This is a genomic window from Streptomyces sp. WAC03905 (assembly GCF_057371075.1).
This window is the reverse complement of record NZ_JBXYDZ010000003.1, coordinates 5358956-5414454: the sequence shown is the minus strand read 5'-3', so window position 1 is coordinate 5414454 and position 55499 is coordinate 5358956. Positions and strand designations below refer to the sequence as shown.

At 72.3% G+C, this 55499-nt stretch carries 55 protein-coding genes, 1 tRNA gene and 2 pseudogenes (2 of these 58 running past the window's edge); 29 read left to right on the top strand and 29 right to left on the bottom strand.

All coding sequences use genetic code 11. From position 1 onward, the window contains the following. On the bottom strand, positions 1–1245 hold the 5' portion of the coding sequence (locus tag AC2RP6_RS26980) for a phosphatase PAP2 family protein (protein WP_486448528.1). It extends 879 nt beyond the left edge of the window; the window shows 1245 of its 2124 coding nt (coding positions 1–1245); the start codon lies at positions 1243–1245; its stop codon lies off the left edge, out of view. Between the two features lie 107 nt (positions 1246–1352). On the opposite strand from AC2RP6_RS26980, the gene AC2RP6_RS26975 reads away from it, so the two are divergent. Next, a complete protein-coding gene (locus AC2RP6_RS26975) occupies positions 1353–1694 on the top strand; it encodes an antibiotic biosynthesis monooxygenase family protein (RefSeq protein WP_486448527.1) in 342 nt (113 codons plus the stop codon). Positions 1695–1768: 74 nt separating this feature from the next. On the opposite strand, the gene AC2RP6_RS26970 is transcribed toward AC2RP6_RS26975, so the two are convergent. Next, complete coding sequence (locus AC2RP6_RS26970; protein ID WP_486448526.1) at positions 1769–2164, bottom strand: nuclear transport factor 2 family protein; 396 nt, start codon at positions 2162–2164, stop codon at positions 1769–1771. Positions 2165–2271: 107 nt separating this feature from the next. On the opposite strand from AC2RP6_RS26970, the gene AC2RP6_RS26965 reads away from it, so the two are divergent. Continuing rightward, positions 2272–2811: a GNAT family N-acetyltransferase gene (locus AC2RP6_RS26965; protein ID WP_486448525.1), complete on the top strand. Its 540-nt coding sequence runs from the start codon at positions 2272–2274 to the stop codon at positions 2809–2811. A 22-nt stretch (positions 2812–2833) separates the two neighbouring features. On the opposite strand, the gene AC2RP6_RS26960 is transcribed toward AC2RP6_RS26965, so the two are convergent. Next, positions 2834–4903, bottom strand: a complete 2070-nt coding sequence (locus AC2RP6_RS26960) for a DHA2 family efflux MFS transporter permease subunit (RefSeq protein WP_486448524.1) — start codon at positions 4901–4903, stop codon at positions 2834–2836. A gap of 224 nt (positions 4904–5127) precedes the next feature. Between AC2RP6_RS26960 and AC2RP6_RS26955 the strand changes: the two genes are divergently transcribed. Continuing rightward, positions 5128–6036, top strand: a complete 909-nt coding sequence (locus AC2RP6_RS26955; protein ID WP_486448523.1) for a peptidoglycan-binding domain-containing protein — start codon at positions 5128–5130, stop codon at positions 6034–6036. 184 nt (positions 6037–6220) lie between these two features. After that, positions 6221–6928, top strand: coding sequence for an HAD-IA family hydrolase (locus AC2RP6_RS26950; RefSeq protein ID WP_486448522.1), 708 nt, complete (start codon positions 6221–6223; stop codon positions 6926–6928). A gap of 45 nt (positions 6929–6973) precedes the next feature. On the opposite strand, the pseudogene AC2RP6_RS26945 reads toward AC2RP6_RS26950, so the two are convergent. Both AC2RP6_RS26945 and AC2RP6_RS26940 read right to left on the bottom strand, forming a co-directional pair. After that, positions 6974–7493 (bottom strand): annotated as a pseudogene (locus tag AC2RP6_RS26945) (DinB family protein). Positions 7494–7690: 197 nt separating this feature from the next. Continuing rightward, positions 7691–8272: a TMEM165/GDT1 family protein gene (locus tag AC2RP6_RS26940; RefSeq protein ID WP_403958786.1), complete on the bottom strand. Its 582-nt coding sequence runs from the start codon at positions 8270–8272 to the stop codon at positions 7691–7693. Between the two features lie 565 nt (positions 8273–8837). On the opposite strand from AC2RP6_RS26940, the gene AC2RP6_RS26935 reads away from it, so the two are divergent. The 4 genes from AC2RP6_RS26935 to AC2RP6_RS26920 all read left to right on the top strand — a co-directional run bounded on the left by AC2RP6_RS26935 (position 8838) and on the right by AC2RP6_RS26920 (position 12860). Further along, positions 8838–9482, top strand: a complete 645-nt coding sequence (locus AC2RP6_RS26935; protein WP_486450460.1) for an HNH endonuclease family protein — start codon at positions 8838–8840, stop codon at positions 9480–9482. Positions 9483–9587: 105 nt separating this feature from the next. After that, positions 9588–11246, top strand: coding sequence for an alkaline phosphatase D family protein (locus AC2RP6_RS26930; protein ID WP_486448521.1), 1659 nt, complete (start codon positions 9588–9590; stop codon positions 11244–11246). 162 nt (positions 11247–11408) lie between these two features. After that, positions 11409–12053, top strand: coding sequence for a DedA family protein (locus AC2RP6_RS26925; RefSeq protein ID WP_486448520.1), 645 nt, complete (start codon positions 11409–11411; stop codon positions 12051–12053). A gap of 279 nt (positions 12054–12332) precedes the next feature. After that, complete coding sequence (locus tag AC2RP6_RS26920) at positions 12333–12860, top strand: hypothetical protein (RefSeq protein WP_486448519.1); 528 nt, start codon at positions 12333–12335, stop codon at positions 12858–12860. 13 nt (positions 12861–12873) lie between these two features. Here AC2RP6_RS26920 and AC2RP6_RS26915 read toward each other — a convergent pair whose 3' ends face one another. After that, a complete protein-coding gene (locus AC2RP6_RS26915; RefSeq protein ID WP_030656990.1) occupies positions 12874–13098 on the bottom strand; it encodes a DUF2277 domain-containing protein in 225 nt (74 codons plus the stop codon). Positions 13099–13114: 16 nt separating this feature from the next. After that, entirely contained in the window at positions 13115–13771 is a 657-nt protein-coding gene (locus AC2RP6_RS26910; protein WP_486448518.1) for a TRADD-N-associated membrane domain-containing protein, read from the bottom strand. 116 nt (positions 13772–13887) lie between these two features. On the opposite strand from AC2RP6_RS26910, the gene AC2RP6_RS26905 reads away from it, so the two are divergent. Then, positions 13888–13962 (top strand): 50S ribosomal protein bL37, encoded by a 75-nt coding sequence (locus AC2RP6_RS26905; RefSeq protein ID WP_486450459.1) that lies wholly within the window; start codon positions 13888–13890, stop codon positions 13960–13962. Positions 13963–14108: 146 nt separating this feature from the next. Next, positions 14109–14786: a DUF4389 domain-containing protein gene (locus AC2RP6_RS26900; RefSeq protein ID WP_486448517.1), complete on the top strand. Its 678-nt coding sequence runs from the start codon at positions 14109–14111 to the stop codon at positions 14784–14786. Positions 14787–15179: 393 nt separating this feature from the next. Here the strand turns inward: AC2RP6_RS26900 and AC2RP6_RS26895 are convergent. Beyond that, a tRNA-Val gene (locus AC2RP6_RS26895) sits at positions 15180–15254 on the bottom strand. Positions 15255–15319: 65 nt separating this feature from the next. On the opposite strand from AC2RP6_RS26895, the gene AC2RP6_RS26890 reads away from it, so the two are divergent. From AC2RP6_RS26890 to AC2RP6_RS26880, 3 genes are all read left to right on the top strand, one after another. Beyond that, the gene (locus AC2RP6_RS26890; protein WP_486448516.1) at positions 15320–16603 is read left to right on the top strand and encodes a coiled-coil domain-containing protein; all 1284 of its coding nucleotides are present in this window, start codon (positions 15320–15322) and stop codon (positions 16601–16603) included. A gap of 186 nt (positions 16604–16789) precedes the next feature. Next, positions 16790–17539 (top strand): DUF4383 domain-containing protein, encoded by a 750-nt coding sequence (locus AC2RP6_RS26885; protein WP_486448515.1) that lies wholly within the window; start codon positions 16790–16792, stop codon positions 17537–17539. 59 nt (positions 17540–17598) lie between these two features. After that, complete coding sequence (locus tag AC2RP6_RS26880) at positions 17599–17823, top strand: FmdB family zinc ribbon protein (protein WP_030657003.1); 225 nt, start codon at positions 17599–17601, stop codon at positions 17821–17823. Positions 17824–17918: 95 nt separating this feature from the next. Here the strand turns inward: AC2RP6_RS26880 and AC2RP6_RS26875 are convergent, their stop codons facing one another. From AC2RP6_RS26875 to AC2RP6_RS26860, 4 genes are read right to left on the bottom strand one after another with little or no spacing between them, the layout of a single operon-like run. After that, complete coding sequence (locus tag AC2RP6_RS26875) at positions 17919–18578, bottom strand: O-methyltransferase (RefSeq protein WP_486448514.1); 660 nt, start codon at positions 18576–18578, stop codon at positions 17919–17921. Next, positions 18575–19405: an HAD family hydrolase gene (locus AC2RP6_RS26870; protein WP_486448513.1), complete on the bottom strand. Its 831-nt coding sequence runs from the start codon at positions 19403–19405 to the stop codon at positions 18575–18577. Before AC2RP6_RS26870 ends, AC2RP6_RS26875 begins: the two co-directional genes overlap by 4 nt. Continuing rightward, positions 19402–21990: a phosphoribosyltransferase gene (locus AC2RP6_RS26865; RefSeq protein ID WP_486448512.1), complete on the bottom strand. Its 2589-nt coding sequence runs from the start codon at positions 21988–21990 to the stop codon at positions 19402–19404. The genes AC2RP6_RS26870 and AC2RP6_RS26865 overlap by 4 nt, the downstream gene beginning before the upstream one ends. Positions 21991–21998: 8 nt before the next feature. After that, complete coding sequence (locus tag AC2RP6_RS26860; RefSeq protein ID WP_486448511.1) at positions 21999–23174, bottom strand: HpcH/HpaI aldolase/citrate lyase family protein; 1176 nt, start codon at positions 23172–23174, stop codon at positions 21999–22001. A 194-nt stretch (positions 23175–23368) separates the two neighbouring features. On the opposite strand from AC2RP6_RS26860, the gene AC2RP6_RS26855 reads away from it, so the two are divergent. Beyond that, the gene (locus tag AC2RP6_RS26855; protein WP_486448510.1) at positions 23369–24160 is read left to right on the top strand and encodes a TerD family protein; all 792 of its coding nucleotides are present in this window, start codon (positions 23369–23371) and stop codon (positions 24158–24160) included. 87 nt (positions 24161–24247) lie between these two features. Here AC2RP6_RS26855 and AC2RP6_RS26850 read toward each other — a convergent pair whose 3' ends face one another. The 6 genes from AC2RP6_RS26850 to AC2RP6_RS26825 all read right to left on the bottom strand — a co-directional run bounded on the left by AC2RP6_RS26850 (position 24248) and on the right by AC2RP6_RS26825 (position 28885). Beyond that, positions 24248–24988 carry a TerD family protein gene (locus AC2RP6_RS26850; RefSeq protein ID WP_486448509.1) on the bottom strand — a complete coding sequence of 247 codons (741 nt, stop codon included), beginning with the start codon at positions 24986–24988 and terminating at the stop codon, positions 24248–24250. Between the two features lie 130 nt (positions 24989–25118). After that, on the bottom strand, positions 25119–26231 hold the full coding sequence (locus AC2RP6_RS26845; protein ID WP_486448508.1) for a DUF475 domain-containing protein: 1113 nt from the start codon (positions 26229–26231) through the stop codon (positions 25119–25121). 34 nt (positions 26232–26265) lie between these two features. Further along, complete coding sequence (locus tag AC2RP6_RS26840; RefSeq protein WP_030657020.1) at positions 26266–26841, bottom strand: TerD family protein; 576 nt, start codon at positions 26839–26841, stop codon at positions 26266–26268. Positions 26842–27056: 215 nt separating this feature from the next. After that, positions 27057–27632, bottom strand: coding sequence for a TerD family protein (locus AC2RP6_RS26835; RefSeq protein ID WP_030026013.1), 576 nt, complete (start codon positions 27630–27632; stop codon positions 27057–27059). Positions 27633–27771: 139 nt separating this feature from the next. Next, the gene (locus AC2RP6_RS26830) at positions 27772–28230 is read right to left on the bottom strand and encodes a peroxiredoxin (RefSeq protein WP_486448507.1); all 459 of its coding nucleotides are present in this window, start codon (positions 28228–28230) and stop codon (positions 27772–27774) included. Between the two features lie 226 nt (positions 28231–28456). Continuing rightward, a complete protein-coding gene (locus tag AC2RP6_RS26825) occupies positions 28457–28885 on the bottom strand; it encodes a DUF3052 domain-containing protein (protein ID WP_030026015.1) in 429 nt (142 codons plus the stop codon). Between the two features lie 473 nt (positions 28886–29358). Here AC2RP6_RS26825 and aceE point away from each other — a divergent pair, with 473 nt between their 5' ends. Further along, positions 29359–32091, top strand: coding sequence for a pyruvate dehydrogenase (acetyl-transferring), homodimeric type (gene aceE, locus AC2RP6_RS26820; RefSeq protein ID WP_486448506.1), 2733 nt, complete (start codon positions 29359–29361; stop codon positions 32089–32091). Positions 32092–32195: 104 nt separating this feature from the next. Next, positions 32196–32999: a potassium channel family protein gene (locus tag AC2RP6_RS26815; RefSeq protein WP_486448505.1), complete on the top strand. Its 804-nt coding sequence runs from the start codon at positions 32196–32198 to the stop codon at positions 32997–32999. On the opposite strand, the gene AC2RP6_RS26810 is transcribed toward AC2RP6_RS26815, so the two are convergent. Then, positions 32980–33375, bottom strand: a complete 396-nt coding sequence (locus AC2RP6_RS26810; protein WP_486448504.1) for a peptidase inhibitor family I36 protein — start codon at positions 33373–33375, stop codon at positions 32980–32982. The two genes, AC2RP6_RS26815 and AC2RP6_RS26810, sit on opposite strands and share 20 nt — an antisense overlap. A 482-nt stretch (positions 33376–33857) precedes the next feature. Between AC2RP6_RS26810 and AC2RP6_RS26805 the strand changes: the two genes are divergently transcribed. From AC2RP6_RS26805 to AC2RP6_RS26795, 3 genes are all read left to right on the top strand, one after another. Continuing rightward, positions 33858–34514: a TetR family transcriptional regulator gene (locus AC2RP6_RS26805; RefSeq protein ID WP_486448503.1), complete on the top strand. Its 657-nt coding sequence runs from the start codon at positions 33858–33860 to the stop codon at positions 34512–34514. A gap of 238 nt (positions 34515–34752) precedes the next feature. Next, the gene (locus AC2RP6_RS26800) at positions 34753–35892 is read left to right on the top strand and encodes an alpha/beta hydrolase (protein ID WP_486450458.1); all 1140 of its coding nucleotides are present in this window, start codon (positions 34753–34755) and stop codon (positions 35890–35892) included. Between the two features lie 75 nt (positions 35893–35967). Continuing rightward, the gene (locus AC2RP6_RS26795) at positions 35968–36810 is read left to right on the top strand and encodes a DUF4429 domain-containing protein (RefSeq protein WP_486448502.1); all 843 of its coding nucleotides are present in this window, start codon (positions 35968–35970) and stop codon (positions 36808–36810) included. Between the two features lie 166 nt (positions 36811–36976). Here AC2RP6_RS26795 and AC2RP6_RS26790 read toward each other — a convergent pair whose 3' ends face one another. Continuing rightward, positions 36977–37999, bottom strand: coding sequence for an aldo/keto reductase (locus AC2RP6_RS26790; protein WP_486448501.1), 1023 nt, complete (start codon positions 37997–37999; stop codon positions 36977–36979). Positions 38000–38024: 25 nt separating this feature from the next. Continuing rightward, positions 38025–38408 (bottom strand): MerR family transcriptional regulator, encoded by a 384-nt coding sequence (locus AC2RP6_RS26785; protein WP_486448500.1) that lies wholly within the window; start codon positions 38406–38408, stop codon positions 38025–38027. Between the two features lie 51 nt (positions 38409–38459). Between AC2RP6_RS26785 and AC2RP6_RS26780 the strand changes: the two are divergent. Further along, positions 38460–38717, top strand: a pseudogene (locus tag AC2RP6_RS26780) (serine hydrolase); the annotation flags it as partial. Between the two features lie 35 nt (positions 38718–38752). Further along, on the top strand, positions 38753–39304 hold the full coding sequence (locus tag AC2RP6_RS26775) for a serine hydrolase domain-containing protein (protein WP_486448499.1): 552 nt from the start codon (positions 38753–38755) through the stop codon (positions 39302–39304). 10 nt (positions 39305–39314) lie between these two features. Here the strand turns inward: AC2RP6_RS26775 and AC2RP6_RS26770 are convergent, their stop codons facing one another. Continuing rightward, a complete protein-coding gene (locus tag AC2RP6_RS26770; RefSeq protein ID WP_486448498.1) occupies positions 39315–39971 on the bottom strand; it encodes a pirin family protein in 657 nt (218 codons plus the stop codon). A gap of 80 nt (positions 39972–40051) precedes the next feature. Here AC2RP6_RS26770 and AC2RP6_RS26765 point away from each other — a divergent pair, with 80 nt between their 5' ends. The 5 genes from AC2RP6_RS26765 to fabF all read left to right on the top strand — a co-directional run bounded on the left by AC2RP6_RS26765 (position 40052) and on the right by fabF (position 44948). After that, on the top strand, positions 40052–41269 hold the full coding sequence (locus AC2RP6_RS26765; RefSeq protein WP_046775016.1) for a PucR family transcriptional regulator: 1218 nt from the start codon (positions 40052–40054) through the stop codon (positions 41267–41269). Positions 41270–41358: 89 nt separating this feature from the next. Then, positions 41359–42276, top strand: a complete 918-nt coding sequence (locus AC2RP6_RS26760; RefSeq protein WP_486448497.1) for an ACP S-malonyltransferase — start codon at positions 41359–41361, stop codon at positions 42274–42276. 19 nt (positions 42277–42295) lie between these two features. Beyond that, positions 42296–43300 (top strand): beta-ketoacyl-ACP synthase 3, encoded by a 1005-nt coding sequence (locus AC2RP6_RS26755; RefSeq protein ID WP_486448496.1) that lies wholly within the window; start codon positions 42296–42298, stop codon positions 43298–43300. Positions 43301–43354: 54 nt separating this feature from the next. Beyond that, positions 43355–43603, top strand: coding sequence for an acyl carrier protein (locus AC2RP6_RS26750; protein WP_125816520.1), 249 nt, complete (start codon positions 43355–43357; stop codon positions 43601–43603). 79 nt (positions 43604–43682) lie between these two features. Beyond that, positions 43683–44948, top strand: a complete 1266-nt coding sequence (gene fabF / locus AC2RP6_RS26745; RefSeq protein ID WP_486448495.1) for a beta-ketoacyl-ACP synthase II — start codon at positions 43683–43685, stop codon at positions 44946–44948. A 67-nt stretch (positions 44949–45015) separates the two neighbouring features. Here the strand turns inward: fabF and AC2RP6_RS26740 are convergent, their stop codons facing one another. Continuing rightward, positions 45016–45510 carry a DUF3145 domain-containing protein gene (locus tag AC2RP6_RS26740; protein WP_486448494.1) on the bottom strand — a complete coding sequence of 165 codons (495 nt, stop codon included), beginning with the start codon at positions 45508–45510 and terminating at the stop codon, positions 45016–45018. Positions 45511–45759: 249 nt separating this feature from the next. Here AC2RP6_RS26740 and AC2RP6_RS26735 point away from each other — a divergent pair, with 249 nt between their 5' ends. Beyond that, positions 45760–46656 carry an SGNH/GDSL hydrolase family protein gene (locus AC2RP6_RS26735; RefSeq protein ID WP_486448493.1) on the top strand — a complete coding sequence of 299 codons (897 nt, stop codon included), beginning with the start codon at positions 45760–45762 and terminating at the stop codon, positions 46654–46656. Between the two features lie 86 nt (positions 46657–46742). Here AC2RP6_RS26735 and AC2RP6_RS26730 read toward each other — a convergent pair whose 3' ends face one another. Then, a complete protein-coding gene (locus tag AC2RP6_RS26730) occupies positions 46743–49220 on the bottom strand; it encodes a beta-glucosidase family protein (RefSeq protein ID WP_486448492.1) in 2478 nt (825 codons plus the stop codon). A gap of 179 nt (positions 49221–49399) precedes the next feature. On the opposite strand from AC2RP6_RS26730, the gene AC2RP6_RS26725 reads away from it, so the two are divergent. Next, on the top strand, positions 49400–49993 hold the full coding sequence (locus tag AC2RP6_RS26725) for a TetR/AcrR family transcriptional regulator (RefSeq protein WP_486450457.1): 594 nt from the start codon (positions 49400–49402) through the stop codon (positions 49991–49993). On the opposite strand, the gene AC2RP6_RS26720 is transcribed toward AC2RP6_RS26725, so the two are convergent. The 4 genes from AC2RP6_RS26720 to AC2RP6_RS26705 all read right to left on the bottom strand — a co-directional run bounded on the left by AC2RP6_RS26720 (position 49990) and on the right by AC2RP6_RS26705 (position 54157). Then, positions 49990–50313 carry a putative quinol monooxygenase gene (locus AC2RP6_RS26720; protein ID WP_486448491.1) on the bottom strand — a complete coding sequence of 108 codons (324 nt, stop codon included), beginning with the start codon at positions 50311–50313 and terminating at the stop codon, positions 49990–49992. The genes AC2RP6_RS26725 and AC2RP6_RS26720 overlap by 4 nt on opposite strands. Positions 50314–50370: 57 nt before the next feature. Next, complete coding sequence (locus AC2RP6_RS26715) at positions 50371–51957, bottom strand: DUF2142 domain-containing protein (RefSeq protein ID WP_486448490.1); 1587 nt, start codon at positions 51955–51957, stop codon at positions 50371–50373. A gap of 13 nt (positions 51958–51970) precedes the next feature. Then, positions 51971–53656, bottom strand: coding sequence for a hypothetical protein (locus tag AC2RP6_RS26710; protein WP_486448489.1), 1686 nt, complete (start codon positions 53654–53656; stop codon positions 51971–51973). 165 nt (positions 53657–53821) lie between these two features. After that, positions 53822–54157, bottom strand: a complete 336-nt coding sequence (locus tag AC2RP6_RS26705; RefSeq protein WP_486448488.1) for a winged helix-turn-helix transcriptional regulator — start codon at positions 54155–54157, stop codon at positions 53822–53824. 96 nt (positions 54158–54253) lie between these two features. On the opposite strand from AC2RP6_RS26705, the gene AC2RP6_RS26700 reads away from it, so the two are divergent. Further along, positions 54254–55141, top strand: a complete 888-nt coding sequence (locus AC2RP6_RS26700) for an NAD(P)-dependent oxidoreductase (protein WP_486448487.1) — start codon at positions 54254–54256, stop codon at positions 55139–55141. Positions 55142–55324: 183 nt separating this feature from the next. Here the strand turns inward: AC2RP6_RS26700 and AC2RP6_RS26695 are convergent, their stop codons facing one another. Next, positions 55325–55499, bottom strand: the final stretch of a protein-coding gene (locus AC2RP6_RS26695) for an EI24 domain-containing protein (protein ID WP_486448486.1). 623 nt of this gene lie beyond the right edge of the window; the window shows 175 of its 798 coding nt (coding positions 624–798); its start codon lies beyond the right edge, outside the window; it ends in the stop codon at positions 55325–55327.

Here is a 55499-nt window from a genome sequence, read left to right as displayed (position 1 = left end):
CGACCAGCGGGCCTGCACCGGCCGCCCGTAGTCGGTCGGCACGGGATCGCGCCAGTACGGGGACGAGCGCGGCAGGAACGGCACCGCGCAGGCGGCCGCGACGGCGGTGAGCAGCAGGACGTTGTCGCGTACGGGCGCCAGCGCGGCCATGTTCGGCAGCAGGACCGCGCTCGGCAGGGTCATGGCGAGGACGACGGCCACCGGCCACACCCGGCGGTCGGCGGCCCGCTTGCCGACCTTGCCGGCGACGGCCAGCAGGACCCACAGCAGCTGGTGGCGCCAGCCGGTCGGGGACACGGCCACGGCCGCGCAGCCGGTGACGGCGACGGCGAGCAGCAGCTGGCCGTCCCGGGCGTAGCGGACCGCGCGGCGCAGGCCGAACCACACGACGGCGCCCACGAGTACGACGTACAGCAGGACCTCGGCCGGGCCGGTGAGGCCGAGGCGCAGCAGCGCGCCGTGCACGGACTGGTTGGCGAGGCCGTCGGGGGCGCCGCCGAGGCCGGTGCCGGCCAGGTGGTGCACCCAGTACGTCCAGGAGTCGCGCGGCAGGGCCGCCCACGACAGCGCGGTGGCGGCGGCGAAGGCCACGGCGGCGGTCCGCGCGGCGGGGCGGCGGCCGGTCAGCCACAGCAGGGGGGCGAAGAGCAGCAGCGCGGGCTGCAGCGCGGCGGCGAGGCCGGCGAGGAGGCCCGCGGGCCGGTCGCCGGGGACGCGGAAGACCGCCAGGAGCACGAGCAGCACGGGCACGACGGCGGTCCGGCCGGGTGAGGCGGCCTCGCGGACGGGCAGCGAGACCATCATCAGGGCCGTGAGGACGGGCGCGGCGAGCAGCGCGGTGCGGCGCGGCACCGGGTCGGGCAGGCCCCGGGCGGCGACGAGCCCGATGGCGGCGACGAACAGCAGCGTCACGCAGGTCCAGGCGACCTCCAGGGAGGGGGCGGCGAGACCGACGAGGGGCTTGAGGACCAGTCCGGCGAAGGGGGTTCCGGCGAACTGTCCGACGTCGTGGACGGAGGCGACCGCGCCCCCGCCGGACCCGGGGACCGGGAGGCTGCCGTTTCCCGGCAGGTGGAAGCCGCCCAGCCACTCGGCGGGTGGCACGCGCAGCACCGCGGCCGCCTGTCTGACGGCGAGGGCACCGGCCAGGGCCCACAGGAGGAGACGCGCCGCGCCGAGTCTGCTGGTGCCGCCTATGACCCCGGCATGTCCGTCCGCCGTGCTGTGCTCTGCCGCGTTCGCCACGCCTCGCCGGCCTCCCGCCGTGTTGACCGCAACCCCGACTTCGCCTGGCTGCCGCGCTCCATTACCCGCACGACGATATCCCCCGCAGGATCCCTAGGATGGCTCCCATGAGCATCGTGAAGATCAACGCACTGACGGTTCCCGCCGAGCAGCGGGAGGTCCTGGAGCGGCGCTTCGCCTCGCGCGCCGGGGCGGTGGAGAGCTCGGACGGCTTCGAGTGGTTCGAGCTGCTGCGCCCCGTGGAGGGCACCGACCAGTACCTCGTCTACACGCGGTGGCGTTCGGAGGAGGACTTCCAGGCGTGGATGGAGGGGCCGATGAAGGCCGCTCACCAGGGTGGCGGCGGCGAGGGCGGGGCGGCGGGCGCGGAGCGGCCGAAGCCGGCGGCCTCGGCTTCGTCGGTGTGGTCGTTCGAGGTCGTGCAGCAGGCGGCGCCGAAGAAGGCCTGACGCGCGCCCGGGGGGCGCGGGGGGGCGCGGTACCCCGGGCGGGTGTGCCGGGATCCTGGGTCAGCCGGGTCCGGTCAACTCCAGAAGGCGTCTTCCTCGTCGATGTCCGCGGTGCACTGGTCGATGTCGGTGATCTTGTGGCCGACGATCGTGAAGAAGAGCCCCTCGCGGATCTCGATGCCGCGGTCGCCGCGGTCGCCGCGCGCGGTGTGGAAGCTCATCACGTGTCCGCGGCCGTCCGCGAGCACCGATTCCAGGTGCAGTTGGAAGGTCCCCTTCGTCTCCTCGCCGAGGCGGCGGTAGAAGTCGAGGACCTGCTCCCGGCCCTTGTGGTGTCCGGACATGGGGTTGTTGCCCGGCACGTGGTGGATGACGTCGGCGGTCATGAGCGCGGCCAGCGCGTCCATGTCGCCGTTGCCGAAGGCCTCGTAGCCGCGGCGGATCAGGGCACAGTCCGGATGCTCTGCCATGGCGTTTCACACCCTCCGGGTACGCGGAATTGCCGTTTTTCCTATCATCGGCCCGCCCCTGTGGATATTCCACGCGGGAGATCGCGTGGGAATTCCACAATGACGCCATGACCACTCAGAGCGAACACCGCACGACGTCCCGCACGACATCCCGCACGACATCCCGCACGTCGTGGACCGTGACCCCCGAACCTTTCGGCACGAGCGATGCCACCCGGCTGCGCCGCGCCTACTACGCCGAGGTCGCCGGCCGGTACTGGAAACGCGATGTCACCGAGGCCGAGATCGACCAGGGGCTGCTGGACTTCCCCGACGACGGCCTGGTGCCGCCGACGGGCCAGTTCGTCGTCGGACGCCTGGCGGGCGAGGCACTGGCGTGCGGCGGCGTCCGCCTGCTCGACGCGGTGACAGCCGAGCTCACCAGGGTGTACGTCGTTCCGCGCGGCCGCGGCACCGGCGGCGGGGCGGCCCTGCTCGGCGCCCTGGAGGCGGAGAGCCGTGCGCTGGGCGCCGAGCGGGTCCGGCTGGACACGCGGTCGGACCTGGTGGAGGCCCGCGCGTTGTATGCGCGTCACGGCTACGAGGAGATACCCGCGTACAACTCCGGGCCGTATGCGGAGCACTGGTTCGAGAAGCGCCTGGTCTGACCGCGGCCGGCGGGGCCACGCGCTACGGCGCGGCGTGGTCGCGCCGGGGCTCGGCCTCGTGGGGCTCCTCGGCGTCGGATCCGCACAGCTCCGCGTTGATCTCCTCGACCAGCGTGATCAGGTCGGTCGGCCGGTCGGGTCCCCACCAGTCGCCGAGCAGTTCGGCGAGGGACTCCTGGCGGGCGTCGCTGAGTTTCTCGGCGGCCTCGCGGCCCCGCTCGGTGAGGACCAGCGGAAGGCCGTCGCGGACGGCGAGCCCGCGCCCCTCGATCTGGCGGCCGGCATCCGTGATGACCTTCAGGGGGACGTTGACGCGCTCGGCGAGCAGCGCCGGTTCCGCCGAGCCGTATTTGTTGATCCGCAGCAGCAGCCAGCTGGAGGCGGGCAGCAGGTCGTATCCCGCCTTCTCGGTGATCTTCTCGTAGACGTGGCGGCGGCCCTCGCGGGTGCCGAGGACGGTCAGTGCGCGGGCGACCTCTTCGCGGGAGGAGCGGTGCACGGGATTGGAGGCGAGCGTCTCGGTCACGTCGGGTGCGGTGACGGAGGCGCGGAGCTTGTCCTCCTTCAGGAAGCAGGCGAGCAGGAAGGCGATCAGGACGACGGGGACGGCGTAGAGGAAGACGTCGGTGATGGCGGTGGCATAGGCGTCGAGGACGCGGGGCCGGAGGTCCGCGGGGAGGGCGCCGATGGCCCGCGGGTCGGCCTCCAGCTGGGGGATGCCGGCGTCGGCGGGCAGGGTGACGCCGGCCAGGGAGCTCGCCAGCTTGTCGTCGAGCTGGTGGGTGAAGACCGTACCGAAGATCGCGACGCCGAAGGAGGCTCCGATGGAGCGGAAGAAGGTGGCACCGGAGGTGGCGACGCCGAGGTCGGCGTAGCTGACGGCGTTCTGCACGACGAGGACGAGCACCTGCATGACCAGGCCGAGTCCGGCACCGAAGACGAAGAAGTAGAGGCTCATCTCCCAGGTGGAGCTGGTGCGGTGCAGCTGGTGGAGGAGGAGCAGACCGATGGCGGTGACGGCTGTTCCGGCGAGCGGGAAGACCTTCCAGCGGCCGGTCCGGCTGACGATCTGGCCGGAGACGGTGGAGGAGATCAGCATGCCGATGACCATCGGCAGCATGTGGACGCCGGACATGGTCGGTGAGACGCCCTGGACGATCTGGAGGAAGGTCGGCAGGTAGACCATCGCCCCGAACATCGCGAAGCCGACGACGAAGCTGATCGCCGAGCAGAGGGCGAAGGTGCGGATGCGGAAGAGTCCCAGCGGCAGGACGGGTTCGGCGGCCTTGCGCTCGACGAGGAGGAAGGCGGCGAGGAGCAGGACGCCGAGGACGGCGACGCCGACGATCCGGGCCGAACCCCAGCCCCAGGTGGCGCCGAGGGAGGCGACGAGCACGAGGCAGGTGGCGACGCAGGCGATGAGGAAGGTGCCGAGGTAGTCGATGGTGTGCTTCGAGGGGCGCGCCGGTATGTGGAGGGCGGCGGCGATGACGACGAGGGCGACGAGCCCGATGGGGAGGTTGATGTAGAAGACCCAGCGCCAGGAGAGGTTGTCGACGAACAGGCCGCCCAGCAGTGGGCCGAGCACGCTGGTGGCGCCGAAGACACCGCCGAAGAGGCCCTGGTACCTGCCGCGTTCGCGGGGCGGGACGATGTCGCCGACGATCGCCATCGACAACACGATCAGTCCGCCGCCGCCCAGGCCCTGCAGCGCGCGGAAGCCGATGAGCTGGGGCATGTCCTGGGCCAGTCCGCACAGGGCCGAACCGATCAGGAAGAGGACGATGGCGTACTGGAAGAGCTTCTTGCGTCCGTACTGGTCGCCGAGTTTGCCCCACAGGGGTGTGGCGGCGGTGGCGGCGAGCATGTAGGCGGTGACGACCCAGGACAGGTGGGCCATGCCGCCGAGGTCGCTGACGATGGTCGGCAGTGCGGTGGAGACGATGGTCTGGTCGAGCGCCGCGATCAGCAGGCCCAGGAGCAGCGCGCCGATGGGGACGAGCACCTCACGGGCGCTGTGCTCACCGGCGGGGCCGGACTTCTGCTGGCCGGGGACGGGATCCACGGCACCTCTGGTCGCATCCTGAGCCATCGATTCCTCCTCCGGCCGGATCAACATCTCCATCCTGAGTGGTGTGTCCGGTTATGGCCTCTCGGACGGTTGGGAGGGCTGCGGCGGGTCTGCATAATCGCAGGCAATGGCCAGGGGAGGGAGTCCCAGTGAACGGTGAGCGCTGTCCAGATTGCGACGCTGCCGGCGCCGCCTGCGGGTGTGCGCCGGGCGCGGGGTTCAACCCTCTGCGCATCCGTCCGTACGTGACGTTGTCGGACCCCGGCGAGGTTCCGGCCGACGCCGGGCGGCCGTCCCCGCGGCCCGTGCCCCCGTCCGCGTCCGTGCCCGTGCCCGCGCCCGTGCCCGGTGAGGCGACTTCCCCGTCGGCGGCGGAGGCGGAGGACGACACCCCGGTGTACGGGATACCCGTGGCGCCCCCGGCCGGGGCCCGGCAGGACGGTCCGTGGAAGGCCGGGCCGGGGCACGCGCCGACGCCCGCGGAAACGATCCAGCTCCGCGCGGTCCCTGCCGCGGTCCCTGCCGCCGCCCCTTCTGCCGTCCCTTCTGCCGTCCCGGCGTCCGGCGGCGGCCCGGAAGAGCGGTCCGGTTCCGGTTCCGCCTCCCGCCGCCGGCCGCTGGCCCTGCTGCTCGGTGCCGCGGCAACGGTGGCCCTCAGCGGCACGGCCGTGGCGGTGTGGGTGCTGCCCGCTTCCTCCGACGGTGACGCGACGCTGCTGGACGCGAAGGCGTCGGCGCCCGCCGTGAGCGCGGCTCCGGTCGCGCCGTCCGGCAGCTCGAGCCCGGCCGCCGCGTCCCCGTCGGTGTCGAAGTCGCCGACCGCCTCGAAGTCCGCGTCGCCCTCGGCCTCGCCCAGCCCGTCCCGTTCCGCGTCGTCCGCTCCCCCGTCGCCGAGCGCCTCGCCCAGCGCGAGCCGTTCCGCCGGCCCGACCCCGCCCGCGCAGGCACCGGTCCTGCGCTACGGCGATTCCGGCCCGGAGGTGGAGAAGCTCCAGCGGCTGCTGGCGGCGCAGGGGCTGTACCGGGGCAGGTTCCACGGCAAGTTCGACTGGAGGGTCGAGGACGCGCTGTCGGACTTCCAGTACGAGCACAGGATCGACCCGCAGGAGTGGGGCGTCTACGGACCCCTCACCCGCAAGGCGCTGGAGGGGTAGGCCGCGGGTCGGGCCCCGGCGCGCCGAAGAACGGCCGCACAGGGCGACAGGGGTCACACCCCCGCGAGTGGCGCAGACGGTCCCGGGTTTTGTATCGTGATGGAACAAAGTGGTTCCGTCCTCACTCCCTGACCGGTGGACGGAACCACTTGTTCTCTTTTCCCGCCCGTCTGGAGCCCCGTCGATGCCGGCCAGCACCACCACGACCACCGCACCCGCAGTCCTCACCGCCAAGGCCCTGCTCCTCGACATGGACGGCACGATCGTCAACTCCGACGCGGTGGTCGAGCGCTGCTGGCGCGACTGGGCGGTCTCCCACGGGCTGGACCCGCAGGAGGCCCTGAAGGTGGTCCACGGCCGCCAGGGCTACGCCACCATGGCCGTCCTGCTGCCGGACCGCCCCATGGAGGTCAACTTCGCCGAGAACGCGGTGATGCTGGCGCGCGAGACGGCCGACACCGACGGCGTGGTCCCGGTCGCGGGCGCCCCGGCGTTCATGGCCGCGATCGACGGTCTGCCGCACGCCCTGGTGACGTCGGCCGACGCCGCTCTGGCCGCCGCCCGGATGATGGCCGCCGCGCTCCCGATGCCCGAGGTGCGGATCACGGCCGAGTCCGTCGGAGCCAGCAAGCCGGACCCCGAGGGCTTCCTCAAGGGCGCCGCGGCCCTGGGCGTGGACCCTGCCGACTGCATCGTCTTCGAGGACTCGGCCGCGGGCATCGCCGCCGGCCGGGCGGCGGGCATGCGCGTGATCGGCGTGGGGCCCCGCGCAGCCGCGCACGGCCCGACCGTGCACGTCCCCGACCTGACCTCCGTCGCCGTCACGACCGGCCCCGACGGCTCGATCCGCCTCACGGTGCGGCCGCCGGCCCAGGACGCGCCCGCGCGGTAGCGCGGCCTCCCGGAAGGCAGGGCCGCGCGGCCACTGCCCGCGCGGCTACTGCCCCACACGCCCGTCGATGCGCTCCCTCAGCAGGTCCGCGTGGCCGTTGTGGCGGGCGTACTCCTCGATCATGTGGACCAGCACCTCGCGCAGTTCCATCGGCTCGCCGCCGCAGTCGCCCGTGACGTCCATGCCGGGCGCGCGCGACGAGCCGTTCCGCGAAGGCGACCTCGTCCCGCCAGGTCGCCCAGGCCTCCGCCACCAGCGCCGGGTCGCCCGCCGCGCCGGTGAACTCCCCGGCGGGCTCCGCCTCCGAGCGGTAGTGCCGACGTACCCCCTGGCCTGCCATGACCTGCCGGAACCAGTACTGCTCGACGCCCGCGAGGTGGCGTACGAGGCCCAGCAGGGACAGGTCTGAGGGTTCCACCGAGCGGCGCGCCAGGGCCTCCGCGTCAAGGCCCGCGCACTTGAGCTCCAGGGTGATCCGCTGGTCGCGCAGGTAGCCGGCGAGTACGTCCCGCTCGCCGCGGAAGCCTCCGTCGGTGCGGGTGTCCTCGTCGGGGTGGACGAACATGTTGGACCAGCCGAAACGGCGCCCGGGAGCCGGATCGGGGCCGGTGGGGGAGGTTGCGTCGATCACGCGCAGAGCGTGCCCTCCGGCCCCGCCCCCCGCAACGGGTTCTACCGCCGCCGTCACCACCGGCGCCCGGGAGGAGGCCCGGCCCCGGCCCGTGACCGGTGCCGGGGCCCGTCACGGAGCCGGGTACGCCGTCAGCCCGCGATCGCCTCGTACAGCGAGAAGACGGCCAGCGCCGCCATCACGGCGGCCGCGACCTTGGTGATCAGCCGCAGCGGTACGTACTTCATCAGCGTGCGGCCACCCAGGATGCCGATGCCCGCGACCGCCCACAGGGCCAGCACGGCGCCGATGCCGACGGAGACCGGGTCGTCGTACCGGGCGGCCAGGTTGGCGGTCATGATCTGGGTCAGGTCACCGAACTCCGCGACCAGGATCAGCATGAAGCCGGCCCCCGAGACCTTCCAGAAGGACTGGTCGGCGGGCGGTTTGATCTCCTCGTCCCCGTCGTCCTTCTTCAGGAGCAGCATGGCCGCGCCCAGGAGGAAGAGGACGCCGACGACCGCCTGGACGAGGCGGTGCGGCAGCAGGGTGAGCACGCTGCCCGCGGCGATGGCGAGGGCGACGTGCACGGCGAAGGCGGCGGCGACGCCCGCGAAGACGTAGGAGGCGCGGTAGCGCGTGCCGAGCATCAGGCCGGCGAGGGCCGTCTTGTCGGGGAGTTCGGCAAGGAAGACGACGCCGAAGGCGATCGCCGTGATGCTGAAGCTGAACACGGAGGTGGAACCTCAATCGGTCGGGCAGGACGCCATCGGGACCGAGAGACCTGGGGTGTTTCAGGGGTCGCTTCGGCTCGGCGGCGCCCTGGCTCGCGCGTGCGCGTACGGAACGCGCCCACGCAGGGACAGGACACTGCGGCCGAAGGTCTCGCTGGCCGACCGTTGTGCGCGGTCTGCCTCCGGGCGCCGGCTGGGTGACCCAGCAGTATGTCGACGTTCCGGCGAAGAGCTACTCCCCTTCTGCTCCGAACAGAGTACGCGACGCCGGTGGGGGCCCGGAATGGGCCTTTGGCCCCGCCGCGCCGGATACGGCCCGGCCCCGGCCGGCCCCACCTGCCCCGGCCCCGCCTCCCGCACCCTTCCACACAACCCACCCGAACCCTGGCGGAATCTCAACTTCCATTTAAATCAGGGGGCTTGCGTGGCTTGATGTGACGTGCCCATGTCGCCACGCTGTCACCTGGCGCCCATCCCCTCGCAACCCGGCGGCGCCAACATGGCCACGCCCCGCCGGGGCGACACGGCCGAACCCCCCGCACCCAGGGAGCCCCTCATGGCACTCATACCCAACGTCTACGCGCGTCGAATTGGCGTGCTCGCGTCAGCTGCCGCGCTGGCCGCGCTCACCTCCCTCGTCAACGCCCCGACCGCCGCGGCCGCCCCGCCCACCCCCATGAGCGCCTCGGCCGCCCGCGCCTACCTGGCGACGGTCACGCCGAAGACGGAAGGGTCCACCAGCGGGTACAGCCGCGACCTCTTCCCGCACTGGAGCACCGTCTCCGGCACCTGCAACACCCGCGAGACCGTCCTGAAGCGGGACGGCGTGAACGTCGGCCAGGACTCCGCCTGCGCCGCGGTGAGCGGAAGCTGGTACTCGGAGTACGACGGCGCCACCTGGACGGTCGCCGGCGACCTCGACATCGACCACGTCGTGCCGCTCGCCGAGGCCTGGCGTTCCGGCGCCTCCTCCTGGACCACGTCCAAGCGCCAGCAGTTCGCCAACGACCTCACCCGCCCCCAGCTGATCGCGGTCACCGACAACGTCAACCAGGCCAAGGGCGACCTCGACCCCGGCAAGTGGCTGCCGCCGCGGACCGCCTACCGCTGTACGTACGCGCGGATGTGGGTCAACGTGAAGCAGTACTGGAACCTCAGCATGGACTCCGGCGAGAAGACGGCCCTGGTGAACGTCCTGAACGGCTGCTGACGGTCCACTTCCCGTTTCGGCCGGTCTCTCCCCCGCCAGGGGGAGGCGTCGCTCCCCCTCCCCGTCGTACCGTGATCGAAGGGGACACGGAGGAGGGGGAGTTGCATGGCCGGATTGCGTCTGGGACCGCTGCTGCGCCACGTCGATTGGGAGACGGGCGGAGCGGCCACCATCTGGGTCGAGGCGGACCGCCCGTGCACGGCCGAAGTGCGCTGCGCGGACGGGGCCGCCGGCAGCGCGCGGACCTTCCAGATAGCCGGACACCACTACGCCCTGGTGCCGGTGACCGGCCTGACCCCGGGCACCACCACGCCCTATGAGGTGCTCCTCGACGGCCGGCGGGTGTGGCCGCTGCCCGACAGCGGCTTCCCGCCGAGCACGATCACCACTCCGGCCGTGGCGGGCCCGGCCCTGCCCGCACCCGGGCTGCGCGTCACCTTCGGCTCATGCCGTCAGGCCGCGCCGCCCGCCGGCCGGCGCGGTCCCCACGGCGCGGACGCGCTCGACACCCTCGCGGCGCGGCTGGCCGCGGAACCGGACGCGGAGCGCCCGGACCTCCTGCTCCTGCTCGGCGACCAGGTGTACGCCGATGCCCTGTCGCGGGAGACCCGGAAGTGGCTGGCGGCCCGGCGGGACCTGCGGGAGGCGCCGGGCGCCCAGGTCGCGGACTACGAGGAGTACACCCGGCTCTACTACGAGTCGTGGCTCGACCCGGAGATCCGCTGGTTGCTGTCGACGGTGCCGAGCCTGCACATATTCGACGACCACGACGTTATCGACGACTGGAACACGAGCGCCGCGTGGCTCGCCGAGATGCGGGCGACACCGTGGTGGCGGGAACGCGTGCTCAGCGGCCTGATGTCGTACTGGGTGTACCAGCACCTGGGCAATCTCTCGCCCGCCGAGCTGGCGGCCGACGGGCTGTATGCGGCGGTCCGCGAGGATCCCGACGGCACCGACGCGCTACGGGCCTTCGCCTCCGCGGCGGACGCCGATCCGGCCACGGTGCGCTGGAGCTATCGCCGCGACTTCGGGCGGACGCGGCTGCTGATGGTGGACACGCGGGCCGCCCGCGTGCTGGCCGAGGACGGGCGCGCGATGCTCGATCCGGCGGAGCAGCAGTGGCTGCGGGAGAACGCCCTCGCGGGGCACGGGGGTTACGACCACCTGCTGATCGGGTCCTCGCTGCCCTGGCTGATGCCGCCGCTGATCCATGACGCGGAGACGTGGAATGCGGCGCTGTGCCGCGGGGACCGCGGCCCGCGGTGGGCCCGGATCGGTGAGGACCTGCGGCGGCGCAGCGATCTGGAGCACTGGGCGGCGTTCCCCGCGTCGTTCGCGGCGCTGACGGATCTGATCGAGGAGGTGGGCACGGGTCCGCGGGCGCCGGCGACGGTGTGCGTGCTGTCGGGGGACGTGCACCACGCATACGTGGCGGAGCCTCGCATACCGAGCACGTCCCGCATATTCCAGCTGACGTGCTCACCGGTCCACAATTCCATCCACACCGTGGTGAAGTGGGGCTTCCGGTTGGGCTGGTCACGGACGGGCAGGTGGCTGGGCCGCGGCTTCTCGCTGCACGGGCGGACGGGTCGCCCGCCGGTCAACTGGCGGCGCACGGGCGGCCCGTGGTTCGGGAACCAGCTGATGACGCTGGCGCTGTCCGGGCGGACCGCGCGGCTGCGCCTGGACCAGGCGCGCAAGAAGCGGGAGGGTGCCCGGCTGGTCCCGGTGCTGGACCGGGAGCTCACGGCCGCAGAATAGGGCCGGCCGCTCGGGACGCGCCTGGGGCGGACGGTCCGCCCCGGGCTCCCGGGGCGGGAGTGGCGGGCGTACGCTGTATGGCTGTCAGCCGCCCCTGCCGCTCCCCCGCGACGTCGCGGCGCTTCATGCCGCAGCACGTCAACCGGACTGGGGAGTCCCGCTTTGTTGGAGACTTTGGGGTCGCTGACCGCGAGCCCATGGATCTACGCCCTGGTGGCGGGGTCCATCGTGCTCGACGTCTTCCTTCCGGTGCTGCCGAGCGGGGTACTGGTGATCACCGCTGCCGCGGCTGCCGCGGCCGCGGCCGGGACGACCGGCGCGGTGCCGGTCCGGGTGCCCGAGCAGGTGCCGGACATCCTGCTGCTCCTCGTGATCGCGACGACGGCATCGGTGCTGGGTGACATGGCCGCGTTCCGGCTGGCCCGGCACGGCGGGGCCCGGCTGGACCGGGCCATCGCCCGCTCGCGCCGGCTGACGCGCGCCCAGGAGCGCCTGGGCACGGCCCTCGCCCGCGGGGGCGGCGCCCTGGTGGTGATCGCCCGCTTCGCCCCGGCGGGACGGAGCGTGGTGTCGCTGGGAGCGGGCAAGACGCAGCGCAAGGTGGCGGAGTTCCTGCCCTGGTCGGTCCTGGCGGGCATGGCGTGGGCCGGGTACAGCGTGGCGCTGGGCTACTTCGGCACCCGATGGCTGGGGACCCAGTGGCTCGGCACGGCCGTGTCGATCGTCGCCCTCTTCGCCGCCGGCGCCCTCGCGGCATTCCTGGTGCGCCGCCCGCCCTCGGCCGCAGCCGCGACTCCGGCGGCCTGAGTCGTGTCCGCGTAGTCCCACCCCCAGCTGGAGGTACCCCGGCCCGCTGGGGGTGTGCGCCCGGCCGGCGCCACGTCGCGGACACTCCTTCGAGGGTTCCTGCCGGGTTCGCCCGGACCGGCGGGGCTCCCCCGGGCGGAGCAGTGGCTCACCCGTTCGCCCGGCCCCGATCGCCGCCTGCGGGCCGGGCTCCTAGCGTCCTGGGGACGGTGCGCAACCGCATCCGCGTCACATCCGTGGCCCGGCCGCGCCGTTTCGAGGAGCCGAGGAGTTCCCTCCATGCCCGCCACGCCGCTCGCCCAGCCGCCGGCCACCGCGCCCCCCACGCGGTCCGCCACCCCGCGCCGTCTGATGACCGCCGCGGCCGCCGCCCTCGTCGTCGCCGCCACGCCCGTCACCCTCGCCCACGCCGCGCCGTCCGCCGGCGTCTCCCCCACCGCGGTCGCCCCGGGCGGCCGGGTCGCCCTGAACATCGAGGGATGCGGCACCAAGGTCGCCCGGGTCACGTCCACCGCGTTCAGCGAAGTACGGCTGACCCCCGGAAACCTCGAAGCCACCAACCTCATCGGCAACGCCACCGTCTTCAACAACGCCAACCCCGGCACCCACCGGGTCCTCTTCGAGTGCGGCGGTCCCGGCGGCGAGCGCGTCACCGTCTCCCTCCAGGTCACCCCCGGCGCGGCCCGCGGCGGTACGGGCGGCAGCATCGGCGCGATGAGCCCGGCCGAGATCGCCGTCGGCGGCACCCTCGCCGCGGCCGCCCTGATCGGCGGCGTGTGGGTGCTGCGCCGCCGCGCGGCCGCGTAAGGGCGTACGCGGATCAGGCCGGGGCGGCCTGCCCCCGTACGTGCACGCCGTCGAGCAGGGCCGCGGTGGCTTCGGCGATGGCGTCCACCGCCTCGTCGAACACCTCGCGGTTGTGCGCGGCGGGCACCCGGAACCCGGACACCTTCCGCACGTACTGCAGCGCGGCGGCCCGGATCTCCTCCTCGGTCGCCTTCTCGGGGATGGCGGGCGGACGCAGGGTCTTAATCGATCGGCACATGTCTCCACTATCCCGCTTACCGGGGCAGCTCGGCCCCGGAAAGCTTCATGATCAGTCCGGCCTGGAGCCGGGCCCTCAGCTCCGGGTCGTCGACGGTTTCCAGCAGTCCGATGGCCTGCTGGGTGGTCTCGGCGGCCCGGCGGTCGTCGCGCAGCGAGGCGGTCTGGTCGGCCATGTGCCGCAGGGCGATGTCGGCCCGCCGGTGGAAGAGCTGCCCGATCAGGGTCGTGACCAGGCCCGTCGCGCTGGTGACGATGCCGAGGTAGAGCTCCCCGCCGGTTTCGGCCTTCCGTACCGCGAGCCCGATGCCGACGAGCAGGATCGCCGCGCCGGCCCCGGCGAAGCGCTGGCTCGTCCCGAAGCTGCTGCGGGCCTGCGTCAACCCGTAGGCGTAGTACTCGACGAGGATCGGGGTGAAGTCGTCCCGCCGGTCACCGAGCCGCGCGTGCGAGCGCCGGCCACCGCCGACGTCCTGGTACTTTCCGGCCCCGGGCACGGCGCTCGGCGGCCCGTCGTCCCCGTCCGGGTCCTGGAGCCGGGCGAGCAGCCTGGCCCGCTCCTCTTCCCGTCTGCGCTCGAAGCCCGCCCCCAGGGAGCGCTCCGTCAACGCCAGTACCAGCACCGCGACGACCACGGCCGCGCCCACCGCACCCCATGCGAGCCACTCGCCCATCCCCCGACGATCCCACGCGCCACCGCACCGGCCAAGAGGCCCTGATGCGGACGCCCCGGCCCACGCCTAGACTGACGGCGTCATGAAAGGTCACCGAGAGTAGGGAGACTGTCACCATGGCCAAGCGAGGCAACAAGAAGCGGGCCCGCAAGAAGAGGAAGGCCAACCACGGCAAGCGCCCCAACGCCTGAGCCGTCCGAAAGACCCCCGACCTCCCCGGGCCGGGGGTCTTCGCACGTCAAGTCACGAATTCTCCTGGCATGACGCACATCGGCACGGCGGGGCGTAATGGCGGACAAGCAGTCCCTGTCCCCGCCCGAGAAATGATGTGACGGCCATGCTCCCCACCCCCGCTCCCGCCTACCCGCTGCGCGTCGAGGCGACCCCGGACCCCCGGCTCAGCCGATGGATGTGGCTGGTCAAATGGCTCCTCGCCCTCCCCCACCACATCGTGCTGTTCTGCCTGCACATCGGCTTCGTGCTGGTGAGCGTGGCCGCGTTCTTCTGCATCGTCATCACCGGCCGGTATCCGCGGCCCCTCTTCGACTTCAACGTCGGCGTCATCCGCTGGAGCACGCGCGTCCAGTACTACTGCTCCATGGTGCTCGCCACCGACCGGTATCCGCCGTTCACCCTCAAGGACGTTCCGGCGTACCCGGTCCGCGTGCACGTCGCGTACCCGGCCCGCCTCTCCCGCCGGCTCGTCCTGGTCAAGTGGCTCCTGGTCGTCCCGCAGTTGCTGGTGGTCGGCATGCTGGTCACCAGCGGCTGGAGCGCGTACCGCTACATGCAGGACTACAGCCCCTTCTCCGGCCTCATCGGCCTGCTGTCCCTGGTCGCCGTCCTGACCCTGGCCTTCACCGGCCGCTACCCCCGGGGCCTGTTCGACCTCCTGATGGGCCTGGTCCGCTGGACCCTGCGCGTCCTCGCCTACGCGTCCCTCATGACCGACAGGTACCCCCCGTTCCGCCTGGACCCCGGCGGCCCCGACCTCCCAGCCACCGCCCACCCCTGACCCACGACAACGGGCCCCCGCCACCCCAGCGCGCGGCCGGCCCGACCGACCAACAGCCGCGCCACCCACGCATCCGTGAGCTGGTACCGCCCGAGCCCGCCCGGGTGCCGGCGACCAGCTGCTCGGCCTCGCCGGCGAGGTCGGCACGCCAGCTCGTCGTCGGTCTCGCCACCATGTGCGGACCGCGCCCTCACCAGCGACAACGGGTTTCCGGGTCCTACCGGTCGCGCCGGCGTTGGGTGCGGGAGGAAGCGGACTCGCGAGGACACCCCTCGGCTCCGGTACCCAGCCCCCGGGGCGCATGCACAGGCGGCGGAGGCCGAGCGCCCAGGAGACTGCCGTCGCTTCAGCCGTCAAAGGCCCCCAACCAAGATCGGTTGGAGGCCTTTTGACTGGTGGGCGCGGACGGTTTCGAACCGCCGACATCTGCTTTGTAAGAGCAGCGCTCTACCCCTGAGCTACGCACCCGTGGATGAGTGGACAGCCTACATGCCGGGCGCACCCCCCACGCAAACCGGTTCCCGTGGGAGAGAATGGACCGGGGCATGGCGGACACGTACGGGAGAGGGACTGTGACGACGGCATCCCGGCGGTGGTTCGGTGGGCGGGACGAGAGTCGGCGGGCGGATGCGCAGGCGGCCAAGGACGCTGCCGCCGCGGCGTTCTACGAGCTGGACACGGCGCAGCGGGATCTGCGGATCTCCATCGAGACGATCGCCGCGGCGGACGGGTCGCCCGCCGCGCGGCAGGCGACCGAGGGGTTCGCCGCGCTCGGGCAGCGCATCGACCAGGTCAGCCACGTCTACATCGAGGCGGTCGACGCGCACGACCTGGACCGGGCGGAGTTGGAGGCCTCGGCCGCCACGCGAGCGCGGGAGCAGCTGACCCGGGCCCGGGACGAACTCCTGCGGGTCAAGGGGGAGCTGGAGCGGTTCGCGCAGGGGCTGCAGCCGCTGCTGGACAGGGCCGAGACGCAGTTGGCGCGGGTCGCGCCGGCCCGGGAGCGGGCCAGGGCCGCGCTGATCGGAGCCAGTGACGCGCTGGACGCCGTACGGGCCAAGGGGATGCGGGCCGACGACCTGGCGGCGCGGCTGGCGGCGCTGGGGCCGGAGCTGACCAAGCTGAACCAGGGCGCGGCGCAGCACGGGGTGCAGGAGACGGTGCAGCGCGCCGACCGGATCCTGCGCGACGCGGAGGCCATACGGGTCGAGGCGGCGCGGCTGCCCGAGCGGGCGGCGGAGATCGACCGGCGGCTGGTGAGCCTGCGGACGCGGGCGCAGGCGCTGCGCAATCGGGCGGACCGGGTGGATCCGGTACTGAGCGAGCTGCGGCGGCGGTTCAGCGCGGCGTGCTGGCAGGACCTGCAGCACGTGCCGGACGAGGCGGTGCGGGACGTGTCGCGGGCCGAGGAGCAGCTGCGGGAGGCGGGCGTGGCCCGTGACGAGCAGCGCTGGGCGGACGTGGGGACGCTGATCGAGGCGGTCCGCGGTGCGCTGGACGCGACGGACGAGGCGATGTCGGCGGCGCAGGACCGGCTGACGCGGCTGGAGGCGGTGGCGCGGGACCCGCAGGCGGAGGTCGACCGGACCCGCTTCGCGATCCGGGACGCGCAGCGGCTGGCGATGGCGGGCCGCAGCGTGCCGGATCCGCGGCACGCGGGGCCGCTGGACGACGCGGTGGCCCGGGTGGGCCGGGCGTTGGCGGGGCTGGAGGCGCGGCACCCCGATTACTGGGCGTTCCTGCTGGAGATGGAGGCCGTTCGGGCTTCCGTGAACCGTGTGGTGACCGGCATCCGCGAGGAGCGCGGCCAGGGCTGAGGAGCGCGGCTCCCTGTCCTGGCCCCACCGCCCGAGCGCCTCGGCGCCCGCCCCGGCCCCGCCCGCCCCTGCCCGCCCCGGCCCCGCGCCCGCCCGCGGCCGCCGTGCTCCTCGGGGCCGTCCTGGTTGTCGCCGGGCGGTCCGCGGCGGATGCTGGGGGTACGGGACGGAGCAGAGGAGGCCTCCATGGCTGCCCACACCTTCCACAAGCCGCGCGCGTCCCAGGTACCACCCGTGTCCCGGGCGCCGTACGCACCGCATGCGGCGTACGGGTGCACCGAGCCCCACGAGCACTACGCGCCCTACGTGGCCCACGAGCCGTCCGAGACGGACGTGCCGCCGGACCCGCACCCGTTCGGGCGGCGGGTGCAGCGCGCGCTGCATCCCGTCAACGCTCAGCTCGACGAGCACCTGCCCATCGACCACAAGCTCAGCCAGGTGTACCGGGTCGGGGCGGGGCTGACCGGCCTGCTGCTGGTGGTGTTCGGGGTCCTGGGCCTGATCAACCGGATCGGGTTCTTCGACACGGGCGGCGACACGGTGCTGGCGCTGAACACCAACGGTGCGCTGAGCGTCCTGTCGATCTGCTTCGGCGGTCTGCTCATCCTCGGGATGGTGGTGGGCGGGACCTTCGCCTCGACGCTGAACATCGTGCTGGGCGTGCTGTTCATCGCGAGCGGCTTCGTGAATCTGGCACTCCTCGACACAGGACTGAACTTCCTGGCCTTCAGGATCCAGAACGTGCTGTTCAGCTTCGTCGTCGGCGTGATGCTGATGTGGTTCGGAATGTACGGGCGGGTCGGCAGCGCGCTGCCGCACGACAATCCGTACTGGCGGGCGCGCCACCCCGAGCAGGCGGCCCGGGAGGACCGGGCACGGGCGGCCCGCGCACGCCTCGGCCGGCCGGACACCGCCGGGGGACTGTCCGGCACCTGATCCGCGGACACCACCGGGATGCGTAGCGCACGGGCGGCGGGCGCGCTTAGCCTGTGCGCATGCCTCGTTACGAATTCCGCTGCCGGACCTGCGACGACACCTTTGAGGTCAGCCGGCCGATGGCCGAGTCCTCCGCGCCCGCCGACTGCCCGGCCGGGCACGCCGACACCGTCAAGCTGCTGTCCGCCGTCGCCGTGGGCGGGTCGGGCAGCGCCCCCGCGCCCGCGCGCCCCATGGGCGGCGGAGGCGGCGGGGGCTGCTGCGGTGGCGGCGGCTGCGGCTGACCGGCCCGGCCGCAGCCGCGGCCGCAGCGCCGGGCGGACCGCCACGGCCACGCCCGTCGCCACCGCCACGCCCGTCGCCACCGCCATCGCTGCCGCTACCGCTTGCGCGAGAGCGTGAGGCCGTCCGAGATCGCCAGCAGGACGGAGTCCATGCGCGGGTCCGCCGCGACGTGGTCGTTGAAGGCGCGCACGCCCGCCGCCGAGCCGGTGGCCGACTCGTCCAGGACCGTGCCGTGGTACAGGGTGTTGTCGGTGACGATCAGGCCGCCGGGGCGGAGCCTGGGCACCAGCTCCTCCCAGTAGGAGATCTGGCTCTCCTTGTCCGCGTCCACGTACGCCATGTCGATGTGGGGCTCGGCGGGCATCGCCCGCAGGGTCTCCAGGGCCGGTGCGATGCGCAGATCGATGCGGCCCGCGACGCCGGCCTCCTCCCAGGCCTCCCTGCCGTACGCCGTCCACTCCTCGGAGACGTCGCAGGCGATGAGGCGGCCGTCGGCGGGCAGGGCCTGGGCCATCGACAGGGCCGAGAAGCCGGTGAAGGTGCCGACCTCGACGATGAGACGGGCGCCGGTCAGGCGGACGAGGAAGGCGAGCAGCGGGCCCTGCTCCTCCGCGGACTGCATTCCGGCGACGTCGGGGAACTTCGCGTAGGTCCTGGCCACCAGGCCCCGCTGGACGGCGTCCAGCGGGGGGTTGTGGTCGAGCATGTACCGGTACAACTCGTCCGTGATCTTCGTGCTGTTGCCTTTGGTCATGCGTCCAGTCTGCCGAGCCGCGCGGCCTCCCGGGCGAATGCGCGCACCATTTCCTCGCCGGCCAGGACGCCCGTCTCGGGCAGGGCCGTCACCGTGGGCGCGGTCCAGGACGCGTCGGCCAGTTCGCCGTGGCCCGGGCGCCAGGCGGCGTCCGCGGCCAGCAGCAGATCGGCGTCGAGGAGCGAGTCTCCGGCGGCCAGGGTCGTGGTCGCTCCGGTACGGCGGGCGACCTCGTGCATGGCCGCGCTCTTGGTGAGCGGGCGGGGCACGGCGTAGATCTTCCGGCCCTGGAGGGAGACCGTCCAGCCGCGGGCCCCGGCCCACTCGCTCAGGGACTTGAGCCATGCGTCGGGGACCAGGGCCCGTTCGACGACGAGGTAGGCGAAGAGGTCCTCCGCGAGCCGTGCCTTGCGCAGCCACGCCGGGTCGGCGGTGGTCAGCAGGTGCTCGTGGACCTCCTCCAGCGGGGCGCACTCCTCGGCGAGGCGCGCCGCGACCTGCCGCCGCCAGTCGCGGTCCGGTACGCCGTCGACCAGGAGCTGCCCGCCGTTGGCGCAGATCGCGTACCGGGCGGGGCGGCCGGGGAAGCGGATGCGCTGGTACTGCTTGCGCGTGCGGGTGGTGGTGGGGACGAAGACGACGGACGGGTCCTCGGTGAGCTCCGCCAGCAGTGCCGCGGCCGTCTCCGTCATGTAGGACAGCGGCTTGCTCTCGTGGACCTCGACGCACAGCAGCCGCGGGGCCACCGGGTCGGGCATGGTCAGACCGAGGGCGGCCGCCGAGTAGATGAGCGTACGGTCGAGGTCACTGGCTACGAGGACAGTCACTTGGAGGCCACAGCCTTTCCGTCGGCGCCCGTGGCGCCGCGCGTGAATCGGGGGTGGATGAGGCCGACGCAGGTGTAGGGCAGTCCGTCGACCTCCTCCACCGGGACCCCGCGCTGCTCGGCGAGCAGGCGTACGTGGTCCAGGTCGGCCCCGGCGCCGCGCTGCGCCAGGATCTTCCACGGCACCCGGCGCAGGAGCACGCGGGTGGTCTCGCCGACGCCGGGCTTGACGAGGTTCACGTCGTGGATGCCGTACTCCTCGCTGATCCGCTCGACCGCCGCCCAGCCCTCCCAGGTCGGCGTGCGGTCGGCCGCGAGGAGTTCCTTGACCTCCTCGTCGACGGCGTCCGCCACGTCGTCGAAGTGGGCGGCGACCGCGTCGACGAAGGCGACGGAGACGTCGGCCCCGGCGAGCTCGCGGTAGAACTTCGCGCCGTGGAAGTCGGCGGGTCCGACCAGGTCGGACCTGAGAACCGTACGCGAGATGAGACCGGAGACGGTGGAATTGAGACAGGCGGAGGGGATCAGGAAGTCCTCCCGGGTGCCGTACGTGGGCACGCAGGAGCCGGGGTCGGCGAGGACGACGATCTCCGGGTCGAAGCCCGGGAACGGGGCGAGGGCGGCCTTCAGCTCACGGGTGATGGCGCCCTTGCCGGTCCAGCCGTCGACGAAGACGATGTCGGCGGGGTCGTGGTGGGCGGCCAGCCAGCGCAGGGCATTGGCGTCGATACCGCGGCCGCGCACGATGGAGACGGCGTAGTGCGGCAGGTCCAGGCCGTGCCGGGCGCGGGCCCAGCGGCGCATCAGGACGCCGACCGGGGTTCCGGCGCGGGCCAGGGAGACCAGGACCGGGGAGGGGGAGCGCTCGGCGAGGACGGTCTCGGTGACGGTGCCGACGGCGCGGGCGACCCGGGCGGCCGAGGCGGCCAGCGCGCTGCCGTACAGCTCCTGGTACTCGGGTGAGGGCTGGTACTCGACGGGCAAGGACTCGGCGTAGTGCGCGCCGCCGGCCTGGATGGCCTCCTCGCGCTCCTCGGTCGGGGCTTCGAGCTGCACACCGGAGAGGTCCTGGAGCAGCCAGCCGACGTCCTCGGGGGCGTAGGAGGAGAAGGCGGGGCCGCGCAGGGGCTCGGGCATGGTCGGCTCCTGCCGGTGGTCGGACGTGCGGGAGGGTATGGACGCCAGGGAGGCGAGGGACGCCACGGGCGGTATGTAGGACGGTACGACGGCCAGGACGAGGCGGCCGGTGTGCGGGGCGAGGGCCGCGAGGAGCCCCGTGTGCAGCTCGGCGGTGTCGCCGGCCGAGTCGACGACGGCGACGACGGTGTCGAACCGGGCGCCGTCCGAGGGGCGGGCGACGTTGTAGGCGTAGCGGTCGCCGGGCCCGTCGGCGGGGGCGTCGTGCGCGGGGAAGACCAGCCGGGTACGGATGGCGTAGCCGGGGTCGTCCACGGCGAGCACCGGGGAGCGGGTGGTGGTGGAGAAGCGGACCTCCCGGGCCGCCCCCGCCTCCTCCAGCGCCTTCGCGAGGCGCAGCGGCGCGTACATCAGCTCTTCGTTGCCGAGTACGAGGACCCGTCCGGGCTCGGTGCCGAGCGCGGCCGTGAGCTGCGCGGTGAAGGCCGGCAGGGCGGCGTCCAGGCGCCGGCGGTGTGCGGGGGTGAAGCCGTGGCGGCCGCCGTCGGGCAGGCGGGCCGGCCAGTTCAGGTCCACCCGGACGACGGACGCCTGCTCCGGCTGCGGCTCCGACGCCGTCTGCGTCAGCGATGCCGAAACGGAAGCCGAAGCCGAAGTCGACGCAGTGCCCGCGGCGGCCGCTTCGTACTCCTCCACCAGCGCCTGGCCCTTCGCCAGGACTCCGTCGGGGAGGGACACCGTGCCTGAGGCGAGGGCGATCAGGTCCACCCGGGCGCCCAGCTCGGCGGCGAACGCCGTCAGCCGGTCCCGGTCGGCCGGGGAGCGCATGTCGACGAGGGCGACGACCACGTAGTGCGAGCGGGGGTGGCGGGCGTGCAGGTCGCGGATGGTGTTCAGGACCGTGTTGCCGGTGGAGAACTCGTCGTCGACGAGGACCAGCGGCCCGTCGCCCGCGAGCAGCTCGGGGTCCTCGGGCAGCAGCAGGTGGGAGGTGGCGTGCGAGTGCGCCTCCTCGAAGCCGCCGGCCGTCGCCACACCCGGCACGGGCCGGCGGGTGGAGTGCAGGTAGGGGGCGGCGCCCACGCCGTCGGCGACGCAGTGGCCGAGGCCGGTGGCGGTCTCGGCGTAGCCGAGGACCACGGCCGCGGCCGCGCCGTCCTCGCCGAGCAGCGCCCGCACGCGCGTCCCGAGCCCGTACCCGGCGGCGTACACCGTGCGCGGGGACTGCGGGACGTGTTTGCCCAGCACCTGCGAGACCAGCAGGTGTGCGCGCTTGGGGTTGCGCCGCAGGGCCAGTCCGAGCAGCTCCGTCAGCTGCGGGCTCAGCCTCGGGCCGGGCCGCGGACCCCCTTCGGAGTCGTGCAGGCCGACGCCCAGCCGGTCCGCCACCCAGGTTCCCGACCACACCTCGTCGATCGTCTTGCCCTTCCTCGTCGTCTGCTTCGGCACCGGCCCGCTCACACCTGGAGCCCGGCCGTGAGCAGGTCGACGAAGCCGACCTGCTCGTTCGCCACACCGAAGACCTCGGCGCGCAGCATGGTGCGCTCGGCCCAGGCCCGGTGGGGCTTCACCTCGTTCATTTTGTTCGTATAAGCCGAGCGCATCACTCCGCCGCCGCCGCGCTCGGGCCGAAGGATGTCCTGGGCGTCGCAGAACTCCTCGTGCGAGACGACCGACAGGGCGTGCACGGGCGTGACGTGGGCCGGGTGGATGCAGGTCTTGCCGAGCAGCCCGTTGGCCCGGTCGAGCTCGATCTCGCGCAGCAGGCCGTCCAGGTCGTGCTCGATCAGCGCGGTGCGCAGCTCCTCGACGCCCTCCTCCAGGAAGGGGCTGCGGCGCAGCTGGGGCTTGAAGAGGCGCTGCTGGCTGCGGAAGTACTCCCAGACGGGGCCGGTCACGGTGAAACCGGTGCCGTCGGCCCTGCTGAGGACGTTGACGACGTCCGCGATGACGCCGGCGACGATCTGCACGTCGTAGGCGGTCATGTCGGGGGTGCGGCGCAGCCCGTAGGCGGAGCAGAAGTCGGTCACGCCCAGGCGCAGCGCGAGGACCCGCTCGCGGTGGCTGTTGACCGTGCGGGAGATGCCGGCGAGGGCTTCGACGCGGGTTTCGAGGTGGAGCAGCTCGGGGGTCTCCAGGACGGGCATGGCATACAGCCGGGCCCGTCCGCTCGCGGCCTCCGCCGCCGCGACGGCCTCCAGGAAGGGGATACCGCGCCGCTCGTCGAACTTGGGGAGTACGAATCCGGCCAGGTGCCGCACCGAGCGGCCGAGGCGGCGCGTGAGGTCGGGTATCTGCTCGGGCGTGCGGACGCGGACGAAGAGCAGCGGGAGCTCCGCGTCGTCCGCGGTCCCCTCGTCGAGGTCGGCGAACTGCCGGACGAGGTTCTCCTCGGCCCCGACGACGTCGGCGTCGCTGATGGAATCCTCCAGGCAGAGGACCATGGAGACCACTCCGCGGCCGGCCTGCTTGCGGATGTCCGCGGCCAGCGCGGGGCGGGTGGCCGGGCTGTAGAGGGTGGCCCCGAGGGCCGCCGCGAGGACGCGGGCGGGCGAGGCCCCGGTGAATTCCGCCGGTTCCTGGTGGAAGAGGTCCTTACGGACCGTGGGCGATACGTGCCCAAAGTGACGCATGTGCTTCCCCCGTACAACCTCGGCGGCCCAACTGGCATGGCCGGTAATAGTACGTACGAACGTGAGTCAAGAGTTCCTCAAGCACATGAAGTTCAGGTAACCCTCTTGCACCATGCCCAGCTCTCGCGTTCGGTACAAGGCCCAACGGGGGGCCGCATTGTCCCGCTCACCCCCGGGAGGGCAGGATGACGTGCATGACGCACGCGATGCAGAAGGGCTCGAACATCCCGGTGGCCCCCGTGGCGGTCCGGGCGGTGCTGCGCTGGACCGGCGGCCCCGAGGTGCCGGACGTGGACGCCTCGGCACTGCTGGTGGGCCCGGACGGCCGGGTGCGTTCGGACGAGGACTTCGTCTTCTACAACCAGCCCCGGCACCCCTCGGGGGCCGTCTGGCGCCTCGGCAAGAAGCAGGTCGGCGACGCCATCACCGACGCCGTCCAGGCGGACCTGCGGACGGTGACCCCATCCGTGGACCGGATCCTGGTGGTCGCCTCCGCCGAGGACGTCCCCTTCCAGCGGGTCCGCGACCTGCGGATCCTCCTGTACGACGCCACCGCGGCCGGGGCCGCCGAGCCTCTGGCCTACTTCGACGTGCGGCCCGAGACCGGCGCCGAGACGGCGCTGATCTGCGGCGAGCTGTACCGCCGGGGCGACGGGTGGAAGTTCCGGGCGCTCGGCGAGGGCTACTCCGACGGCCTGGTGGGCCTGGCGACCGACCACGGTATCTCGGTCGACGAGAACGCCGCGGAGCCCGGCGCGGACACGGACTCGGGCGCGGTCGCCGGGTCGGCCTCCGGCGCCGCGGCCTCCTCCGCGGGGCCCACCTCGGATCAGACGGCCGCGATGGCCCCGCCGACGCAGGCTCCGCCGGCCGCCCAGCCCGCCTACGGGTACCCGCAGCCGGTGTCGCCGGCCCCCGTGCCCGGACCGGGCGGCGACCCGTCCTTCCGGCTGCCGGCGCAGGGCCCGCAGTTCATCCGGCGCTGAGGCCGCAGGCCCGGCCGGAGCATCTCCGATGCAGTGGCGGCACCCCCGGTGCCGCGGCGGCATCCCCGGTGCCGCGGCCGGGCCGGGTCACCTCTTCGCACTCTTGTAGCCCCGCCCCCACTGGAGACCCCAGCCGTACAGCCGGTCCAGCTCGGACTGGAACCCGTACACGAACTTCACCTCGCGCTTCACGACCAGCTCGCCCTTGACCTTCTCCAGGGAGACGACGGCGCAGGAGCGGGCCTGCGGGTGCCGCTCGTCGAGCGGGATCTCGATCCGCGGTCCCGTCACCGGGTAGAGGGTCACCATGGCGTGCGTCCGGTCGAAGGCCGGGGTCTGGTCGTAGATGTAGACGAAGACGAGCAGGCGCTTGATCTCGTCGGCGTGGTCGAGGTTGATGTAGAGGGTCTCCCCCGATCCCGATCCGAACCGGTCGTCCCCGCTGAGCTTGACGAACGGCGGGTCGTTGAGGTCGCCCAGCAGGTTGCCCAGCGGCTGGACGGCGCCGCGCGTGCCGTCGGTCAGCTCGTACAGGCAGCCCATGTCGAGGTCGACGTTGACCATGCCCTGGGTGTGCGCCTGCACCATGTCCGGCTTGAACAGCTTGAACGGATGACGGAAGAGCTGGCCGCTCTGGCCGGAGCGGCCGCCGATGTCCGAGGTGCGCATGCGCCAGGACAGATTGACGCGCAGGTTGCCGTGGACGGCGCCCTGCCTGCTGAGCGACACCGTCGAATGTCGTTTGGTCAGCTCGATCGCGTTCGACGAGGCGCTGCCCGACTGGAACTGCACGGCCCGGCTGCCCAAGATGCCGTCGAAGAAGCCCATCCCCTACCCCCTGATCCCCTGGTCCCCTGATCCCCTGGGTCCTGCGAAGCCTACGGAAACGGGGCGGCCCGCCGGGTCCGTGGACCCGGTGGACCGCCCCGCATTGGAGCGTTCCGCATTAACGCCGCGGTCATGCCTCGGCGGTGGAACCCTCCAGTTCCAGGCGCTTGTTGCGGCGCACCGAGGACCAGAAGGAGGCGGCGATCAGCACCACGCCGATGAGACCGGTGATGATCTCGCTGATCTCGTGCTGGATGGTGACCAGCAGGATGACGGCGAGCGCGCCGATCGCGTAGTGCGCGCCGTGCTCCAGGTAGACGTAGTCGTCCAGGGTGCCCTGGCGGACCAGGTAGACCGTGAGCGAACGGACGTACATGGCTCCGATACCGAGGCCGAGCGCCATCCAGAAGATGTGGTTGGTGATGGCGAAGGCGCCGATGACCCCGTCGAAGGAGAACGAGGCGTCGAGGACTTCCAGGTAGAGGAAGAGGAAGAACGCGGCCTTGCCGGCGAGGCCGACGGCGGAGACGGGCTTGCCCGCGGCCTTGGCCTTCTCCTCCTCCTCGTGCTCGCGCTCCTCTTCCTCCTCCAGCTTGTCCTCGAAGTACGAGGACAGACCGCCGACGATGAGGTAGGTGATCAGACCGGCGACGCCGGCGAGGAGCACGGTGGCGGACTTGTCCTGGTGGCCGGTGCTGGTGTGGGCGTTGACGGCGAAGGTCATCGCCGAGACCAGCAGCGCGATCAGGGCGATGCAGACCGACAGCATGTCGACCTTGCCGAGCTTGGCGAGCGGACGCTCCAGCCACGCGAGCCACTTGTGGTCGCGCTCCTCGAAGATGAAGTCGAGGAAGATCATCAGCAGGAACATTCCGCCGAAGGCGGCGATGGCCGGGTGGGCGTCGGTGACCAGGGCCTCGTACTGCTCGGGCTGGTCCAGGGCCAGTTCGATGGCCTCGATGGGGCCGACCTTCGCACTGATGGCGACGATCGCCACCGGGAAGACGAGCCTCATGCCGAAGACGGCGATCAGGATGCCGACGGTAAGGAAGATCTTCTGCCAGAAGGCATTCATCTTCTTCAGGATTCCGGCATTGACGACCGCGTTGTCGAACGACAGCGAGATTTCGAGGATCGACAGGATCAGCACGACCCCGAACGCCTCCCACCCCCACTGCCACGCGGCAAAGGCAAGGCCGAGCGCCGTGATGGCGAACGACCAGCCGAAGGTTTTCAGAACCACTGGCACCTGGCACCCCATGCGTCTGTGTACGGCTTTACGAAACGTTGACCCCGAAGTCTAGAGCGATGCCCCGGAGCCCCGACGCGTACCCCTGCCCCACCGCCCGGAACTTCCATTCACCCCCGTACCGGTAGACCTCGCCGAAGATCATCGCGGTCTCGCTGGAGGCGTCCTCGGAGAGGTCGTAGCGGGCCAGTTCCTGGCCGTCGGCCTGGTTGACGACGCGGATGAAGGCGTTGCTGACCTGGCCGAAGCTCTGCCGGCGGGTGTCCGCCTCGTGGATGGAGACCGGGAAGACGATCTTGTCCACGTTCGCCGGGACCCGGGTGAGGTCGATGATGATCGACTCGTCGTCGCCGTCGCCCTCGCCGGTGAGGTTGTCCCCCGTGTGTTCGACGGAGCCGTCGGGGCTCGTCAGGTTGTTGTAGAAGACGAAGTAGTCGTCCCCCAGCACCCGGCCGCCGTTGCAGAGCAGCGCGCTGGCGTCGAGGTCGAAGTCGGCTCCCGTGGTCGAGCGCGCGTCCCATCCGAGACCGATCAGAACCCTGGTGAGGTTCGGTGCGGCCTTGGACAGGGAGACATTGCCCCCCTTGGCGAGTGTGACGCCCATGTTGTGGTCCTCCCCGGACGACGGTGTGGCGATGTGACGGTGGAACGGTGACGCGGTGGAACGGTGACGCGGTGACGCGGTGACGCGGCGGAACGGTCGAGCGGCGCAGCGGTGGAGAGTTCAGGCTGCGGAGCGGTGGAGTCCGGTGCGGGCGGCCAAGCAGGTCCGGCGCCGTACACACAGTGCACGGCGCCGGACGGATGCTGCTCTCAGGCTCAGACGTTGACGCCGAAGTCCTGCGCGATGCCGCGCAGACCCGAGGCGTAGCCCTGGCCGATCGCGCGGAACTTCCACTCCGCGCCGTTGCGGTAGAGCTCGCCGAAGACCATGGCGGTCTCGGTCGACGCGTCCTCGGAGAGGTCGTAGCGGGCGAGCTCGGTGTTGTCGGCCTGGTTCACGACGCGGATGTAGGCGTTGCGGACCTGGCCGAAGCTCTGCTGGCGGGTCTCGGCCTCGTAGATCGAGACCGGGAAGACGATCTTGGCGACATCGGCCGGGACGCCGGCGAGGTTGACCTTGATGGCCTCATCGTCGCCCTCGCCCTCACCGGTGGTGTTGTCACCGGTGTGCTCGACCGAGCCGTCGGGGCTCTTCAGGTTGTTGAAGAAGACGAAGTTCGCGTCGCTGGCGACCTTGCCCTGGTCGTTGGTCAGGATCGCGCTGGCGTCGAGGTCGAAGTCGACACCGGTGGTGGTGCGAGCGTCCCAGCCCAGACCGACGATGACCGCCGTCAGGTTAGGCGCGGCCTTGGTCAGCGAGACGTTGCCGCCCTTGCTGAGGCTGACTCCCACGGGTCCTCCATTGGGTTCTGTGTGGGGCGGTGCCCCGTCGTGCGGTTGCTACCGGATCAACGTTTCGATCCTAGTGACGGGTTCCCGCCCGTAAGCGGTTTTCGCAGGGAACTGCGCGTGACGGCCTGCGCAGACGCGCTCAGAGGCTGTCGAGCGCCTTGATGTACTCGTTCAGGTCACGCGCGTCGGGCAGTCCGTTGACGACAGTCCAGCGCACGACGCCGTCCTTGTCGATGATGAAGGTGCCGCGGACCGCGCAGCCCTTGCCCTCGTCGAAGACGCCGTAGGCGCGGGAGGTCTCGCCGTGCGGCCAGAAGTCCGACAGCAGCGGGTACTCCAGGCCTTCCTGCTCCCCGAAGACCCGCAGGGTCGGCACGGAGTCGTTGGAGACGGCGAGGAGCTGGACGTCGTCGTTCTGGAAGCGCGGGAGCTGGTCGCGCAGCTCGCACAGCTCGCCGGTGCAGACACCGGTGAAGGCGAACGGGTAGAAGAGCAGCACCACGGCCTTCTCCCCCCGGAAGTCGGAGAGCCGCACGGTGGCGCCGTGGTTGTCCTTGAGCTCGAAGTCCGGGGCCTTGTCGCCGACCTCGATCGCCATCTCTCGCATCCCTTCGTTCCCGCATCCCCGCGTTGGGCTGTTCGGGTGAGTCAAAGCCTATGGGGTGTCCCGCCTCGGGTCCCGCCCGGCGTGCCGGCGGCACCGCGAGGTCCCGCCCGGGCCGTGGATCGCGCACCCCCCGCCGGAGGAACGCGCACACCCCGCCGACCGGGATCTACCTGGTCAGCGGGGTGTGGAAGCGTGTCCGCCCGGCAGCGGGCGCGGCTCAGCGCTTGGACTTGGCGGCGGTCTTGGGCGTCACCAGCTTGGTGGCGGCCCATTCCTTGCCGACGCTGACGCTCCTGGTCTGCGAGAGACCGGCCGTCTCGGCCGCCTCGCTGATGTCGCTGGCCTCGACGTAGCCGTCACGGCCCGTCTTGGGGGTCAGCAGCAGGATCAGTGCGCCGTCCTCGACCAGCTCGGTGGCATCGACCAGCGCGTCCGTCAGATCGCCGTCGTCCTCGCGGAACCACAGCAGCACCGCGTCGGCGACGTCGTCGTAGTCCTCGTCGACGAGTTCGCCGACGAGCTCCTCGACGAGGTCACGGAATTCCTGATCGACGTCGTCGTCGTAGCCGATCTCCTGGACCACCTGTTCGGACTGGAAACCCAGCCGGGCGGCCAGGCTCTCCGCGTGGTCCGCGGTCGCGCTCACGGGGTGCCTCCTGCTCATGTTCGGTGAATGTTCTTCGGCGGCGCGCGTACGCGCAGCATTGGGCGTAGTCCACACGGGCGCGGCGGATCGCGCAAGTACCCGGCCGCCGAGACCGTCGAAACGGTGACGATTGCGGCCGTCTCGCCGCAACTTTCAGGGTGCCCGTGTGCACCTCTGGTGATTCATCCCACACCATTCCAGCTCATTCGCCATCGCATGAGGACTTTCCTACCTGTTTGAGGGACGAACGGCCTCCCGGGGCCACCGGCCGGCTTGGGCGTAAGGTTGCGATTTGGTCGCACCCGCCACCCCGCACCGCGGAACGGACCCCGTCGCACCTGCCGGGCCTCCCCGCCGATCGCAGGGATTACCCAGTGGTACGGATGACGATTACGGCCGAGCGTAAGACCATGGGAGGCGGCGCCCCCCAGTTACGGACCCAGTGACGGCTCCACCGACAGCGAAGGAACAGCGTGGCTTCCGCATCCGATCGCAATCCGATCATCATTGGCGGCCTGCCGAGTCAGGTCCCGGACTTCGATCCGGAGGAGACGCAGGAGTGGCTCGACTCCCTGGACGCCGCGGTCGACGAGCGGGGCCGTGAACGGGCCCGCTACCTCATGTTGCGCCTGATCGAGCGGGCGCGCGAGAAGCGCGTGGCCGTGCCCGAGATGCGCAGCACGGACTACGTCAACACGATTGCGACCAAGGACGAGCCGTTCTTCCCCGGCAACGAGGAGATCGAGCGCAAGGTCCTCAACGCCACCCGGTGGAACGCGGCCGTCATGGTCTCGCGCGCCCAGCGTCCCGGGATCGGCGTCGGCGGCCACATCGCCACGTTCGCCTCCTCCGCCTCCCTCTACGACGTGGGCTTCAACCACTTCTTCCGGGGCAAGGACGAGGGCGACGGCGGCGATCAGATCTTCTTCCAGGGCCACGCCTCCCCCGGTATCTACGCCCGCGCCTACCTCCTGGACCGGCTCACCGAGCAGCAGCTCGACGCGTTCCGCCAGGAGAAGTCGAAGGCCCCGTACGGCCTCTCCAGCTACCCGCACCCGCGGCTGATGCCGGACTTCTGGGAGTTCCCGACCGTCTCCATGGGCCTCGGCCCGCTGGGGGCGATCTACCAGGCGCGGATGAACCGGTACATGGAGGCGCGCGGGATCGCGGACACCTCCAAGTCCCACGTTTGGGCGTACCTCGGCGACGGCGAGATGGACGAGCCGGAGTCGCTCGGGCAGCTGTCGATCGCCGCCCGCGAGGGCCTGGACAACCTGACCTTCGTCGTGAACTGCAACCTGCAGCGCCTCGACGGCCCGGTCCGCGGCAACGGAAAGATCATCCAGGAGCTGGAGTCGCAGTTCCGGGGCGCCGGCTGGAACGTCATCAAGCTGATCTGGGACCGCTCCTGGGACCCGCTGCTGGCGCAGGACCGCGACGGCATCCTGGTCAACAAGATGAACTCCACCCCCGACGGGCAGTTCCAGACCTACGCCACCGAGTCGGGCGCCTACATCCGCGAGCACTTCTTCGGCGGTGACCAGCGGCTGCGCGCGATGGTCGAGAACATGACCGACTACCAGATCCAGCACCTGGGCCGGGGCGGTCACGACCACAAGAAGGTCTACGCGGCGTACGCGGCGGCCAAGGCCCACAAGGGCCAGCCCACGGTGATCCTCGCCCAGACGGTGAAGGGCTGGACGCTCGGCCCGAACTTCGAGGGCCGCAACGCCACGCACCAGATGAAGAAGCTGACGGTCGACGACCTGAAGGGCTTCCGCGACCGCCTGCACATCCCGATCACGGACGCGCAGCTGGAGAGCGGCGCTCCGCCGTACTACCACCCGGGCCGCAATTCGCCCGAGATCCAGTACATGCACGACCAGCGCAACGCGCACGGCGGCTACGTGCCGACCCGCGTGGTGCGCGCCAAGCCGCTGCAGCTGCCGGACGAGAAGACCTACGCGGCGGCGAAGAAGGGCTCGGGCCAGCAGTCGATCGCCACGACGATGGCCTTCGTCCGCATCCTGAAGGACCTGATGCGGGACAAGGAGATCGGCAAGCGCTTCGTGCTGATCGCGCCCGACGAGTACCGGACCTTCGGTATGGACGCCTTCTTCCCGAGCGCCAAGATCTACAACCCGCTGGGCCAGCAGTACGAGGCGGTCGACCGCGACCTGCTGCTCGCGTACAAGGAGTCCCCGACCGGCCAGATGCTGCACGACGGCATCTCGGAGGCCGGCTGCACGGCCTCGCTGATCGCCGCCGGCTCGGCGTACGCGACGCACGGCGAGCCGCTGATCCCGGTCTACGTCTTCTACTCGATGTTCGGTTTCCAGCGCACCGGTGACCAGTTCTGGCAGATGGCCGACCAGCTGGCGCGCGGTTTCGTGCTGGGCGCGACCGCCGGGCGGACCACCCTCACGGGTGAGGGCCTGCAGCACGCGGACGGTCACTCCCAGCTGCTGGCCTCGACGAACCCGGGCTGCGTGGCCTACGACCCGGCGTACGGGTACGAGATCGCGCACATCGTCCAGGACGGCCTGCGGAGGATGTACGGCCCGGACGCGGAGGACGTCTTCTACTACCTGACCGTCTACAACGAGCCGATCCAGCACCCGGCTGAACCGGCGGACGTCGACGTCGACGGCATCCTCAAGGGCATCCACCGGGTCTCCCGGGGCACCGCGGGCACCATTCCGGCCCAGCTGATGGCGTCCGGCGTGGCCGTGCCGTGGGCGCTGGAGGCGCAGCGGATCCTCGCCGAGGAGTGGAACGTCCGGGCGGACGTCTGGTCGGCGACCTCCTGGAACGAGCTGCGCCGCGAGGCCGTCGAGGTGGAGGAGCACAACCTGCTCCACCCGGAGGAGGACCAGCAGGTCCCGTACGTGACCCGGAAGCTGTCGGGTGCGGAGGGGCCGTTCGTGGCGGTCTCGGACTGGATGCGTTCCGTTCCGGACCAGATCTCGCGGTGGGTGCCCGGCGCGTACACCTCGCTGGGCGCGGACGGCTTCGGCTTCGCGGACACACGCGGTGCGGCCCGGCGGTTCTTCCACATCGACGCCGAGTCGGTGGTGCTGGCCACGCTGACCGAGCTGGCGAAGGCGGGGAAGGTGGACCGTTCCGCGCTGAAGCAGGCCGTCGACAAGTACCGCCTGCTGGACGTGGCGGCGGCGGACCCCGGCGCGGCCGGCGGCGACGCCTGATCCCTGCCGGGGACGGATGGGGGCGCCGCGCACGCGGTCCCGGGCGCGGGCCCCGGCTTCGGCCGGGGCCCGCGCCCCTTTATGCGTTGCTTACGATGCTGCGCATGAAGGAACCATCCCGCCAGCTGCTGTGGGAGCGGCGGAGCCAGACCCCGCTGCTCGTCCTCGCCGTGGCCTTCGCCGTGGCGTACGCCGTGCCCATCGTCGCTCCGGACGCGAGCGCGCGGGTGCACGGCGCCTGCACCTACGTGGAGTGGGTGGTGTGGGGAGCCTTCGCCGTCGACTACCTGGTGCGGCTGGTCCTCTCGGCGGACCGGCGGCGGTTCGTCCGCACCCACTGGCTGGACCTGGCGGCCGTGGTGCTGCCGCTGGTGCAGCCGCTGCGGCTGCTGCGGCTCGTGGCCACCTTGATGCTGGTGGGCCGGCGGGCCCGGATGGCCCCGCAGATCCAGCTGACGACGTACGTGGCCGGGGCGGTCGTCGGGCTGCTGATGTTCGGCTCGCTGGCCGTGCTGAGCGTGGAGCGCGACGCCCCCGAGGGGAACATCAAGAACCTGGGCGACGCCGTGTGGTGGTCCTTCACCACCATGACGACGGTCGGCTACGGCGACCACTCGCCCACCACCGGCCTCGGCCGTGTCCTGGCGGTCGGGCTGATGCTGTCCGGGATCGCGCTGCTCGGTGTGGTGACCGCCAACATCGCCGCGTGGTTCATCTCCCGCTTCGAACGCGACGACCAGGCGGAGCGGCTCCAGCTCGCCGCGATCCAGGAGCTCCAGGCGGAGGTACGGGCGCTGCGCGGCGAGGTCGCCCGGCTGGGCGGCGCGGCGGGGCCGGCCGAGGCGCCGGCGGCCGCCGCCCCGGTCGATCTCGCCGCGCAGCGCGGGGCTACCTCTCCCACACCTTGAAGGCCCGGACCTGGTAGGGCGACTGGGGCAGCCAGACCCCGTCGCCCGGATAGGTCTGGAACTCGCCGGTCTCCGCGCACTCCGCCGACTGGTACGTGGTGACCGGCCGCCCGGTGCGGTTGACCAGGGACTGGGCGCTGGTGCCCGCGGGCAGGGCGGTGCAGCTGTTGATGTCCAGGGTGCTCAGCTCGTGGGTCTGGCGGGTCCCCTTGAAGTCCGGTTTCGCCCACAGGCACAGCTGTCCGCTCGCACAGGCCCCGAGGCCCGGCGGGCCGGCGGCGTGCGCCGTGCCGGCGGTGGTCGGGATGAGGGCCGTGAGGGCCAGGGCGGTCGCGGCGAGGACGGTGGAGACACGTGTGGTCCGACACGTACGCATGACGGGTCAACTCCTTGTGGACGGCGGGCCCCCGGACCGCTTCCGGTGCTCCGCTGACACCACGCTGACCTGCGGTGACGGTCGGGCGGAAGGGGCCCGGGGCGGGTCCACCCTGATAGGCGACAGCCCCGGTGGAACCGTCCGGAGGGCCTTTGGCCCGCGCGGAGTTGACCCCTCCGGACCGGTCCGGGAGCGGTCCGGGAGCGGCCCTGTTCCCGCCCGCGGCTCGTCCGAAGCACGCCGGGGCCCGCCCGGGCCGTCCGGGAGCTGTGCGGCGGCCCGTCCGGCGGGCCCGTGTCCGCGCCCTCCGGGTGGCTGCGCCCGCCCCCGTCGAGGCGACCCGAACGTGTCATCGGTGACCCGTCGTCCGCACGGACGGCCACGGTCCGGCGGCCCTTCGCGAACGGCTCAACGGAACGGCCGCGGGACCGCCGCGCACGGGTAAGGTGACCGCCCACTCGGCGTCAGAAAGGAGCCCCGCGGTGGCGATCGAGGAGCGGACGGCGCCGGCCGCGCCGGTGGCCGGACTGCGCGAACGCAAGAAGCGGCGCACGCGCAGCGCGCTGCTGCGCGCCTCGCTCGTCCTCTTCGTGTCCCAGGGCTACGAGCGCACCACGGTCGACGAGATCACCGCGGCCGTGGCCGTGTCCCAGCGCACCTTCTTCCGCTACTTCGCCAACAAGGAGGAGGTCGTCTTCGCCGTCCAGGACCTGGTGGAGTCCCACTTCGTCGCCGAGCTGCACGCCCGGCCGCCGGCCGAGGGCCCGCTGGAGGCGATGCGGGGCGCCGTGCTCGCCGCGTGGGACACGGTCGACGAGGCCCTTCGCGAGGTGGTCCCGGTCGACCTCTACATGCGCAGCTACCGGCTGATCGAGTCCACGCCGGCCCTGCTCGCGGTCCACCTGCGGCGCTCGACGTGCATGGAGGAGCGGATCGCCCGGCTGATCGCCGCCCGGGAGGGCCTGGACGTGGACGCCGACCCGCGGCCCCGGGTGGCGGTCGCCGCGTTCTTCGGCGTGATGAGGGTCACGGGGCGGCTCTGGGGCCGCGGCGAGGACACCAGCGTCGAGGCGATCCGCCGGCTGACGGACACTTACCTCGACGGCATCGGCCCAGCTCTGGCGGGCCGCTGGCACTGAACCACCCCGCAAAGGGCGCATTCAGGATCTTTCACCCCAGCCCCGGCCGCCGCCCGTTCGCCCCGTCGGGCGTCCCACGGTCGGGCGTGAACCCCGTCACCCGGCGCGCCACGCCCGGAATCGGTCTCCTACGCTGGTCCCAGTGAATCTGCCCGGCCTCGCCCACACCACCGTTCCAGGCGCCGACCCGCGCCCGGCCGCCCTGCGCGCCCTGCTCGCGCTGGCGGTCGTCTTCATCATGCTGGCGACGACCGGCTGGACGGCCGTGCACCGGCCCGAGGGTGGCACGCCGCTGCGGGCCACCGCCCTCGACGCCTGGTCCAAGGCCCGGTTGGACGGCCGCCCGGTGCCGTCGGCGGACGCCCCCGTACGGACGGTGGCCCGCTTCTTCGCCGGCCTCGACGGCGCGCAGCGGGCCCGGCTCGCGGACGGCTACCCGCTCGTCGTCGGCAACCTCGACGGCGCGCCGATCGCCACGCGCTACCGGGCCAACCAACAGGGCCTGGAGAAGGCCCGGCTGGTCGAGGAGGCGCGCAGCCGTGACGTCGCGCTGACCCCCGCCGACCGCGCCGAGGCCGTCCGGCGTTCCCACCGCTTCGCCTCGCTGGCCGAACCGGGGCGGCAGATCCTCGCGTTCGACCCCACCGGCGGCGGCCGGGTGGCCGAGGTCTTCGGCGACCTGGTCGGCGCGGAGCGGGTATCGGTGATCGTGCCCGGGGTCGACACCGACCTCCTCACCTTCGAGCGCACCCAGCGCCGGCTGACCTCCCCGGTCGGCATGGCCGAGGCCCTGTACGAGGCCGAGCGGACGGCCGCGCCGAAGAGCCGGACGGCGGTCATCGCCTGGGCCGGCTACACCGCCCCCACCGGGGTCGGCATGGACGCGGCCACGGGCCGGATGGCCTTCGACGGCGCCGTCCGCCTGAAGGCACTGGCGGTGTCCCTGCCCGGGGATTCGAGCGTGGCGCTGTTCTGCCACAGCTACGGATCGGTGGTGTGCGGGGTGGCCGCGCACGAGCTGCCGAAGCGGGTGACGGACGTGGTGGTGGCGGGCAGCCCCGGCATGCGGGCGGAGAACGTCGCGGGGCTGCACACCTCGGCGCGGGTCTGGGCGATGCGCGACGAGGGCGACTGGATCGCCGACGTACCGCACCTGGAGGTCGGCGGGCTGGGCCACGGCGCCGATCCGGTGTCCCCGGACTTCGGGGCGCGCCTGCTGTCCTCGGCCCGGGCCAAGAACCACACCGGCTATTTCGCGCCAGGCACGGACTCGGTGGCCAACTTCGCCAAGATCGGAACCGGCGCCTTCGGTTCCGTTGTCTGCGCGACCGGCGACGACGCGTGCCGGCGCGGAATTTCCGGGACAGAGCGGGACTGACGCGCGTAGAGGCGCGGAAAACGGCTCCCGCTCCGAGGCAGACGCGCGGGGGCGGCGCCCTTTACCATGTGGCGCATGGGTGACGTACTGGCCGGAAACCATGCCGTCTGGGAGTTCGACTCGGACTCGGTGCTCATCCGCTTCGCACGGGGGATGCGAACGCCAAGACTGTGGCAAGCGCTGGGTTCGCGCCGGATCCCCCTGGAAGCGGTGTCCGCTGTGACCGTGACCGCCGGAAGGCGGGACACGGTGGTCCTGCGTGCCGTCCCGCGCCCCGGCGCCGATCCGCTGATGGAGGCCGCCGCCGGACAGCTGAAGGACGCCTGCGACCCGTACCGGATGGTGCTGCCGGGCGAGCGGGCGACCTCGGCCGCCGCGTTCGCCGCCGCCCTGCGGTCCCGGCTCGGGCCGGACGCCGCCGAACCGGCCCCGCACTTCCTGGTCGACGTACCGGAGCCGCCCCTGCAGCTGAAGGCCTACGACGCGCGGGTGGCCTTCGACGGCTCGTCGGTCGGCTTCCACTGGTCGCGCACCGGTGCCACCGGTACGAAGTGGAAGGCGGGCGACCAGCGGTACCCGCTGGCCGAGCTGACGGGCGTCGAGTGGCGTTCCCCCGCCGGCACCGGCGGTCACCTGCGTCTGCTGCTGCGGGAGCCCCAGCAGACCCCGGCCGACCCCCGCCCGGACCACGACCTCGCGACGGCCGTCTTCAGCGTCGGCTACGGGGCGGTCCACGAGTCGCTGCCGTTCGCCGCGGCCCTCCTCGCCGCCACGCGCAGCCGCACCCCGGTCGCCGCCGCACGGGGCCGCTCGGGCGACGAGCGGCTGCGGCACCTGAGTGAGCTCTACTCGGCCGGCCTGCTGACCGACGGCGAGTACGCCACCCTGAGGGATCGTTTCACCGCCGAGTCCCTCTGACACCGCCCGCGCCCCGACCCGCCCGATTCGGACGGTCGTTGACAGGTGACGTCAGCTGGCAGGGCTCATGCCCTCAGGACAGCCGCCGACAGCCGACAGCGGCACCTGCCGGCCCGATCCACCGGACACCCCCGGCTGGTGTCCTGCCGATCGGGCCGGAGACGACCTACGCCTCCCGCGCGGCCGAGGTGAAGGTCATGTCCGGGTAGCGGTCGCCTGCGACCTGCGCGGCGATCGGCTCCAGCAGCGCCAGCTGCGCCGGCGTCAGCGTGATCCGGGTCGCCGCGATGTTCTCGCGCAGCCGCTCCGCCCGGCGGGTGCCCGGGATCGGCACGACCGTCAGCCCGTGCACCGCCGCACGCTGCTGGACCCAGGCGAGGGCGATCTGCGCGGGCGTCGCGCCGGTCTCCCGTGCGATCTCCCGGACCGGGTCCAGCAGCGCCGCGTTCGTCCTGGCGTTGTCGCCGGTGAAACGCGGCTGGTGGCGCCGGAAGTCGCTCTCCGACAGCTCGGCCGACGCGTCCGCGAAGGAACCGGTCAGGAAGCCCCGGCCCAGCGGGGAGTACGGCACGAAGGCCACGCCCAGCTCCGCCGCCGCGGCCACCGCGCTGCGCTCCACGTCCCGGCTGAACAGCGACCACTCCGACTGGAGCGCCGCGATCGGGTGCACCGCGTGCGCCTCGCGCAGCTCCGCGCCGGTGACCTCGCTCAGCCCGAGGTGGCGCACCTTGCCCTCCTGCACCAGCTCCGCCATGGCGCCCACCGACTCGGCGAGCGGCACGGCCGGGTCGCGCCGGTGCATGTAGTACAGGTCGATGACGTCCACGCCGAGCCGGCGCAGGCTGCCCTCGACGGCCTCGCGGACGTACGCGCGGTCGTTGCGGACGCCCCGGTGGGCGGGGTCGTCGGTGCGCTCTATGGCGAACTTCGTCGCCAGGGTGATCCCGTCCCGGTGCGCGGCCACGAACGGGGCGAGGAACTCCTCGTTGCGGCCGCGGCCGTAGACGTCGGCCGTGTCGAAGAGGGTGACCCCGGCGGCGAGCGCCGCCTCCAGGGTCTCCCGGGCGGCCGTCTCGTCGGTGTCGCCGTAGAACTCGCTCATGCCCATGCAGCCCAGGCCCTGGATGCCGACCCTCGGGCCGCCCTTGCCGAGCTCGGCCTGGTCCAGGGTGTTGCCGTACTCCGTCATCGCTGTCCCTTCCGCGGGACCGTCCTCATCGCGTCCCCGCGTACATGTCGATCTTGTAGTCCAGTACGGCCAGTGCGTCGTTGAGCTCCGTGATCCGCGCCCGCACCTCGCGCCGCGTGCGTTCCAGCAGCTCGCGGCGTTCCCCGCGGGTGTGCTCGCCCTCGCGGACCAGCTCGGCGTAGCGGACCATGTCCGCCACCGACATCCCCGTGGCGCGCAGCTTGCCCACGAAGCCGAGCCAGTCGAGGTCCTGGTCGGTGAAGCGGCGCTGGCCCGAGTGGGAGCGGTCCACGTGCGGCATCAGCCCGATCCGCTCGTACCAGCGCAGGGTGTGCTGGCTCAGACCGGTCCGGGCCGCCACCTCGCTGATCGTGTACCGCGTCGGCGTCAGGCTCAGGCTCTGGCTCATGGCCCCACGCTAAAACCCTTGAGTGCACTCCAAGCAAGTAGGCTCGGCCGCATGGACAGCAAGGAGGCCGTGAGCGGCATGGAAAGCCTGCGGATCATCGAGACCTGGCCGGTGGACACCGCCGCGGCGGCCGTCGTACGCGCCGACGGCACCCTCGCCGGCGCCCACGGGCCCGTCGACCACCGTTTCGCGCTGGCGTCGGTCACCAAGCCGCTCGCCGCGTACGCCGCTCTGGTCGCCCACGAGGAGGGCGCGATCGAGCTGGACGAGCCGGCCCCGAGGGGTCGACGGTCCGTCACCTGCTGGCGCACACCAGCGGCCTGGCCTTCGACGAGCACCGCGCGATGGCCGCCCCCGGCACGCGCCGGCTGTACTCGAACGCCGGTTTCGAGGTGCTCGGCGACCACATCGCCAAGGCCACCGGCATCCCCTTCGCCGAGTACGTGCACCAGGCCGTCTTCGAGCCGCTGGGCATGGCGTCGACCACGCTGGACGGCTCGCCCGCCAAGGACGGCGTCTCCACCGTCTCCGACCTGCTGCGCTTCGCCGCGGAACTGCAGGCTCCGCGCCTGCTCGACGTCCGTACGGTCGCCGAGGCCACCTCCGTCGTGCACCCGGGGCTCAAGGGCGTCCTGCCGGGGTACGGCAGCCAGTCCCCCAACGACTGGGGGCTCGGCCTGGAGATCCGCGCCGGCAAGTCCCCGCACTGGACGGGCCTGACCTCCTCGCCGCGCACCTTCGGCCACTTCGGGCAGGCCGGCACCTTCCTGTGGGTCGACCCGGACGCGCGCGCCGCCTGCGTGGCGCTGACCGACCGGCCCTTCGGCCCGTGGGCGGTCGAGGCCTGGACCCCGTTCACCGACGCGGTCCTGGCCGAACTCCGCCGGGGGCACTAGGTCGTGTCCGCTAGCCGGGCAGTTCCCAGATCAGCAGTTCGCCCGGGGACCCGGCGACGACCTCCAGTCCCTTCTCGGCGGTGATCCGCGCCGAGTCCCCGGGGCCCAGCTCGGCCCCGTCCAGGCGCAGGTCCCCCCGCACGACGTGCAGGTACACGCGCTCGGCGGCCGGTACGGCGACCCGCTCGCCCGCGCCGGGGCGGCGTACGTGCAAGGCGGCGCCGGCCGCGGGGACCGCGTAGGGCGAGCCGTCGGGGACGCCGCGCCGCACCTCGTACGAGGGATCACCGCCCGCGGCGAGGGGCGAGAGCCACATCTGCACGAAGCGCAGCGGCCGGTCGCCGTCGTTGCGCTCGACGTGACGGGCCCCGGATCCGGCGCTGAGCCGCTGGACGTCGCCGGGCAGGACGATGCTCTTCTCGCCGGTGCTGTCCTGGTGGGTGAGCTCGCCGTCGATCACCCAGGTCACGATCTCGGTGTGGCTGTGCGGGTGCTCGTCGAAGCCGGCGCCGGCCGCGAGCGTCTCCTCGTTGCAGGCCAGGACGGGGCCGAAGCGCAGGTTGTCCGGGTCGTAGAAGGACCCGAAGGAGAAGGCGTGCCGGGTGGTGATCCCGGCCGCCGGGTCCCCTCCCTCGTACCGGTCGGCGCCGCGGCGTACATCAATCATGAGGGCCACCGTAGCCGCGGGCGGGGGCCCGGCGCGGGACCGGACTCGGCGCAGCCCTCCCGATAAGGCAGTCTTGTCCCGTGCCCCAACCCGAACGTGAGCATTCGCCCGCCACACACTCCGCGCATCCCGCTCCCGCCCATCCGCACGCCGCGACGCTGCGCCGCCTGGAGAAGTCCTCCGGCCGGCTCGCCGCCAACGCGATCGCGCGCATGGACGAGACCCTGCCGTGGTACCGGGCGATGCCACCCGAGAACCGCTCGTGGATCGGCCTGGTCGCACAGGCCGGTATCGCCGCGTTCACCGAGTGGTTCCGGCATCCGGAGACCCCCCAGGCGATCTCCACCGACGTCTTCGGCACCGCTCCGCGCGAGCTGACCCGGGCGATCACGCTGCGCCAGACCGTCGAGATGGTGCGCACCACGATCGAGGTCATGGAGACCGCGATCGAGGAGGTGGCTGCCCCGGGCGACGAGTCGATCCTGCGCGAGGCGTTGCTGGTGTACGCGCGGGAGATCGCCTTCGCGACCGCCCAGGTGTACGCGCAGGCCGCCGAGGCGCGCGGGGCGTGGGACGCGCGGCTGGAGTCGCTCGTCGTCAACGCGGTGCTCTCCGGCGAGGCCGACGAGGGCGCGCTGTCGCGGGCGGCGGCGCTGGGCTGGAACTCCCCGGAGCACGTGTGCGTAGTGCTCGGCACCGCCCCCGAGGGTGACAGCGAGCTGACGGTCGAGGCGATCCGGCGCGCGGCCCGCCACCACAAGCTCCAGGTCCTCACGGGTGTGCTCGGCGACCGTCTGGTCGTCATCGCGGGCGGCAGCGACAACCCGATGCAGGTGGCGAAGTCCCTGATCGGGCCGTTCGCGGCGGGCCCGGTCGTGGCCGGCCCGGTGGTGGCCGACCTGCTGAACGCGACGAAGTCGGCGCAGGCCGCTGCGGCCGGACTGAAGGCCTGTACGGCGTGGCAGGACGCGCCGCGGCCGGTCCTGGCGGATGATCTCCTGCCGGAACGCGCGATCGCCTCCGATCCGGCTGCCAGGGAGCAGCTGGTGGAGGAGATCTACAGACCGCTTGAGGAGGCGGGGTCGGCGCTGCTGGAGACGTTGAGCGTCTATCTGGAGCAGGCGAGCAGCCTGGAAGGGGCTGCTCGGATGCTGTTCGTGCACCCCAATACGGTGCGCTACCGGCTACGACGTGTGACGGACGTCACCGGTTGGTCGCCGTCGGATGTCCGATCGGCGTTCACGCTGCGGATCGCCCTGATTCTGGGGCGTCTGGCTGACGGTGACACCCAGTCCTAGCATTTTGTGGGACATCAACAATTACCCCGACGGTTCTTGGTCCCTGTCCCCACGGGCGGCAGGGACCATCCACAAGAGAGAGTGTGAGGGTGCTCGTACTCGTCGCTCCCGGCCAAGGCGCTCAGACGCCCGGCTTCCTGACTCCCTGGCTCGACCTCCCCGGTGCCGCTGACCGCGTCGCCGCCTGGTCCGACGCCATCAAGCTGGACCTCGCGCGCTACGGCACGACGGCCGACGCCGAGGAGATCCGCGACACCGCCGTCGCCCAGCCGCTGCTGGTCGCCGCCGGTCTGCTGTCGGCCTCCGCGCTGGGTTCCACCTCGGCCTTCGGCGCCGTCGCCGGCCACAGTGTCGGTGAGATCACCGCCGCCGCCATCGCCGGCGTGCTGCCCGAGCAGGACGCGCTGTCGTTCGTCCGGACCCGCGGGCTGGGCATGGCGCAGGCCGCCGCCGTCACCGAGACGGGCATGGCAGCGGTGCTCGGCGGGGAACCCGCCGTCGTCGTCGCGCACCTGGAGAAGCTCGGCCTCACCCCGGCCAACATCAACGGCGCGGGCCAGATCGTGGCCGCCGGCACGATGGAGCAGATCGAGGACCTGCAGGCCGACAAGCCCGAGGGGTCCATGAAGGTCGTTCCGCTCAAGGTCGCGGGCGCGTTCCACACGCACCACATGGCCCCCGCGGTCGCCGAGCTGGCGAAGGCCGCCGAGGCGCTCTCCCCGGCCGACCCGGCCCTGAAGTACGTCTCGAACAAGGACGGCCTCGTCGTCACCACGGGCGCCGACGTCGTCGCCCGCCTGGTCGGCCAGGTCGCGAACCCGGTCCGCTGGGACCTGTGCATGGAGACGTTCGCCGAGCTGGGCGTCACGGGGATCATCGAACTGTCCCCCGGTGGCACCCTGACGGGTCTGGCCAAGCGCGCGCTGAAGGGCGTACCGAGCGTGGCGCTGAAGACCCCGGACGATCTCGAGAAGGCCGCGGCGCTGGTCGCCGAACTGACGGTCTGAGAGAAGGAGCCCACACAGCATGTCCAAGATCAAGCCGGCCAAGGGCTCCCCCTACGCCCGCATCCTCGGTGTCGGCGGTTACCGCCCGACCCGTGTGGTGCCCAACGAGGTCATCCTCGAGACCATCGACTCGTCCGACGAGTGGATCCGTTCCCGCTCCGGCATCGCGACCCGGCACTGGGCCTCGCCCCAGGAGACCGTCGCCGCGATGTCGGTGGAGGCTTCGGGCAAGGCGCTGGCCGACGCCGGCGTCGCCCCCGAGCAGATCGGTGCGGTGATCGTCTCCACGGTCTCGCACTTCAAGCAGACCCCGGCCGTCGCGACGGAGATCGCGCACCGGATCGGCGCGGTCAAGCCCGCCGCCTTCGACATCTCCGCGGGCTGCGCCGGTTTCGGCTACGGCCTGACCCTGGCCAAGGGCATGGTGGTCGAGGGGTCCGCGCCGTACGTCCTCGTCATCGGCGTGGAGCGGCTCTCGGACCTCACGGACCTGGAGGACCGCGCGACGGCCTTCCTGTTCGGCGACGGCGCCGGCGCCGTGGTCGTCGGCCCCTCGGACGAGCCGGCCATCGGCCCCACGGTGTGGGGTTCGGAGGGCGACAAGTCCGAAACGATCAAGCAGACCGTGCCGTGGGACGAGTACCTCGGCAAGGACGCCGGAGAGAAGTTTCCGGCCATCACGCAGGAGGGTCAGGCGGTCTTCCGCTGGGCCGTCTTCGAGATGGCCAAGGTGGCCCAGCAGGCGCTCGACGCCGCCGGGATCACCGCGCAGGACCTGGACGTCTTCATCCCGCACCAGGCGAACATGCGGATCATCGACTCGATGGTGAAGACTCTGAAGCTGCCGGAGCACGTCACGGTCGCCCGTGACGTCGAGACGACCGGCAACACGTCGGCCGCCTCGATCCCGCTCGCCATGGAGCGGCTCCTGGCGACCGGAGCGGCGAAGAGCGGCGACACCGCGCTCGTCATCGGCTTCGGGGCGGGGCTCGTCTACGCCGCCACGGTCGTTACCCTCCCCTAGGGCCGGGATCCACATCCCGGTCTTCCTACCCAGTTACCAGAGAAGGAGCGCCACATGGCCGCCACGCAGGAAGAGATCGTCGAGGGCCTCGCCGAGATCGTCAACGAGATCGCGGGCATCCCGGTCGAGGACGTCGAGATCGACAAGTCCTTCACCGACGACCTGGACGTCGACTCCCTGTCCATGGTCGAGGTCGTCGTCGCCGCCGAAGAGCGCTTCGACGTCAAGATCCCGGACGAGGACGTCAAGAACCTCAAGACGGTCGGCGACGCCGCGGACTACATCCTGAAGCACCAGGCCTGAGCCTGACGAGCGTTTGTCGCCACCCGGCGGTGGCGCCGTGACAATTCAGCACCCCCTGAGACGTGGAGAAAGAATTCCTGTGAGCCCGACCAATCGCACCGTGGTCGTCACCGGTATCGGCGCAACCACTCCGCTGGGTGGCGACAGCGCTTCGACCTGGGAAGGTCTGCTCGCCGGCCGTTCCGGCGTCAAGCCCCTGGAGGGCGAGCGCTTCGCCGAACTCCCGGTACGCATCGCCGCCCCTGTCGCCGTGGACCCGAGTGAGGTCCTGCCCCGGCCGCTGGCCCGCAAGCTGGACCGTTCGGCGCAGTTCGCCGTCATCGCGGCCCGCGAGGCGTGGGCCGACGCCGGTTACACCGCTCCGGCCGGCGAGGACGAGGCCGTGGCGCCCGACCGGCTCGGCACCGTGATCGCCTCCGGCATCGGTGGTGTCACCACGCTGCTCGACCAGTACGACGTACTGAAGGAAAAGGGTGTGCGCCGGGTCTCCCCGCACACCGTCCCCATGCTCATGCCGAACGGCCCGTCGGCCAACGTCGGCCTGGAGGTCAACGCCCAGGCGGGCGTGCACACTCCGGTCAGCGCCTGCGCGTCCGGCGCCGAGGCCATCGGCTACGCCGTCGAGATGATCCGTACCGGCCGCGCCGACGTGGTCGTCGCCGGTGGCACCGAGGCCGCGATCCACCCGCTGCCGATCGCCGCCTTCGCCAACATGATGGCGATGTCGAAGAACAACGAGAGCCCGCAGACGGCCTCCCGCCCCTACGACAAGGCGCGCGACGGCTTCGTCCTGGGCGAGGGCGCGGGCGTCGTCATCCTGGAGTCCGCGGAGCACGCCGCCCGGCGCGGTGCCCGCGTCTACTGCGAGGTGCTGGGCCAGGGTCTGTCCGCGGACAGCCACCACATCGCGCAGCCCGAGCCGACCGGTCGCGGCGTCGCGGCCGCGGTGCAGAACCTGCTCGACAACACGGGTCTCGACCCGGCCGAGCTGGTCCACGTCAACGCGCACGCCACGTCCACCCCGCAGGGTGACACCGCCGAGATCAAGGCCCTGCGCAAGGTCCTGGGCGACGACCTCGACCACATCGCGATCTCCGCGACCAAGTCGATGACGGGTCACCTGCTGGGCGGCGCGGGCGGTATCGAGACCGTCGCGACCGTGCTGGCGCTGTACCACCGCCTGGCCCCGCCGACGATCAACGTCGACGCGCTCGACGACGACATCGACGCGGACATCGTCGTGGGCGAGCCGCGCAAGCTGCCGGCCGACGGCCCGATCTCCGCGATCAACAACTCGTTCGGCTTCGGCGGTCACAACGTGACCCTGGCGTTCCGCACCGTCTAGTACGCGGTCCGCGACACGACAGAAGGCCCACCCGGGTGATCCGGGTGGGCCTTCTGCGTCGGGCGGGTCAGACCACCTGGTGGAGCCAGCGGACCGGCGCGCCCTCGCCCGCGTGGCGGAAGGGCTCCAGCTCGTCGTCCCAGGGCTTGCCGAGCAGTGCGGCGATCTCCGCCTCCAGCTCGGTCTCACCGCGCGCCGAGCGTGCCAGTGCCGCGCGCAGCCGGTCCTCGGGGATCAGGATGTCGCCGTGCATACCGGTGACGGCGTGGAAGATGCCCAGCTCCGGTGTGGAGCTGTAGCGCTCGCCCTCGGCGGTCGCGCAGGGCTCCGCGGTCACCTCGAAGCGCAGCAGGTGCCAGCCGCGCAGCGCGGAGGCGAGGGTCGCGGCGGTGCCCGCTGCGGCCTGCCAGGAGAACTCGGCTCTCCAGGTGCCCGGCGAGGCGGGCTGCCTGATCCAGTCGAGGTTCACCCGCACCCCGAGCACCCCCGCTACGGCCCATTCCACGTGCGGGCAGAGCGCGCGCGGTGCGGAATGCACGTACAGAACTCCACGTGTCGTCACCGGGACCTCCAGTGGTGGACGAGGTCGGGAATAAACTCCAGAAAACGGACAGTTTGTGACGTGATGTAATGTAACGGAAATTTTTTGACATTGCGCTACGGGAGCTGCGGCCGAAACGCCACGGGAAAAAGCTACCGTGCGCCGGGGGTCATGGTGTGACGTACGGTCGCTCCAAGGCCTGTAAACACAGAGCTTTCACTCAGCAGGACCCCCCGATCGGCGTGGGGGCCACAAGGAGGGGTCCTTCCCATGCGCACCACCGCCGCCGGACGCCGCGCGCGCCGTAGCCTCGCGGGCGCGGGAGCGGCGGTCGCGCTGCTGGCCGGGGTTCTGAGCGGGTGTCAGTCGGGCGGGTCGCCCGACCGCGGTGAGCGCGGATCGCAGTCGGCACCCCGGTGGAACACCGCGCCCACATCGGTCGCGGCCGCCGGTGACTCCATCACGCGTGGCTTCGACGCCTGTTCGGTCCTCGCCGACTGCCCCGAGGTCTCCTGGGCCACCGGCAGCGACCCCGCCGTCCGCTCCCTCGCCAGCCGGCTGCTGGGGGAGGCCGCGGTGCCCGAGCGCAGCTGGAACCACGCGGTGACCGGCTCGCGCATGGCGGACCTGCCGGGCCAGCTGACGGCGGCCGCCGCGCACAAACCCGACCTGGTCACGGTGATGGTGGGCTCGAACGACGCCTGCCGCCCGACCGCTTCGTCGATGACCCCGGTGGCCGACTTCCGGTCCGGCTTCGAGCAGGCCCTCGCCCAGCTGCGGGCCGCGTCCCCGGCCTCCCAGGTGTACGTCTCCAGCGTGCCGGACCTGCAGCGGCTCTGGGAGCAGGGCAAGGACCTGCCGATGGTGCGCCAGGTGTGGAAGCTGGGCATCTGCCAGTCGATGCTCGCCGATCCGCTGTCGCTGGCCACGGGGGCCACGGCCCGGCGCGAACAGGTGCGGGCGCGGGTGGTGGAGTACAACCAGGTGCTGCGCGAGGTCTGCGGGAAGGACCCGCTGTGCCGCTACGACGGCGGCGCGGTCTTCCAGTACCCCTTCGCGGCGGAGCAGTTGAGCCGGTGGGACTGGTTCCACCCGGGCAAGGAAGGACAGGCGAGGCTGGCGGAACTGGCGCACCGCCAGGTGACGGCGGCCGAACCGCCGCGTTGACGCCGGCGGGGCGCAGGGTCCGGGGGCGGGTGTCAGGGCCCGCCCCCGGACCGGTTTTCAGGGGTGATTTCCGGCCATACGGCGTGTCACGCGATGTGGAGCGTGGCGGTCAGCCGGGTGTCACCGTGCGCCCGGCTCGCGCGGACCTCGTAGGTACCGTCGATCCGGCGCCAGCCGCGGGCCTCCTCGTCCCAGATCTCGAAGGCCCGGGCGGGCAGCGCGATCTCGGTCTCGACGCTCTCGCCGGGACCGGCGGTGACGCTCGCGAAGCCCGCCAGCCAGCTCGCCGGGCGCTCGACCGTCGTGCTCCGTGCGCCGTCGGACGCCGTGGACACGGGCGCCAGGTAGACCTGGACGACCTCCCGGCCGGGCCGGGTGCCGGTGTTGGTGACGCGGACGCGCACGGTCCCGGCGGTGGCCTCCAGGGAGTCGTACGCCCAGTCGGTGTAGCCGAGGCCGTGCCCGAAGGGGTAGGCGGGGATGATGCCGTGGCGTTCGTAGGCCCGGTAGCCGATGAAGAGGCCTTCGGTGTACTCCAGGCGGCCGTCCGTGGGGACGACCTCGGTGACGGGCGCGTCGGCGAACCGCCCGGGCCAGGTCGTGGGCAGGCGCCCGCCGGGCTCCGCCTCCCCGAGGAGTACGTCGGCCAGCGCGGCCCCGCCCTCCTGCCCGGGGAACCAGGTCAGCAGGACGGCGGCGACGTCCTCGCGCCACGGGAGCTCCACCGGGGAGCCGGCGTTGACGACGACCACGGTGTTCGGGTTCACGGCGGCCACGGCCCGCACCAGGTCGTCCTGGCGGCCCGGGAGGGCGAGGTCGCTCCGGTCGAAGCCCTCGGACTCCACGCGCTCGGTGGTGGCGACGACCACGACGGCGGTGTCCGCGGCCCGGGCGGCGGCCACCGCCTCGGCGATCAGCTCGTCCGGATCGCGCCGCGGGCCGAGGTGGAGCAGAGAGAACATGATCGCCCTGAGCGGGAGGGCGCTCAGGTCGGGGACCTGGAAGGTCAGCGACACCGCGACGGGCTCGCCCTCGGTCAGGGTGACGCGGGCGCGCTCGCTGGGCGCCCCGAAGAACGCCTCGAAGGGGTCCGCCTCATCGCCCGTCTCCTGGACACCGCTCCACAGCTCCCGCCCGCCGACGGCGAGGACGAAGGCACCGAGCCCCCGGGTGCCGAAGACGTGCTCGCCGCTCTCGCGCGGTACGAACGTACCGCGCACCTCGATGCTCGCCATCGTCTCGTACGAGACGCCCGCGGGCAGGTCGTCACCGATCCACTGGACCTGGCCGGTGGGCAGGCCGCCCTCGCCGAGAACGGCCCCGGAGGCGTCGCGGCACACGGCGACGAGATCGAAGCCCTTGTCGGCGGGGGCGGGCTCCTCGGAGGGGTCGGCGCCGACCGCGTAGGTCAGGGCGCCGTCCGGGAGGGCCGCGGCGAGTCCGTCGAGCGGGGAGACGACCCGTTCGGGGAAGACGGTGGCGCTGCCGCCGCCGAGCACCCGGGCGTCGCGCGCGGCGGCCCCGAGGAGGGCGACGGTGCGGCCGGCGGAGGTGTCCAGGGGCAGGATGCCGTCCTCGTTGCGCACGAGGACGGAGCCGCGGGCGGCCAGCTCGCGGGCCAGTGCCTGGCCGTCGACGGGGGCCGGGGCGGTCTCGACGACCGCGGGCGCCCCCTCCAGGACCCCGACGCGGGCGGCGAGGCGCAGGACGTTGCGCACGGCGTCGTCGACGGCGGACTCGGGGACCTCCCCGGCGCGCACGGCCTCGGCGAGGGCGGGTCCGTAGACGGTGGTGGGGCCGGGCATGGCCACGTCCATGCCGCCCAGGATGTCGCCGGCGGTGGAACGGGCGGCCATCCAGTCGGAGACGTTGGCGCCGTCGAAGCCCCACTCGCCGCGCAGGACCTCGTTCACGAGGTACCGGTGCTCGGTCATCGTGGTGCCGTTGACCTGGTTGTAGGCGGTCATGATGCCCCACGGGTGGGCGTTGGCGACGATGGCCTCGAAGGGGGCCAGGTACAGCTCGCGCAGCGGTCGCGGGGCGATGACGCTGTCGACGGTGAAGCGGTCGGTCTCGGCGTCGTTGCCGACGAAGTGCTTGACCGTGGTGCCGACGCCGCCGTCCTGCACGCCGTTCACGTAGCCGCTGCCGATGGCCCCGGTGAGGTGGGGGTCCTCGGAGTAGCACTCGAAGTGCCGGCCGCCGAGCGGCGAGCGGTGCAGGTTGACGGTGGGTGCGAGCAGGACGTGGACGCCCTTGCGACGGGCCTCCTGGGCGAGGAGCCGGCCGGCGCGGCGGGCGAGCTCCGGGTCCCAGGTGGCGGCGAGCGACGTCGGGGAGGGCAGGGCGACGGACGGGTCGTCGGCGGTCCAGCGCACGCCTCGGACCCCGACGGGGCCGTCGGACATCACCAGGGACTGCAGCCCGATGGCGGGGACCGCGGGCAGGGACCACATGTCCCGGCCCGCCAGGAGCAGGGCCTTGGTGTCGAGATCGAGCTTTGCGAGCGCCGCCTCCACGGCGTCGTCCCGTATCTGGTCGCGGACCTGATCGGCATCGGTCACGGCCGAGCCTCCTCGTTGAGAGCGGTGCGGTTGCGCGTGCGGCGCGGTGCGGTGGCCCCATCGTGAACCCGGTGCCTGTTGAACGGTAGGGTTTGTTATCCCTTCGTGATGTTCGCATGCCGTACGGTCCTCCTACGGTCCTGTGGACCGGAGCGGACGGAAGGGGTGCTGCCATGGCGATGGCCAGGGCGAGGAGCGAGGAGCGCCGCGGGGAGATCGTCCGCGCGGCCGTCGAGGTGATCGCGGAGCGCGGCTACCGGGGCGCGTCCCTGGGTACGGTCGCCGAGCGCGTGGGCCTGACCCAGCAGGGGCTGCTGCACTACTTCCCGACCAAGGAGGCGCTGCTCGTCGCGGTGCTGGAGGAACGCGACCGGTGGGACACGGGCGGCGGCTCGCGCGCCGCGGCGGACACCTGGCGTCTCGACCTGCTGGCCTCGCTGGTGGAGTACAACGCCATGCGCCCCGGGATCGTGCAGACCTTCTCGGCGCTGCTGGGCGAGAGCGTCACCGACGGGCACCCGGCCCGGGAGTTCTTCACCGAGCGCTACGCACAGGTCCGCACGGAGATGGCGGCGGTGCTGCGCACGGAGTTCGGCGACCGCCTGCCCTCGGGGCTGACCCCGGAGCAGGCGGCGCCGCTGCTGACGGCGGTCATGGACGGCCTGCAGTACCAGTGGCTGCTGGCCCCCGAGTCGGTGGACATGCCCGCCGCCTTCCAGGCCTTCCTGACGCTGCTGCGCGGGCCGGCGACCTCTTCGGGGGACACCCCCTAGTCGACCTGGAGCTCGCCCATCCGGCTCCAGCCGTTCGCGCCCTCGATGGTGGTGCTGACGATCTCGGGCGTACGGGTCACCATCGGCCGCATGGTCTCCAGCGCGGCCTTGAAGTGCTCCGAGGTGACGTGCGCCTCGGCGGCGTCGTCCTGGAAGGCCTCGACCAGGACGTAGGTGTCCGGCTCCTCCAGACTGCGCGACCACTCGAACCAGAGGTTCCCGGGTTCCGCGCGGGTGGCGCGGGTGAAGGGCGCGACCTTGTCGGGCCACGCGTCGACGTATTCGGGCTTGACGGGGAATTTCACCACAATGAAGATCACACGGGCATTTTATGCAGGTTGATCCACACCGTGGGGCGAAGTCCCGGCCCGGGTGGGTCAGGCGGGTTCCGGGACCCGGGGGTGGTGGTCCGGGCGGGGGATGGTGCGGTCCGGCTGCGGGACCACGGCTTCCGTGCGGTCGGAGAGCAGGGCGGGCAGGACGACGGCGACGGCAGCCACCGCGTAGACGCAGGTCCACAGGGCCCAGCCGCCGGGCGGGGCCCAGTGGGCGGAGGTCGCCACCCACGAGCCCTTGGTGCCGACGGCGAAGCGGCGCAGCGTCCAGTAGAAGGCCGCCATGTCGGCCAGGGCCAGGCCGGCGACGGAGAAGCCGACCAGCCGGCGCCAGGGGAAGCCGTACCCGGGGGCGCGCGTGGCGCAGATCAGCACGGCCATCAACGGCAGACCGACGGCGAAGGGCAGCAGGTAGCGGCCCTGCCACACCATGCCGATCCGCTCCGCCTGGGAGGCCTGCGCGATGACCGGCAGCATCACGACCGCCGCGAGCATGCCGAGCACGGCCACCACCTCGCGCCGGCGGCCGTGGACGAGGGCCAGCACGACGACCGTCGCGAGGACCGCCATCCACACCAGGTACATGAGGCCGGGCGGAGGGGTGTCCAGCCAGCCGAAGAAGCCGAGCATCTGCTTGATGTAGACCTCGGTGTTTCCCAGGGTCCGCTTCGCGGCCACGGCCGTGGTCAGCTCGTCCGGGATGTCGATCCTCGAGTTGTCGGGGTGACGAGCGGCCCAGAGCAGCGCGCCGACCGCCGCCAGGCCCAGCAGTCCCGCCCAGAGCCACAGCGCCTTGCGGCGCAGCACCTGTCCCAGCACTCCGCGCCGCTGCGTCAGCAGCAGGCAGAAGACGACCGCCCCGCCGAACCAGATCAGGCCCAGCGGCCGGATGTTGATCAGCACCAGGCCGCCGATGCCCAGCCGGGCGAGCCGGCGGTTCAGCAGGACCGGATCGGGCGACAGGACGATCGACAGCAGGGCCGTCCACACCAGGATCCCGGCGGCGATCTCACCGCCGCTGGGGTTGACCATGCCCGACATGTAGAGGGTCATCGGCGTGGCCGCGGCGAGGACGCCGAGCATCGCCAGCGAGCGCCGCCGCCATTCCGCGGCCGTGACCACCGCGCTCGCCAGCAGGGCCGAGCAGAGCAGCGCCGACATGAAGCGCATGAGGTACAGGCCCTTGGGGCCGTCGACCAGCAGGCTCGGCCAGCCGGTCACCAGGTAGTAGCCCGGGTGGTAGCGGCCGGCGGCCGTGGTGGCCTGCACGATCTTCTGGCTGTTGCCGAGGGAGGGCGCGCAGGACGCCGGCTGGGCCCACCTCCACGAGTAGCACTCGTGCACGGTCGGGAGATTGCGGTACCACTCCGGGAGCTGCACCCCGGTCTCGGCGAAGTTGCCCTCGATGCCCGCGACCGTGTGCGGGACCATCACCTCGGGCCCGCCGATCTGGCCCCGGGCGACGGCGGCGGCACGGATGAAGTGCGCGTGCTCGTCGGGGGAGCTGCCCAGCGGACTGGCGGCCGCCCACGCGCCGGTGAGCGTGCAGAACAGCGCGAACGAGATCAGCCAGAGCCGCTTGGGCGTCCTGGCCGACCAGTCGGCCAGCCGCGTCAGTGCGGAAGTCATCGGTCCCCCGGGGTCATCGGATGAAGCTGAGCCAGCTCTGGTCGCCGTCCTTGGAGCACGTACCGCCCGGCGCGTACTTCGGGCAGCTCCCGTCCTGCTCCGTGATGGTGTGCGACACCCACGGCAGGATCCGGTACGTGTTCTCCTTGGCCGGCATGTAGCGGTCGGCCATCGAGGAGGAGACGGTGCCGAGGAGCAGCAGCAGGGCGCACAGGGCTCCGATCACCGCGCCTTCGCGGCCCGGGAATCCGGTGCCGCCCGCGCCCTTCGCGGCGGTCCCGGCGTCCGGCACGGACTGCGCGCGGCGCGCGGCCATCCGCTGCGAGACCAGATGGGCGACGAGCGCGCAGAGCAGCAGCCCGCAGTAGAGCAGCTGGTTGTTCGTGCGGGTGTAGAGCTGGACGGTCTGCGTCTCGTACATGTGCGAGGCGATGTACATGCGCATCACCCACGCGCTGATGAACATGGCGGCGATGGTGACCACCATGGGCTTGCGGATGCCCAGCCAGATCGCGGCGCCGAGGCCGGCGAAGGTGACGAGGGCGAACAGTCCGACCCCGCCGTACTCGCCGGGCAGCGGCCACTCGCCGACCTTGCCGGGCATGTCCGTGCGCCACATGAGGTAGTAGGCCGGGTCGGTGAAGTTGTCGAACCGGAAGTTGTAGTCCTTGGTGGTCTGCCCCTCGGTCAGCATCACCACGAGGTAGCGCCCGGCGACCACGAGGAAGGCCACCAGGGAGGCACCGAGGAAGGCCGCGCCCTTGATCCGGCCGAGCCGGCCCTCCCGCCACGGGAAGTACAGCACGGCGGCGAACAGCACGCCCGCCGCGCTCCACAGGAACCAGCCCGAGTAGGTGAGGAAGAGCACGCCGAGCAGCGCGCCGAAGCCCGCGCCCTTGAGCAGCAGCGGACGCCGGCCCTGCGTGGCGCTGCGGCTGAGCGACACCACCATCGCCACCAGGACGGGGACCAGCACCACGAGGACGGTCTGGCTGTACGGCTTGTACGCGTCGATCAGTGCGAAGGCGGGGGCGACGCCGAAGGCGAGGGCCCGGACGGGCCCGAGCAGCATGCGCCAGGAGAGGTAGACCAGCGGCCCGAACGCGGCGGCGCCGAGGATCTGCAGGTCCTTGAAGGCGTAGGCGGTGTTGCCGCCCCGGAACCACTCGGCGTAGTGGCCGAGGGTGTACAGGGGGGCCGGCGGATAGACCGGGGAGCCCGACGGGCGGCCGTTGGCCACCGCGTGGGCCCACTCGACGATGCGGCCGCTGTCGCCGTTGAGACCGAACATCGGCCAGGGCGTCCCGTGGAGGGCGACGACCGCGCCGGCGGCGACGAAGCCGCTGGCCAGGCCGGCGAGGGCGGCGGAGGCGAACCGGGTGGCCAGGTCGAAGTGCCGCCCGCGGCGCAGCCGTACGGCCAGTGCCACCGCGCCGATGAAGACCAGGCCCATGAGCGCGAACCGCAGCTGGATCGCGGCGAGGCTGCTGACCTGGGCGATCCGGTCGAGCGGGTTGAAGTCGAAGCCGCGTGCCAGCAACGGCAGCGCGAGTGCGGCGGCGAAGGCGACGGCGGCTTCGAGGAACAGGAGGGTGCCGCGTGAACCGAGCCCGCGTCGGGCTGCCCGTATCGGGCGGGCGGGCGCGGCCGGTCCGCCCGGGGGCAGCACGGTCGCCGTGCCCTCGGTACTGACTGTCACTGCTGTGTCCCTACTGCTGGTCGGTCCTCGGCCCGGTGGCCGGACGTGGCTCGGCAAGCCGCTGCGCGACTCCGGCCCTCGCCGAAGCTCCGGGCCAGGGCGGACTCCAGGGCAGGGAGAGACAGCCTTGGCACTTGCTGCCATGCATCCTACGGGCCCGGGATACTACGCCGTATCCGGGAGGCGGTGCTTGGCGCCCCACTCCCCCAGCGGTTCCAGGGCGGCGTTCAGGTCCTGGCCCAGCGGGGTCAGGGAGTACTCGACGCGCGGCGGGACCTCCTCGTACACCTCGCGGTGCACGATGCCGTCGGTCTCCAGCTCGCGCAGCTGGGCGGCGAGCACCTTCTCGGAGACCCCGGGGACGAGCCGGCGCAGCTCGCCGAAGCGGCGCGGACGCTGCTCCAGCATCCACAGGAGCGACACCTTCCATTTGCCGTCGATCACGGACATCGCCGCGGCGATCCCGCACTCGTCCGCACCGGGCCTCCGTGTCACCGCCATCGCGCACCCTCCCGACCTGCTCGCTCACCTTGGGGTAACCACCCACTCCGAAGTGCGTACTTGAGCACCGCACTGCCTGCCAACAGGCTAAACGTCATGACCGACACCACACCGCGGAAATCGCTCACCCTGCTCGGACTCGGCGACATGGGCACCGCCCTCGCCCGTACCTGGCTCGCCGCCGGGCACTCCCTGACCGTCTGGAACCGCACTCCCGCCAAGGCCGGGCCGCTCGTCGCCGAGGGCGCCGTCGTCGCCGCGAGCGCCGCGGCGGCGGTCGCGGCGAACACGCTGGTCGTGACCTGTCTGCTGGACGACGCCAGCGTCCGCGCCACACTGGAGGGCGCCGACCTGACCGGCAAGGACCTCGTCGACCTGACCACCGGCACCCCCGCCGAGGCCCGCGCCCGGGCCGCCTGGGCCGAGGCCCGCGGCGCCCGCTACACGGACGGCGGGATCATGGCCACGCCCGACATGATCGGCGTCCCCGAGGCCGGAGGGTACGTCTTCTACAGCGGCTCGCGGGCCCTCTTCGACACCCACGGCGCGACGCTGGAGGTCCCGGCCGGGGCCCGTTTCGTCGGGGAGGACCCCGGGCACGCCGCCCTGCACGACGTGGCGCTGCTCAGCGCGATGTACGGGCTGTTCGCCGGCATCTCGCACGCGTACGCCCTGACCGAGGGCGAGGACGTCGCCCCGAAGGACCTGGCTCCGCTGCTGTCGGAGTGGCTGGGCGCGATGGGCTTCTTCGTCGGCAACGCCGCCGAGCGGCTCACGTCGCGGGACTTCACCGGTGGCGTGGTGTCGAACCTCGCGATGCAGGTCGCGGCGAGCGGCACCCTGCTGCGGACCGCCGAGGAGCAGGGGGTCAGTGCCGAGCTGATCTCCCCGTACCTGGACCTGATGCGCCGCCGGCTGACCGCGGACCCGTCCGTCCACGGCGGGGAGGACACGGCGGGGGCGATCCTGCTGCTGAAGCGCTAGGTCCGGTCGTCAAAGTGGCGCCGGTCAGGCCCGCGGTGTCCGGTGCCGTGCATCGCAAGGCGGAGGGGCGCCCGAGTACTGGACGTACGTGGGCGCCCCGACAACGCGGCGAGGTGCGGTGCCGGGCGCCGCGGGCCAGGTGCAACTTCGACGACAGGGCCTAGCGGCGCTCCGGGCGGGTGGTCAGGGAAAGGCCGGCGGCGGTGGTCCGAAGCCCGCGGGGGTGGCCTCGGCCGGGGTCTCCTCGGTGCGCATCAGGTCGCGCGCCATCAGGGTGGCTCCCGCCACCGCGCCCGGCATCAGGAACACCGCGACGAGCGGGACCAGGAACGCCAGCACCAGCGGGACTCCGAAGCCC

What these genes read in the sequence shown, in the direction of transcription:
- AC2RP6_RS26975 (WP_486448527.1), top strand. Translation starts at nt 1,353, where the DNA reads ATGAGCATCGTGAAGATCAACGCACTGACGGTTCCCGCCGAGCAGCGG.
- AC2RP6_RS26970 (WP_486448526.1), bottom strand. Translation starts at nt 2,164, where the DNA reads ATGGCAGAGCATCCGGACTGTGCCCTGATCCGCCGCGGCTACGAGGCC.
- AC2RP6_RS26965 (WP_486448525.1), top strand. Translation starts at nt 2,272, where the DNA reads ATGACCACTCAGAGCGAACACCGCACGACGTCCCGCACGACATCCCGC.
- AC2RP6_RS26960 (WP_486448524.1), bottom strand. Translation starts at nt 4,903, where the DNA reads ATGGCTCAGGATGCGACCAGAGGTGCCGTGGATCCCGTCCCCGGCCAG.
- AC2RP6_RS26950 (WP_486448522.1), top strand. Translation starts at nt 6,221, where the DNA reads ATGCCGGCCAGCACCACCACGACCACCGCACCCGCAGTCCTCACCGCC.
- AC2RP6_RS26930 (WP_486448521.1), top strand. Translation starts at nt 9,588, where the DNA reads ATGGCCGGATTGCGTCTGGGACCGCTGCTGCGCCACGTCGATTGGGAG.
- AC2RP6_RS26920 (WP_486448519.1), top strand. Translation starts at nt 12,333, where the DNA reads ATGCCCGCCACGCCGCTCGCCCAGCCGCCGGCCACCGCGCCCCCCACG.
- AC2RP6_RS26915 (WP_030656990.1), bottom strand. Translation starts at nt 13,098, where the DNA reads ATGTGCCGATCGATTAAGACCCTGCGTCCGCCCGCCATCCCCGAGAAG.
- AC2RP6_RS26910 (WP_486448518.1), bottom strand. Translation starts at nt 13,771, where the DNA reads ATGGGCGAGTGGCTCGCATGGGGTGCGGTGGGCGCGGCCGTGGTCGTC.
- AC2RP6_RS26900 (WP_486448517.1), top strand. Translation starts at nt 14,109, where the DNA reads ATGCTCCCCACCCCCGCTCCCGCCTACCCGCTGCGCGTCGAGGCGACC.
- AC2RP6_RS26890 (WP_486448516.1), top strand. Translation starts at nt 15,320, where the DNA reads ATGGACCGGGGCATGGCGGACACGTACGGGAGAGGGACTGTGACGACG.
- AC2RP6_RS26885 (WP_486448515.1), top strand. Translation starts at nt 16,790, where the DNA reads ATGGCTGCCCACACCTTCCACAAGCCGCGCGCGTCCCAGGTACCACCC.
- AC2RP6_RS26880 (WP_030657003.1), top strand. Translation starts at nt 17,599, where the DNA reads ATGCCTCGTTACGAATTCCGCTGCCGGACCTGCGACGACACCTTTGAG.
- AC2RP6_RS26875 (WP_486448514.1), bottom strand. Translation starts at nt 18,578, where the DNA reads ATGACCAAAGGCAACAGCACGAAGATCACGGACGAGTTGTACCGGTAC.
- AC2RP6_RS26860 (WP_486448511.1), bottom strand. Translation starts at nt 23,174, where the DNA reads ATGCGTCACTTTGGGCACGTATCGCCCACGGTCCGTAAGGACCTCTTC.
- AC2RP6_RS26855 (WP_486448510.1), top strand. Translation starts at nt 23,369, where the DNA reads ATGACGCACGCGATGCAGAAGGGCTCGAACATCCCGGTGGCCCCCGTG.
- AC2RP6_RS26850 (WP_486448509.1), bottom strand. Translation starts at nt 24,988, where the DNA reads ATGGGCTTCTTCGACGGCATCTTGGGCAGCCGGGCCGTGCAGTTCCAG.
- AC2RP6_RS26840 (WP_030657020.1), bottom strand. Translation starts at nt 26,841, where the DNA reads ATGGGCGTCACACTCGCCAAGGGGGGCAATGTCTCCCTGTCCAAGGCC.
- AC2RP6_RS26830 (WP_486448507.1), bottom strand. Translation starts at nt 28,230, where the DNA reads ATGGCGATCGAGGTCGGCGACAAGGCCCCGGACTTCGAGCTCAAGGAC.
- AC2RP6_RS26815 (WP_486448505.1), top strand. Translation starts at nt 32,196, where the DNA reads ATGAAGGAACCATCCCGCCAGCTGCTGTGGGAGCGGCGGAGCCAGACC.
- AC2RP6_RS26810 (WP_486448504.1), bottom strand. Translation starts at nt 33,375, where the DNA reads ATGCGTACGTGTCGGACCACACGTGTCTCCACCGTCCTCGCCGCGACC.
- AC2RP6_RS26800 (WP_486450458.1), top strand. Translation starts at nt 34,753, where the DNA reads ATGCTGGCGACGACCGGCTGGACGGCCGTGCACCGGCCCGAGGGTGGC.
- AC2RP6_RS26795 (WP_486448502.1), top strand. Translation starts at nt 35,968, where the DNA reads ATGGGTGACGTACTGGCCGGAAACCATGCCGTCTGGGAGTTCGACTCG.
- AC2RP6_RS26790 (WP_486448501.1), bottom strand. Translation starts at nt 37,999, where the DNA reads ATGACGGAGTACGGCAACACCCTGGACCAGGCCGAGCTCGGCAAGGGC.
- AC2RP6_RS26785 (WP_486448500.1), bottom strand. Translation starts at nt 38,408, where the DNA reads ATGAGCCAGAGCCTGAGCCTGACGCCGACGCGGTACACGATCAGCGAG.
- AC2RP6_RS26775 (WP_486448499.1), top strand. Translation starts at nt 38,753, where the DNA reads ATGGCCGCCCCCGGCACGCGCCGGCTGTACTCGAACGCCGGTTTCGAG.
- AC2RP6_RS26770 (WP_486448498.1), bottom strand. Translation starts at nt 39,971, where the DNA reads ATGATTGATGTACGCCGCGGCGCCGACCGGTACGAGGGAGGGGACCCG.
- AC2RP6_RS26755 (WP_486448496.1), top strand. Translation starts at nt 42,296, where the DNA reads ATGTCCAAGATCAAGCCGGCCAAGGGCTCCCCCTACGCCCGCATCCTC.
- AC2RP6_RS26750 (WP_125816520.1), top strand. Translation starts at nt 43,355, where the DNA reads ATGGCCGCCACGCAGGAAGAGATCGTCGAGGGCCTCGCCGAGATCGTC.
- AC2RP6_RS26735 (WP_486448493.1), top strand. Translation starts at nt 45,760, where the DNA reads ATGCGCACCACCGCCGCCGGACGCCGCGCGCGCCGTAGCCTCGCGGGC.
- AC2RP6_RS26725 (WP_486450457.1), top strand. Translation starts at nt 49,400, where the DNA reads ATGGCCAGGGCGAGGAGCGAGGAGCGCCGCGGGGAGATCGTCCGCGCG.
- AC2RP6_RS26715 (WP_486448490.1), bottom strand. Translation starts at nt 51,957, where the DNA reads ATGACTTCCGCACTGACGCGGCTGGCCGACTGGTCGGCCAGGACGCCC.
- AC2RP6_RS26705 (WP_486448488.1), bottom strand. Translation starts at nt 54,157, where the DNA reads ATGGCGGTGACACGGAGGCCCGGTGCGGACGAGTGCGGGATCGCCGCG.
- AC2RP6_RS26700 (WP_486448487.1), top strand. Translation starts at nt 54,254, where the DNA reads ATGACCGACACCACACCGCGGAAATCGCTCACCCTGCTCGGACTCGGC.